Source organism: Streptomyces sp. NPDC050548, from assembly GCF_044457385.1.
Lineage (GTDB): Bacteria > Actinomycetota > Actinomycetes > Streptomycetales > Streptomycetaceae > Streptomyces.
In genome coordinates this window covers 310,541-366,337 of sequence record NZ_JBITGV010000004.1, presented here as the reverse complement: position 1 = coordinate 366,337, position 55,797 = coordinate 310,541, and the positions used below count along the sequence as shown (strand labels likewise).

53 protein-coding genes (2 of these 53 only partly in view) are annotated in these 55,797 nt (G+C 70.5%); 10 read left to right on the top strand and 43 right to left on the bottom strand.

The features are described 5' to 3' along the window. From lepB (ACIBJH_RS14885) to proS, 10 genes are all read right to left on the bottom strand, one after another. On the bottom strand, positions 1 to 202 hold the 5' portion of the coding sequence (gene lepB, locus ACIBJH_RS14885; RefSeq protein WP_399117232.1) for a signal peptidase I. 773 nt of this gene lie to the left of the window's left edge; only the first 202 of its 975 coding nucleotides appear in the window; it begins with the start codon at positions 200 to 202; its stop codon lies beyond the left edge, outside the window. Next, positions 90 to 1,202 (bottom strand): signal peptidase I, encoded by a 1,113-nt coding sequence (gene lepB, locus ACIBJH_RS14880; RefSeq protein WP_399117231.1) that lies wholly within the window; start codon positions 1,200 to 1,202, stop codon positions 90 to 92. Before lepB (ACIBJH_RS14880) ends, lepB (ACIBJH_RS14885) begins: the two co-directional genes overlap by 113 nt. After that, positions 1,195 to 1,911 carry a signal peptidase I gene (lepB, locus tag ACIBJH_RS14875; RefSeq protein WP_399117230.1) on the bottom strand — a complete coding sequence of 239 codons (717 nt, stop codon included), beginning with the start codon at positions 1,909 to 1,911 and terminating at the stop codon, positions 1,195 to 1,197. The genes lepB (ACIBJH_RS14880) and lepB (ACIBJH_RS14875) overlap by 8 nt, the downstream gene beginning before the upstream one ends. Positions 1,912 to 1,956: 45 nt before the next feature. After that, on the bottom strand, positions 1,957 to 2,307 hold the full coding sequence (gene rplS, locus ACIBJH_RS14870) for a 50S ribosomal protein L19 (RefSeq protein ID WP_019068767.1): 351 nt from the start codon (positions 2,305 to 2,307) through the stop codon (positions 1,957 to 1,959). 133 nt (positions 2,308 to 2,440) lie between these two features. Then, positions 2,441 to 3,274 (bottom strand): tRNA (guanosine(37)-N1)-methyltransferase TrmD, encoded by an 834-nt coding sequence (gene trmD / locus ACIBJH_RS14865; protein WP_399117229.1) that lies wholly within the window; start codon positions 3,272 to 3,274, stop codon positions 2,441 to 2,443. Continuing rightward, complete coding sequence (rimM, locus tag ACIBJH_RS14860) at positions 3,271 to 3,831, bottom strand: ribosome maturation factor RimM (RefSeq protein ID WP_399117228.1); 561 nt, start codon at positions 3,829 to 3,831, stop codon at positions 3,271 to 3,273. The genes trmD and rimM overlap by 4 nt, the downstream gene beginning before the upstream one ends. 115 nt (positions 3,832 to 3,946) lie before the next feature. Beyond that, the gene (locus ACIBJH_RS14855; RefSeq protein ID WP_005479813.1) at positions 3,947 to 4,186 is read right to left on the bottom strand and encodes an RNA-binding protein; all 240 of its coding nucleotides are present in this window, start codon (positions 4,184 to 4,186) and stop codon (positions 3,947 to 3,949) included. A gap of 2 nt (positions 4,187 to 4,188) precedes the next feature. After that, on the bottom strand, positions 4,189 to 4,608 hold the full coding sequence (gene rpsP / locus ACIBJH_RS14850; protein WP_399117227.1) for a 30S ribosomal protein S16: 420 nt from the start codon (positions 4,606 to 4,608) through the stop codon (positions 4,189 to 4,191). A gap of 286 nt (positions 4,609 to 4,894) precedes the next feature. After that, a complete protein-coding gene (locus ACIBJH_RS14845; protein ID WP_019068763.1) occupies positions 4,895 to 5,491 on the bottom strand; it encodes a hypothetical protein in 597 nt (198 codons plus the stop codon). A gap of 260 nt (positions 5,492 to 5,751) precedes the next feature. Then, a complete protein-coding gene (gene proS, locus ACIBJH_RS14840; RefSeq protein WP_399117226.1) occupies positions 5,752 to 7,167 on the bottom strand; it encodes a proline--tRNA ligase in 1,416 nt (471 codons plus the stop codon). Between the two features lie 198 nt (positions 7,168 to 7,365). Here proS and ACIBJH_RS14835 point away from each other — a divergent pair, with 198 nt between their 5' ends. Beyond that, positions 7,366 to 8,223 (top strand): SAM-dependent methyltransferase, encoded by an 858-nt coding sequence (locus tag ACIBJH_RS14835; RefSeq protein ID WP_399117225.1) that lies wholly within the window; start codon positions 7,366 to 7,368, stop codon positions 8,221 to 8,223. A gap of 19 nt (positions 8,224 to 8,242) precedes the next feature. On the opposite strand, the gene ftsH is transcribed toward ACIBJH_RS14835, so the two are convergent. The 7 genes from ftsH to ACIBJH_RS14800 all read right to left on the bottom strand — a co-directional run bounded on the left by ftsH (position 8,243) and on the right by ACIBJH_RS14800 (position 18,745). Then, on the bottom strand, positions 8,243 to 10,180 hold the full coding sequence (gene ftsH / locus ACIBJH_RS14830; protein WP_399117224.1) for an ATP-dependent zinc metalloprotease FtsH: 1,938 nt from the start codon (positions 10,178 to 10,180) through the stop codon (positions 8,243 to 8,245). Between the two features lie 100 nt (positions 10,181 to 10,280). Beyond that, positions 10,281 to 11,831, bottom strand: coding sequence for a signal recognition particle protein (gene ffh, locus ACIBJH_RS14825; protein ID WP_399117223.1), 1,551 nt, complete (start codon positions 11,829 to 11,831; stop codon positions 10,281 to 10,283). An 81-nt stretch (positions 11,832 to 11,912) separates the two neighbouring features. Further along, complete coding sequence (locus tag ACIBJH_RS14820) at positions 11,913 to 14,363, bottom strand: [protein-PII] uridylyltransferase (RefSeq protein WP_399117222.1); 2,451 nt, start codon at positions 14,361 to 14,363, stop codon at positions 11,913 to 11,915. A gap of 25 nt (positions 14,364 to 14,388) precedes the next feature. Then, positions 14,389 to 14,727 carry a P-II family nitrogen regulator gene (locus ACIBJH_RS14815; RefSeq protein ID WP_399117221.1) on the bottom strand — a complete coding sequence of 113 codons (339 nt, stop codon included), beginning with the start codon at positions 14,725 to 14,727 and terminating at the stop codon, positions 14,389 to 14,391. Next, positions 14,724 to 16,052 carry an ammonium transporter gene (locus ACIBJH_RS14810; protein WP_399117219.1) on the bottom strand — a complete coding sequence of 443 codons (1,329 nt, stop codon included), beginning with the start codon at positions 16,050 to 16,052 and terminating at the stop codon, positions 14,724 to 14,726. The genes ACIBJH_RS14815 and ACIBJH_RS14810 overlap by 4 nt, the downstream gene beginning before the upstream one ends. Before the next feature lie 310 nt (positions 16,053 to 16,362). Further along, the gene (locus ACIBJH_RS14805; protein ID WP_399117218.1) at positions 16,363 to 17,004 is read right to left on the bottom strand and encodes a hypothetical protein; all 642 of its coding nucleotides are present in this window, start codon (positions 17,002 to 17,004) and stop codon (positions 16,363 to 16,365) included. A gap of 256 nt (positions 17,005 to 17,260) precedes the next feature. Continuing rightward, complete coding sequence (locus ACIBJH_RS14800; protein ID WP_399117217.1) at positions 17,261 to 18,745, bottom strand: hypothetical protein; 1,485 nt, start codon at positions 18,743 to 18,745, stop codon at positions 17,261 to 17,263. A gap of 446 nt (positions 18,746 to 19,191) precedes the next feature. On the opposite strand from ACIBJH_RS14800, the gene ACIBJH_RS14795 reads away from it, so the two are divergent. Next, complete coding sequence (locus ACIBJH_RS14795) at positions 19,192 to 19,857, top strand: bifunctional DNA primase/polymerase (protein ID WP_019068755.1); 666 nt, start codon at positions 19,192 to 19,194, stop codon at positions 19,855 to 19,857. Positions 19,858 to 20,001: 144 nt separating this feature from the next. Here ACIBJH_RS14795 and ftsY read toward each other — a convergent pair whose 3' ends face one another. Beyond that, a complete protein-coding gene (gene ftsY / locus ACIBJH_RS14790) occupies positions 20,002 to 21,207 on the bottom strand; it encodes a signal recognition particle-docking protein FtsY (RefSeq protein WP_399117216.1) in 1,206 nt (401 codons plus the stop codon). A gap of 177 nt (positions 21,208 to 21,384) precedes the next feature. Here ftsY and ACIBJH_RS14785 point away from each other — a divergent pair, with 177 nt between their 5' ends. Together ACIBJH_RS14785 and ACIBJH_RS14780 are read left to right on the top strand one after the other, a co-directional pair. Further along, entirely contained in the window at positions 21,385 to 22,356 is a 972-nt protein-coding gene (locus ACIBJH_RS14785) for an LLM class flavin-dependent oxidoreductase (RefSeq protein WP_399117215.1), read from the top strand. 63 nt (positions 22,357 to 22,419) lie between these two features. Then, a complete protein-coding gene (locus ACIBJH_RS14780) occupies positions 22,420 to 22,779 on the top strand; it encodes a hypothetical protein (RefSeq protein ID WP_399117214.1) in 360 nt (119 codons plus the stop codon). 96 nt (positions 22,780 to 22,875) lie between these two features. Here the strand turns inward: ACIBJH_RS14780 and ACIBJH_RS14775 are convergent, their stop codons facing one another. The 4 genes from ACIBJH_RS14775 to ACIBJH_RS14760 form a co-directional block, all read right to left on the bottom strand. Then, positions 22,876 to 24,297 (bottom strand): sugar porter family MFS transporter, encoded by a 1,422-nt coding sequence (locus ACIBJH_RS14775; protein WP_399117213.1) that lies wholly within the window; start codon positions 24,295 to 24,297, stop codon positions 22,876 to 22,878. 220 nt (positions 24,298 to 24,517) lie between these two features. After that, a complete protein-coding gene (gene smc, locus ACIBJH_RS14770) occupies positions 24,518 to 28,114 on the bottom strand; it encodes a chromosome segregation protein SMC (RefSeq protein ID WP_399117212.1) in 3,597 nt (1,198 codons plus the stop codon). Between the two features lie 216 nt (positions 28,115 to 28,330). Further along, positions 28,331 to 28,531, bottom strand: coding sequence for a hypothetical protein (locus ACIBJH_RS14765; RefSeq protein WP_019068749.1), 201 nt, complete (start codon positions 28,529 to 28,531; stop codon positions 28,331 to 28,333). A gap of 392 nt (positions 28,532 to 28,923) precedes the next feature. Then, positions 28,924 to 29,205, bottom strand: coding sequence for an acylphosphatase (locus ACIBJH_RS14760; RefSeq protein WP_399117211.1), 282 nt, complete (start codon positions 29,203 to 29,205; stop codon positions 28,924 to 28,926). A gap of 155 nt (positions 29,206 to 29,360) precedes the next feature. Here ACIBJH_RS14760 and ACIBJH_RS14755 point away from each other — a divergent pair, with 155 nt between their 5' ends. Both ACIBJH_RS14755 and ACIBJH_RS14750 read left to right on the top strand, forming a co-directional pair. Further along, entirely contained in the window at positions 29,361 to 30,632 is a 1,272-nt protein-coding gene (locus ACIBJH_RS14755) for a CAP domain-containing protein (protein WP_399117210.1), read from the top strand. 87 nt (positions 30,633 to 30,719) lie between these two features. Continuing rightward, positions 30,720 to 31,121 (top strand): winged helix-turn-helix transcriptional regulator, encoded by a 402-nt coding sequence (locus ACIBJH_RS14750; RefSeq protein WP_399117209.1) that lies wholly within the window; start codon positions 30,720 to 30,722, stop codon positions 31,119 to 31,121. Positions 31,122 to 31,222: 101 nt separating this feature from the next. Here the strand turns inward: ACIBJH_RS14750 and ACIBJH_RS14745 are convergent, their stop codons facing one another. The 20 genes from ACIBJH_RS14745 to ACIBJH_RS14650 all read right to left on the bottom strand — a co-directional run bounded on the left by ACIBJH_RS14745 (position 31,223) and on the right by ACIBJH_RS14650 (position 51,252). Next, a complete protein-coding gene (locus ACIBJH_RS14745; RefSeq protein ID WP_399117208.1) occupies positions 31,223 to 32,185 on the bottom strand; it encodes a ScbA/BarX family gamma-butyrolactone biosynthesis protein in 963 nt (320 codons plus the stop codon). Positions 32,186 to 32,378: 193 nt separating this feature from the next. Next, entirely contained in the window at positions 32,379 to 32,855 is a 477-nt protein-coding gene (locus tag ACIBJH_RS14740) for a flavin reductase family protein (protein ID WP_399117207.1), read from the bottom strand. 168 nt (positions 32,856 to 33,023) lie between these two features. Continuing rightward, complete coding sequence (locus ACIBJH_RS14735) at positions 33,024 to 34,133, bottom strand: LLM class flavin-dependent oxidoreductase (protein WP_399117206.1); 1,110 nt, start codon at positions 34,131 to 34,133, stop codon at positions 33,024 to 33,026. Positions 34,134 to 34,281: 148 nt separating this feature from the next. Continuing rightward, complete coding sequence (locus ACIBJH_RS14730; protein ID WP_399117205.1) at positions 34,282 to 35,538, bottom strand: ATP-grasp domain-containing protein; 1,257 nt, start codon at positions 35,536 to 35,538, stop codon at positions 34,282 to 34,284. Continuing rightward, the gene (locus ACIBJH_RS14725; RefSeq protein WP_399117204.1) at positions 35,535 to 36,857 is read right to left on the bottom strand and encodes a PLP-dependent aminotransferase family protein; all 1,323 of its coding nucleotides are present in this window, start codon (positions 36,855 to 36,857) and stop codon (positions 35,535 to 35,537) included. Before ACIBJH_RS14725 ends, ACIBJH_RS14730 begins: the two co-directional genes overlap by 4 nt. A gap of 70 nt (positions 36,858 to 36,927) precedes the next feature. Next, positions 36,928 to 37,230, bottom strand: a complete 303-nt coding sequence (locus ACIBJH_RS14720; RefSeq protein ID WP_399117203.1) for a YciI family protein — start codon at positions 37,228 to 37,230, stop codon at positions 36,928 to 36,930. A gap of 44 nt (positions 37,231 to 37,274) precedes the next feature. Continuing rightward, positions 37,275 to 38,030: an SDR family NAD(P)-dependent oxidoreductase gene (locus tag ACIBJH_RS14715; protein WP_399117202.1), complete on the bottom strand. Its 756-nt coding sequence runs from the start codon at positions 38,028 to 38,030 to the stop codon at positions 37,275 to 37,277. Between the two features lie 5 nt (positions 38,031 to 38,035). After that, positions 38,036 to 39,319, bottom strand: a complete 1,284-nt coding sequence (locus ACIBJH_RS14710) for an MFS transporter (protein ID WP_399117201.1) — start codon at positions 39,317 to 39,319, stop codon at positions 38,036 to 38,038. Beyond that, the gene (locus tag ACIBJH_RS14705) at positions 39,319 to 40,701 is read right to left on the bottom strand and encodes an IS701 family transposase (RefSeq protein WP_399117200.1); all 1,383 of its coding nucleotides are present in this window, start codon (positions 40,699 to 40,701) and stop codon (positions 39,319 to 39,321) included. The genes ACIBJH_RS14710 and ACIBJH_RS14705 overlap by 1 nt, the downstream gene beginning before the upstream one ends. A 222-nt stretch (positions 40,702 to 40,923) precedes the next feature. Continuing rightward, a complete protein-coding gene (locus ACIBJH_RS14700) occupies positions 40,924 to 42,093 on the bottom strand; it encodes a hypothetical protein (RefSeq protein WP_399117199.1) in 1,170 nt (389 codons plus the stop codon). Then, a complete protein-coding gene (locus ACIBJH_RS14695) occupies positions 42,090 to 43,001 on the bottom strand; it encodes an FAH family protein (protein WP_399117198.1) in 912 nt (303 codons plus the stop codon). Before ACIBJH_RS14695 ends, ACIBJH_RS14700 begins: the two co-directional genes overlap by 4 nt. A gap of 54 nt (positions 43,002 to 43,055) precedes the next feature. Beyond that, entirely contained in the window at positions 43,056 to 44,216 is a 1,161-nt protein-coding gene (locus ACIBJH_RS14690; RefSeq protein WP_399117196.1) for a mandelate racemase/muconate lactonizing enzyme family protein, read from the bottom strand. After that, entirely contained in the window at positions 44,206 to 45,084 is an 879-nt protein-coding gene (locus tag ACIBJH_RS14685; protein WP_399117195.1) for an alpha/beta hydrolase, read from the bottom strand. Before ACIBJH_RS14685 ends, ACIBJH_RS14690 begins: the two co-directional genes overlap by 11 nt. Positions 45,085 to 45,164: 80 nt before the next feature. Continuing rightward, positions 45,165 to 46,880: a GH3 auxin-responsive promoter family protein gene (locus ACIBJH_RS14680; RefSeq protein WP_399117194.1), complete on the bottom strand. Its 1,716-nt coding sequence runs from the start codon at positions 46,878 to 46,880 to the stop codon at positions 45,165 to 45,167. Positions 46,881 to 47,017: 137 nt separating this feature from the next. Beyond that, the gene (locus ACIBJH_RS14675) at positions 47,018 to 47,212 is read right to left on the bottom strand and encodes a hypothetical protein (protein WP_399117192.1); all 195 of its coding nucleotides are present in this window, start codon (positions 47,210 to 47,212) and stop codon (positions 47,018 to 47,020) included. Further along, positions 47,209 to 47,916, bottom strand: a complete 708-nt coding sequence (locus ACIBJH_RS14670) for a hypothetical protein (RefSeq protein ID WP_399117191.1) — start codon at positions 47,914 to 47,916, stop codon at positions 47,209 to 47,211. Before ACIBJH_RS14670 ends, ACIBJH_RS14675 begins: the two co-directional genes overlap by 4 nt. A 296-nt stretch (positions 47,917 to 48,212) precedes the next feature. Then, positions 48,213 to 49,004, bottom strand: a complete 792-nt coding sequence (locus tag ACIBJH_RS14665) for a carbon-nitrogen family hydrolase (RefSeq protein WP_399117190.1) — start codon at positions 49,002 to 49,004, stop codon at positions 48,213 to 48,215. 37 nt (positions 49,005 to 49,041) lie between these two features. Next, positions 49,042 to 49,803, bottom strand: coding sequence for an SDR family NAD(P)-dependent oxidoreductase (locus tag ACIBJH_RS14660; protein WP_399117189.1), 762 nt, complete (start codon positions 49,801 to 49,803; stop codon positions 49,042 to 49,044). Beyond that, positions 49,800 to 50,465: a TetR family transcriptional regulator gene (locus tag ACIBJH_RS14655; protein WP_399117188.1), complete on the bottom strand. Its 666-nt coding sequence runs from the start codon at positions 50,463 to 50,465 to the stop codon at positions 49,800 to 49,802. The genes ACIBJH_RS14660 and ACIBJH_RS14655 overlap by 4 nt, the downstream gene beginning before the upstream one ends. 154 nt (positions 50,466 to 50,619) lie before the next feature. Continuing rightward, positions 50,620 to 51,252, bottom strand: coding sequence for a ScbR family autoregulator-binding transcription factor (locus ACIBJH_RS14650; protein ID WP_399117187.1), 633 nt, complete (start codon positions 51,250 to 51,252; stop codon positions 50,620 to 50,622). A gap of 138 nt (positions 51,253 to 51,390) precedes the next feature. On the opposite strand from ACIBJH_RS14650, the gene ACIBJH_RS14645 reads away from it, so the two are divergent. Next, entirely contained in the window at positions 51,391 to 52,350 is a 960-nt protein-coding gene (locus ACIBJH_RS14645; protein WP_399117185.1) for a ScbA/BarX family gamma-butyrolactone biosynthesis protein, read from the top strand. Between the two features lie 43 nt (positions 52,351 to 52,393). Here the strand turns inward: ACIBJH_RS14645 and ACIBJH_RS14640 are convergent, their stop codons facing one another. After that, positions 52,394 to 53,359, bottom strand: a complete 966-nt coding sequence (locus ACIBJH_RS14640) for a LysR family transcriptional regulator (RefSeq protein WP_399117184.1) — start codon at positions 53,357 to 53,359, stop codon at positions 52,394 to 52,396. Between the two features lie 140 nt (positions 53,360 to 53,499). Between ACIBJH_RS14640 and ACIBJH_RS14635 the strand changes: the two genes are divergently transcribed. The 3 genes from ACIBJH_RS14635 to ACIBJH_RS14625 form a co-directional block, all read left to right on the top strand. Beyond that, positions 53,500 to 54,435 (top strand): DMT family transporter, encoded by a 936-nt coding sequence (locus tag ACIBJH_RS14635; protein WP_399117183.1) that lies wholly within the window; start codon positions 53,500 to 53,502, stop codon positions 54,433 to 54,435. After that, positions 54,432 to 55,235, top strand: a complete 804-nt coding sequence (locus tag ACIBJH_RS14630) for a cyclase family protein (RefSeq protein WP_399117182.1) — start codon at positions 54,432 to 54,434, stop codon at positions 55,233 to 55,235. The genes ACIBJH_RS14635 and ACIBJH_RS14630 overlap by 4 nt, the downstream gene beginning before the upstream one ends. Positions 55,236 to 55,423: 188 nt before the next feature. Then, positions 55,424 to 55,797, top strand: the beginning of a protein-coding gene (locus ACIBJH_RS14625; RefSeq protein ID WP_399117181.1) for an NAD-dependent epimerase/dehydratase family protein. It continues 583 nt past the right edge of the window; only the first 374 of its 957 coding nucleotides appear in the window; its start codon is at positions 55,424 to 55,426; its stop codon lies off the right edge, out of view.

Genomic DNA, 55,797 nt, shown 5'->3' with positions numbered 1-55,797 from the left:
TCTTCACCGGAGGGGTCGAGTCGCCCGACCCCACTTCCTCGGTCCTGGTCGCGTCGCCCGGCGCCGTACCGTCCTCGTCCGCTCCGGCGTCACTCCCGGAGGTCACGGCGCTGTCCGCGGCCGGGACGGGTGCTTCCACGGGATGTCCCTGGTGCTCCTCGCCGTCGTGTCCGGACCGTGCGCCAACCGCCACATCCCCCACGCCAACTCCTTACTCTGTGCCGCCGCCTGCCCCATCCTCGGCGCAGGCCCACCACTCCCATAACGAGCGGGAGTTCCGCAGGGCTCGGGAGTTGGACCGATCCGTTCGGATCGACCGGGGCAACCCTATGCGACAGTTCGGGACCGGCGGTCGTCCCGGACACGGAGTTGGAAACCGATGCGAAGGTTTTAGGTTCGTTCAGGCTGGTCCAGTGGCCCATCGGCCAGGCGATCACCTTGGCCCGCCCCACCACCGAGGAGAGCGCGACCGTGCCGCCGTAACTGGTGTTCTGGTGTGCCCGGGAGTCGGCCGAGTTGCCGCGGTGGTCGCCCATCACCCACAGCCGGCCCTTGGGGACGGTGATGTCGAACGCCGTCTCGGACGGCGCGTTCCCGGGATACAGGTAGTCGGCCTCGGTCAGGGGAACGCCGTTGACGGTCACCCGCCCTTGCGAGTCGCAGCACTTGACGTGGTCGCCGCCGACGCCGATGACCCGCTTGATGAGGTCCTTCTCGTTGTCGGACGGCAGCAGGCCGATGAACTGGAGGCCTTCCTTGAACTGCTTGATCACGACGGGGTCGTTCTTCTTGGTGGTCTGCTCGTCCGCGAGCCAGCCGCCCGGGTCGTGGAAGACGACGACGTCGCCGCGCTTGGGCTCGGAGCCGAACCACGGGGTGAACTTGTCGACCAGGACCCGGTCCCCGATACGGATCGTCTGCTCCATGGAGCCCGACGGGATCACGAACGCCTGGACGAGGAAGGTCTTCAGGACGAGCGCTATGAGGACGGCGACGCCCACCAGGAGCGGTATCTCCCGGACCGCGCCGCGCCTGCGCCGCCGCTTGACCTTGCGCTGGAGCTTGCGCCGCTCGGCCCGGCTGCGGCCGGCTCCTCCGGCCGGAGCGAGCGCGCCCGCGCGCCGGAAGCCGGTCGGCAGCAGGTTCTCGTTCCCGAAGTTGCCGCCCGGCGCCGCGCCGCGCGGTTTGCCGCGGTTACCCATGGGCGCCGTCCGCGGCGGGTACGCGCGCGTAGGCACCGGGTCGGACGAGGTGGGTCCAGTGCCCGGCGGGCCAGACGATCCAATCGGCCCGTCCGATGACGTCACCAACGGGAATCATGCCTCCGCCCGGGTCGCCCAGGTGATCCCGGGAGTCGCTTGAGTCGCTGCGGTGGTCACCGAGGACGAAGAGGGTGCCTGCGGGCACCACCACGTCGAACGGCACGCTGGACGGGGTGTCACCGGCGTACAGGAACGCCGTCTCGTCGACCGACCGCCCGTTCACCTGGAGCCTCCCCTTCTCGTCGCAGCAGACCACGCGGTCTCCCCCCACACCCACAACGCGCTTGATGTAGTCGGCGTCCCCGAAATAGCCGGTGCCGTCGAACACAACGATGTCGCCGCGCCTCGGATGGGCACCAAAACGGTACGCCAACTTATTTACGAGAACGCGGTCGCCGATCCTCAATCCGGATTCCATGGATCCGCTGGGAATCTGGAAAGGCTGGACCAAGAACATGTTGAGCAGCAGCAGAAACACCAGACAGACCAGGGCAGTCAGGGTGATCCGGCCACCGGGCAGCCACTCGACGACACGCGACAGCAACGCGAAACGCGACCGTCCCTCCGGTCCTCCGGTGTCCGAGATGTCCTCGGAGTCGGAAGGGCGGGAGGAGCGGTCGCGCTCTGTCGGCTGTGGTTCGGTGTCCATCGGAGCCAGATGCTATCCGGCTCCGATATGAACTCCGCAGGGCGACTAGTTGTCGCGCTTCTCCTTGATCTTCGCGGCCTTGCCGCGCAGGTCACGGAGGTAGTACAGCTTCGCGCGACGGACGTCGCCACGGGTCACGAGCTCGATCTTCTCGACGATCGGGGTGTGCACCGGGAAGGTGCGCTCCACGCCGACGGAGAACGAGACCTTGCGGACCGTGAAGGTCTCGCGGACACCAGAACCCTGGCGACGGATGACTACGCCCTTGAACTGCTGCACACGGGAGCGGTTGCCCTCGATGACGCGGACGTGGACGTTGACGGTGTCACCCGGGCGGAAGGCCGGGATGTCGGTGCGCAGCGAGGCGCCGTCGACGATGTCGAGCAGGTGGGACATTTCGTCTGCTTTCTTCATCGATGCCACAGGTCACCGACGGGAGATAGGTGAAGTGAAGGATGTTGTCCGTGTCGGGGCGGGCGTCGTGTCCCCCTGTGGCAGGGGCGCACGCCGGACGACGCACAACAGCGGTCTATTCTTCCACGCCGTCCGGCCTGCGCCAAAATCGGCCGTACGGCTCCCCCGTCGGGTCCGGGGCCCAGCCCAGGATCGAGAGCATCTCGCGGTCCTTCTTGTCGAAGGCCTTGGGCTCGCAGCGCTCGATCAGGTCGGGCCGGTGGGCGGCCGTGCGCTTCAGCGCCTCGTCGCGCCGCCAGCGGGCGATCTTGCCGTGGTGGCCGCTGAGCAGCACGTCCGGGATGTCCCGGCCGCGCCAGACGGGCGGCTTGGTGTAGATCGGCCCCTCCAGGAGGTTGGCCATGGCCCCGGGCGCGAAGGAGTCGTCGCGGTGGGACTCGGCGTTGCCCAGGACGCCGGGCAGGAGCCGTGCCACAGCCTCTGTGACGACCAGGACGGCCGCCTCGCCCCCGGCGAGCACGTAGTCGCCGATGGACACCTCGTAGACGGGCATCCGGGTCGCGTACTCGTCGATCACCCGCCGGTCGATGCCTTCGTAGCGGGCGGGTGTGAAGACCAGCCAGGGGCGCTCGGAGAGCTCCACGGCGAGTTCCTGGGTGAAGGGCCGGCCGCTGGGCGTGGGCACGATGAGGGCGGGCGCACCGGAGCCCGTCTCGTAGCCGTCGGCCAGGACGGAGTCCAGGGCGTCGCCCCAGGGCTCGGTCTTCATGACCATGCCGGGGCCGCCGCCGTAGGGGGTGTCGTCGACCGTGTTGTGGCGGTCGTACGTCCAGGAGCGCAGATCATGCACGTGCACATTCAGCTGTCCCCGCGCGCGTGCCTTGCCGACGAGGGAGACGTTCAGCGGTTCGAGGTACTCGGGGAAGATCGTGACGACGTCGAGCCTCATGCGTCCGTGTCCTCCGAGGAGTCTTCCCGGCTCGACGCGATCTCCGCGCGGTCGTCGATCAGGCCGGGCGGCGGGTCGATGACCGCGCGCTGCTCCTCCAGGTCGATCTCGATGACGATCGACTCCACGAAGGGGATCATCACCTCGCTGCCATCGGGACGCTCGACGATGAAGAGGTCCTGGGAGGGCAGGTGCGAGATCTCGGTGATCCGGCCGACCTCCTCGCCGTCCTTGGTGACGACGTCGAGGTCCATCAGCTGGTGGTCGTAGTACTCGTCCTCTTCCTCCGGCAGCTCCTCCGGGTCGATCTCGGCGATCAGGAGGGTGTTGCGCAGGGCCTCGGCGCCGGTGCGGTCGCCGACGCCCTCGAAGCGCAGCAGGAGCCGGCCGCTGTGGACCCGGCCGGTCTCGATGGTCAGGGGGCCGGTGGCGGCCGGGTCGGTGGCCAGGACGGCTCCGGGGGCGAGCCTGAGTTCCGGCTCGTCGGTGCGTACCTCGACGGTGACCTCGCCCTTGATGCCGTGGGCGCGGCCGATGCGAGCGACTACCAGCTGCACTGTGCTTGCTCTCCTGTTTGCGACGAGTACGACGACCAGTACGAGGACTGGTTACGACAACGGGCCGGGGACGGCCCGCAGGCCCTCCCCGGCCCGAGCCGGTTTGCGAAAAACGTCAGCGGACGTGGTCCACGTCGACGAGGTCGACGCGTACACCTCGGCCGCCGATTGCGCCCACGACGGTGCGCAGAGCGCGAGCGGTGCGGCCGTTGCGGCCGATCACCTTGCCGAGGTCGTCGGGGTGCACCCGGACCTCCAGCACGCGCCCGCGACGCAGGTCGCGCGAGGCGACCTGCACATCGTCAGGGTTGTCGACGATGCCCTTCACGAGGTGCTCAAGAGCCTCCTCAAGCACGCTCAGGCCTCAGTCGACTCGGACTCGGCCGCAGCCTCGTCCTTCTTCTCAGCCTTCTTCTTCTGGGTGATGGCCTCGCCCTTGCCCGCGTCGTCGCCACCGAGGGCGTCGAACACGGGGCGTGCGGCCTTCGGCGCGGCCACGAGCAGCGGAGCCGGGGCCGGCAGGCCCTTGAACTTCTGCCAGTCGCCGGTGAGCTTCAGGATGGCGAGGACGGGCTCGGTCGGCTGTGCGCCGACACCCAGCCAGTACTGCGCGCGGTCGGTGTCGACCTCGATGCGCGAGGGGTTCTGCACCGGGTGGTACAGACCGATCTCCTCGATGGCCCGGCCGTCACGGCGGGTACGGGAGTCGGCGACGACGATGCGGTAGTGAGGCGAACGGATCTTGCCCAGACGCTTCAGCTTGATCTTGACTGCCACGGGAGTGGGTTCTCCTGGTTTTGACGTGGTTGGGCACGGCAGATGGCCGCGTGGGGTTGCGGTACCCGAGTGCCCGATGGACGCGTCAGCCGGAGGCGAGAGGGTTCCTGTGCGGCTGTCGAGTACAGCTAGCCATTGTGCCACACCCTGACGGTTCGCCCGACCGGGGAGCATGCCCCCGCATGCTCCCGGCCATGCGGAAGCGACACCCGGCGCCGGGAGGTGACCGGCGCGGGTGTACGCAACCCCGCCCTGCGGGATGCGGCTGCCACGAGCAGCCGCACCCTCAGGCCGCGCCCACGACCTCCGGGATGCGGAAGGGCTTGCCGCAGCCCCCGCACACGATCGGCGCCTGGGCCAGCACCGACGGGACGACCCGTACGTTACGACCGCAGTCGCACACCGCCTTGACGCGAACCCCGCCACCGGACGAGCCGTGCCGGGCGGCCGGGCCGCGGAAGGTGCGGGAGGTGTCCGCGGAGGTGGCGACGGTGTGTGCCTTCAGCGCGCGCTGGAGACGCTCCATCGTCGGCCGGTAGCGCCGCTTGGCCTCGGGGTTGAGCTGGACCAGCGAGAAACCGCTGCTGGGGTGCGGTTCGTCGGGGTGGTCCAGGCCCAGCTCCTCGGCGATCGCGAGGAATCTGCGGTTGTGGTAGCGGCCGGCACGGGACGTGTCGCGCACGCCGCGTGCGGCGGCGATGCCATGGACTGCCTCATGGAGCAGTCGCTCGAAGGAGAGTTCGTGTCCGCAGGCGGACGACGACTCTCCGATCAGGGACTCGGGCGCGGCCAGATCGGGCAGTTCGGGGTGGTACCGCTGAATGTCGGCCCACGCCTCTGCCAGCTCTGCGGCGAGAACAGGTGGTGTCTGTGTCGTGCTCACGTAATGACAACGAGCCGGAGTGCCCCTGTGTTCCGATTCCGGGCCATCCCAAATAATTTGCACGTACCCGTCAGTTGGCACTGATGCGTCCTGACGAGGGCAGGTGCGCTGATCTGCGGAGAAGCCTCACAGCTCATACCAAGCTGGTGCGTAGTCCGAGATACGACCCGGCGCGTAGACGGTGTCCGCGCGCCGGGGGAGCTGTCGTCCGCCGTTGCGCAAGAGGCCTTTCGGTCGCTCTGCCGCCGGAGGCCGTCGCTTCAGTAAGCGCGCGCGACGACCGCGACGTTACCGGGTGCCTTGTCGGCGTCCGGTACCGACCCGTCCTCGGCGACCAGACACCGTACGGTGACCGCGTGCTCGGCCAGCTCGGCCTCGCCCTCTTCGCCCAGTGTCGCCCACGGGATGCGCGCCCAGCCGCCGGCGGTGGCTGCCTCGACGGCCTCCCCGATCGTGGACACCTCGGAGGTACGAGACTCGCGCCGCTCGCGGGACTGCTTCAGCAGCAGCGCCTGGTCCTCCTCAAGGATGACGGGAAGCCGCTCTACGAGGGAGTCGATCGCCACCGGCTCCTTGCCTCCCGGGATCCGCCGGGCCAGCATCGCGGTGCCGTTCGCCAGGTCACGGGGCCCGATCTCGATCCGTACGGGTACGCCCTTCAGCTCCCAGTCGACGGCCCGGCGCCCGAAGGGGACGTCCGTGCGGTCGTCGACACGGACGCGGACGCCCGCCGCCTTCAGCCGGGCCCCGAGTTCGCGGACCTTGGCCAGAACCGCCTCGTCGCCCTTGATCGCGAGAACGACGACCTGGATGTGCGCCAGCCGCGGCGGCACCCTCAGTCCGTCGTCGTCGCCGTGCATCATCACCAGGGCGCCGATCATGCGGGTGGTGGAGCCCCAGGAGGTCTGCCACACCAGTTCCTGCTTGCCCTCCTTGGACAGGTACTGGGTGTTGAAGGCCTTGGCGAAGTTCTGGCCCAGCTCGTGACTGGTCGCCATCTGCAGCGCCTTGCCGTCGCCCATCATCCCTTCGAGGGTGAGGGTGTTGATCGCGCCCGCGAACCGCTCCTTGACCGTCTTGCGTCCCGGTACGACGTCCATCGCGAGGACGTTGACCATGAAGTCCTCGTAGACCTCACGGTGGATGTGCGCGGCGAAGTCGCGCGCCTCCTCGTAGGTCGCGTGCGCCGTGTGGCCCTCCTGCCACAGGAACTCGCTCGTGCGGAGGAAGAGCCGGGGGCGCAGTTCCCAACGGACCACGTTCGCCCACTGGTTGATCAGCAGGGGCAGGTCGCGGTAGCTCTGCACCCACTTCGAGAAGTACTCGTTGATGATCATCTCGGAGGTGGGCCGGACGACCGCGGGCTCCTCCAGCTCCTTGCCGCCGCCGTGCGTGACCACGGCCAGCTCGGGCGCGAAGCCCTCGACGTGGTCGGCCTCGCGGGCGAGGTAGGACTGCGGGATCAGCAGCGGGAAGTAGGCGTTCTCGGTGCCCGTCTCTTTGATGCGGGCGTCCATCTCGGCCTGCATCCGCTCCCAAAGGCCGTACCCGTACGGTCGGATGACCATGGAGCCGCGCACCGGGCCGTTGTCGGCCAGCTCGGCCTTGCTGATCAGATCCTGGTACCAGCGGGGGAAATCTTCCGCCCGCGGTGTGAGTACGGGTGCCTTCGCCATGGCGCGATGGTACGGGCCCACGTTGCCGTCATGTGAATTCTCGCCACTCCCACAGAGAAGCCACAAGCCGGGCCCCACAAACCCTGGACGCCGTAGCGAGCGCGGAGTTTGCTGGCATACGGGGGAAGTGCGGGCGCACATCACGGGGGCCTCGGAAACGGGCACGGCCACAACTCTCGGCGGATTGGGGCGCTTTCGATGACACCTACGCTCGTGCGGCACTACCTGCCTCATGCGGGGCCCGCGCCCCGTGTGGACCTGGGTGCACGCGCGCGTGACTGGTCCGAGATCCAGGAGCGGATGCTGGTACCGCTCTACGAAGCCGTCTACGAGCGACTCGAAGTGGGGCCCGGCACCCGGCTGCTCGGCCTCGGCTGCGGCTCCGGGCTCGCCCTGCTGATGGCGGCCTCCAGAGGCGCGTCGGTCACCGGTGTCGAGCGCTCCTCCCCCGAACGCCTGGCCCTCGCCCGGGAACGACTGCTGCCGGCCCCGTGGTCCCCACGCGCGCGTGCGCACACCCGGCTCGTCTACGGCTCCTCCAGGGACGCGGCCGACGCGGAGACGCCCGCGTACACCCTGGTGACCGCCTTCGAGCCCATCGGGTGTCTCGCGGGCGACGCGGAGGGACTCGGTGAACTGCTCGCGTCCGCCACGCCGTCGACCGAGCACGGGGCGCCCGTGGTGCTGGCCGGCTGGGGGCCGCCGGAGCGCTGCGCCACGTCGTCCGTGCTGCGGGTGGCCGCGAGGATGGCCGATCCGCTGCGCGGCGCGGGCAGTTGGCGCCCCGCCTTACGTGACGACCTGGAGGAGGTCGCCCAGCGCGCCGGTCTGCGGCCGGACGGCTCCGGGCGGGTGTCGTGCCCCTTCGGGTACGCCGATGTGGAGAGTGCCGTACGGGGGCTGCTGTCGACGGGGCTCTTCGACGCGGCGATCACCACGACGGATCAGGTGCAGGTGGAGAAGGAGTTGGCGGAGGCGTTGCATCCGTATCGGCGGCAGGACGGCACGGTGTGGATGCCGAACGTCTTCCGGTATGTGATCGCGCGTACGACCTGAGGATGAGAGAACTACGGCCCTAGGAGTCCTCCTTGAAGAGGCGCGTGACGCCCGCGATGCGGTACGCCTCCGTCTCCTCCAGCGTCTCGTTCTCCAGGAGGGCCGCGGCGAGGTCGTCCAACTGGCCGCGGTGGTCGCGGAGTTTGCGGCAGGCCTCGTCGTAGCACTCGTCGACGATGCGGCGCATCTCGTGGTCGATCACGTCGAGGGTCCCCGGGGCCGCCGCGAGGCCGTAGGCCTGCTGGGCGTCGTTCGGGAGGGCGGAGAGGCGGCCCACGCGCTCGCTCATGCCCCAGCGGGCGACCATCCCGCGCGCGATGTTGGTGACCTGTTCGAGGTCGTTCTCGGCACCGGTCGTGATCACCCCGTAGACGACCTGTTCCGCGGCCATGCCACCGAGCGCGCCGATGATCCGGCCGCGCAGATACTCCTCGGTGTACGCGTACTTGTCGGAGTCCGGGGTCGAGAGCGTCACGCCGAGTGCCCTCCCGCGCGGGACGATGGTGATCTTGCGGACCGGGTCGGCGCCGGGCTGGAGCATGCCGAGGAGGGCGTGGCCGCTCTCGTGGTACGCGGTGCGCCGGCGCTCCTCCTCGGGCATCACCAGCGGGCGTTCGGCGCCCAGTTGGACCTTCTCCAGGGCTTCGGAGAGGTCGGACTGGGTGACCTCGCTCTGCTTGCGCTTGACGGCGAGGAGGGCGGCCTCGTTGGCGAGGTTGGCGAGTTCCGCGCCGGTCATGCCCGGGGTCGTACGCGCGACCTGGGCGAGGTTCACGTCCTGCGCGAGCGGGATCTCCCGGGTGTGGATCTCCAGGATCGCCTCGCGGCCACCGCGGTCGGGCGGGGAGACCACGACCACGCGGTCGAAGCGCCCGGGGCGGGTCAGGGCCGGGTCCAGGACGTCGGCGCGGTTGGTGGCCGCGATCACGATCACGCCCTCGGAGCCGGAGAAGCCGTCCATCTCGGTGAGGATCTGGTTCAGGGTCTGCTCGCGCTCGTCGTGACCGCCCATTCCCGAACCGCCGCCCCGCGCGCGGCCGATGGTGTCGATCTCGTCGATGAAGATGATCGAGGGGGCCACCTTGCGGGCCTCCGCGAAGAGTTCACGCACGCGTGAGGCCCCGACACCGACGATCATCTCGATGAACTCGGAGGCCGAGGCCGAGAAGAACGGCACCCCCGCCTCCCCCGCGACCGCCCGCGCGAGCAGCGTCTTGCCGGTGCCGGGCGGGCCCGCGAGCAGCACGCCCCGGGGCATCTTGGCGCCCATCTTCCGGTATTCGTCGGGGTTCTTGAGGAAGTCGACGACGTCGTTCAGCTCGCCCTCGACCTCGTCGATACCGGCCACGTCCTCGAAGGTCGTGCGCGGCTTGCCCGCCTCCAGTTCGACCGGTTTCGGCGGTGCCTTGCGGCCCAGCATCCCGCCCGCACCGCCGAGCCCCGAGCTCATCCGCCGCGCGATGAAGAGCCACAGGACGACCAGGAGCAGCATCGGGGCCAGCGAGATCAGCAGATTGGCCAGAAAACTACGGTGCTGTACGACCGGTTCGGCGGTGACCGTGACATTGTGCTTGGTCAGGTCCTCCCAGAGCTGGTCGTCCGCGAAGGTCGGCCGCTCGGTGTCGAACTTGGTGTACTTGCCGTCGCCGCCCGGGTTCTCCTGCTCCTTCTTGAGCTGGCCCTGGATCGCGTTGCCCTTGGCGTAGATCTTGGTGACGTTGCCCGCGTCGACCTGCTTGCTGAACTCCGTGTACGAGATCGTCGGCTCGTCGCCCTCGTTGAAGAACGACAGGATCAGGTTGGCGATCAGGTACACGACCAGCGCGGTGAGGATCAGACTCCACCAGCCGCCGCGCATCTTCTTCCCGCCCGGCGACGGCTTCGGGGGCTCGTCCGGGGTGCCCTCCGTTCGCCAGGGCTGATCAGGCGACTTGCGCGGCGGCGCGGGGTTGGTCATACCGGCAAGTTACGACACGGGCCAGGCGTCGGCACGCCCGGCATGCGCCGAGGGCGCCCTTCCGGAGAGGGGCGCCCTCGGTGACGTAGCGAACAGGCCGTCAGCCCATGAACTTCTTGAACTCGTCAGGGAGCTCGAAGTCCTTGCCGCCCTGCTCGGGCAGCCCGAACGCGTTGCCGCCCTGCGCCGCGGCCTCGCGGCGCTGCGCCTCCTCCAGCTCCTGCTGCTTGCGCTTCATCGGGTTGCCGGAACGCTGCTTGCCCTTGGCCTGCTTGGGCTGCTTCTTGGTGCGGCCGGGGCCGCCGCCCATGCCCGGCATCCCCGGCATGCCGGGCATCCCGCCGCCCTGCGCCATGCGGGACATCATCTTGCGGGCCTCGAAGAACCGCTCGACCAGGCCCTTCACGGCGCTGACCTCGACGCCGGAACCCTTGGCGATACGGGCGCGGCGCGAGCCGTTGATGATGGTCGGCTCGGCGCGCTCGGCGGGCGTCATCGACTTGATGATGGCCGCCGTACGGTCGACATCGCGCTCGTCGAGGTTGTTGATCTGGTCCTTGATCTGCCCCATCCCGGGCAGCATGCCGAGCAGCTTGGAGATGCTGCCCATCTTCCTGACCTGCTCCATCTGGGACAGGAAGTCGTCGAGGGTGAAGTCCTGGCCCTTCTTGGACGCCAGCTTCGAGGCCATCTTCTCGGCCTCTTCTTGGCTGAACGTCTTCTCCGCCTGCTCGATCAGGGTGAGCAGGTCACCCATGTCGAGGATGCGGGAGGCCATCCGGTCCGGGTGGAAGGCGTCGAAGTCGTCGAGCTTCTCGCCGTTCGACGCGAACATGATCGGCTTGCCGGTGACCGAGGCGATCGACAGGGCCGCACCACCGCGGGCGTCACCGTCGAGCTTGGAGAGCACCACGCCGTCGAAGCCGACGCCGTCACGGAAGGACTCGGCGGTGTTGACCGCGTCCTGACCGATCATGGCGTCGACGACGAACAGGATCTCGTCCGGGCTGACCGCGTCGCGGATGTCCGCGGCCTGCTGCATCAGTTCCTGGTCGATGCCGAGGCGGCCGGCGGTGTCCACGATCACGATGTCGTGGACCTTGGACTTGGCGAACTCGATGGAGTCCTTGGCGACCTTGACCGGGTCACCGACACCGTTGCCCGGCTCGGGCGCGTAGACCGCGACACCGGCGCGCTCGGCGACGACACTCAGCTGGTTCACCGCGTTCGGGCGCTGGAGGTCGGCGGCGACGAGCAGCGGCGAGTGCCCCTGGTCCTTGAGCCACTTGCCGAGCTTGCCCGCGAGGGTCGTCTTACCGGCACCTTGGAGACCCGCGAGCATGATCACGGTCGGCGGGTTCTTGGCGAAGCGGAGACGCCGGGTCTCGCCGCCCAGGATCGTCACGAGCTCCTCGTTGACGATCTTCAGGACCTGCTGGGCCGGGTTCAGCGCCTTGTTGACATCGGCGCCGAGGGCACGGTCCTTGACGTTCTTGATGAACGTACGGACGACGGGCAGCGCCACGTCCGCTTCGAGCAGCGCGATCCGGATCTCACGCGCGGTGGCGTCGATGTCCGCCTCGGAGAGCCGTCCCTTGCCGCGCAGGTTCTTGAAAGTGGCTGAGAGGCGATCGGAGAGAGTATCGAACACGGCGCTCGCGGTCCTCGGGGTCGGTGGCTATTGGGGAATCGCCCTCCAGGGTATCCCGGTCGCACAAGACCGGGTCACGGGTCAGCCGCGCAGCGTTTCCTCCAGTTTGCGCGCGACCGCCGTGGCCTCGTCGCCCGGCAGGGGCGAGCCCTCCGCCCCGGTCACATAGAACGCGTCCACAGCGTTCGACCCCAGCGTGCTGACGTGCATGCTCCGCACCCGCACCTTCGCCTCGTCCAGCGCCCGGCCGATCCGGTGCAGCAGCCCCGGTGCGTCGTGCGCCCGCACCTCGATGACCGTGGCGTGCCGGGAGGCGGCCGGGGCGACCGTCACGCGGGCCGCCGGTGCCACGACACCCCGGCGGCGAGGGTACGCGGCGTCGCGTTCGGCGAGCCGGGCGGCGATGTCGAACGACCCGTCCAGGGCCCGTACGAGATCGGCGCGCAGCCGGGCGGCTTGAGGCAGGGAGCCGTACTCCGCGGCGACCCGCCAGTTCAGGAGCAGTACCGAGCCCTCTACGCCGTCCGGCAGGTCGAGCGCGCGCAGCTCCGCCGTACGGACCGTCAGGCGGTGCATCGCCAGGACGCCCGCCACCGCGGGGAGTACGCCCGGCTGGTCCGGTACGGCGATCAGGAGTTCCACGCCGAGGGGTTCGGGGTCGCCGGAGGGCTCGTCCTCGGACGGGGATTCGGTCTGTGCGCGCAGCGCCAGCACCGGACCGCCCGTCGCCACGGCCTCGATCGCGAGGCGTTCCTGTTCCGCCGTGGCCGCGCCCGCCTCGGGCTCCTCGGGCGCGTCGCCGGACAGGACCGCGGCGACCCGCTTCACCAGGTCGGCGACGAGGGAGGCCCGCCAGGACGACCAGGCGGCCGGGCCTGTGGCCAGCGCGTCCGCCTCCGTCAGGGCGTGCAGCAGTTCCAGCGTGCCCGTCGTACCGACCGCCTCCGCGACCGAGCGGACCGTCGCCGGGTCCTCCAGGTCGCGCCGGGTGGCCGTGTCGATGAGGAGGAGGTGATGGCGTACGAGTGTCGCGAGTACGGCGACGTCCGCGCGGTCGAAGCCGATGCGGGCGGCCACGTCCTTGGCGATGATCTCGCCGGCCACCGAGTGGTCGCCGGGCCAGCCCTTGCCGATGTCGTGCAGCAGCGCGGCGACCAGCAGCAGGTCGGGGCGGCTGACGCGGCGGGCGAACTCCGAGGCGCGGACGGCGGTTTCGATGAGGTGCCGGTCGACGGTCCAGATATGCACGGCGTTGCGCTGCGGACGGCAGCGGACCCGCTCCCAGTCGGGGAGGAGGCGGGTGATGAGCCCCTCGGCCTCCAGCGCCTCCCACACGTCCACCGTCGGCTGCCCTGAACCGAGCAGCGTCACCAGCTGTTCGCGCGCCTCGGCGGGCCAGGGCGTGGGCAGGGGGCGCACGGTGGTCGCCATGCGCCGTACGGCGTGCAGGGAGAGCGGAAGTCCGGCCTGCGCGGCGGCAGCGGCGGCGCGCAGCGGGAGGACCGGGTCGCGTTCGGGGCGGGCGGCGCGGGCGAGCACCACCTCGCCGTCCTGCTCCACGACGCCTTCGGCGAGCGGGGAGCGCTCGGCGGTCGGCTTGGCGCCCCCGCCCAGCATGGCGCGCAGCCTCGGCCGCACCGCACGGGACCGCAGCACACGCCCCACCTCACGCCAGGTGACGTCACTGGCGTACGACACGACGCGTGCCGCCTCGTAGACCTGGCGCAGCAGGGTGTCCGCGTCGAGGAGGCCCAGCTCGGCGGCGACCTGGTCCTGTTCCTGGAGCGCGAGGCGGTCGGTCGCGCGGCCGGTCGTGAGGTGCAGGGCGTCACGGACGTCGAGGAGGCGGCGGCGCGCGTCGGCGAGGCCTTCGCGCGGGGCGTCGGCGAGCCAGGAGGCGGCTACGGCGCGCAGCGCGGTCGCGTCGCGCAGGCCGCCGCGGGCCTCCTTGAGGTCGGGTTCGAGGAGGTACTGCAACTCGCCCTGGCGCTCAGCGCGTTCGGCGCAGAGTTCCTGGAGTTCGGGGAGGCGTTTGGGCGCCTGGTTGCGCCAGTCGGCGAGGACGGCCGTGCGCAGGGAGGCGGTCAGGCCGAGGTCGCCGGCGATGTGGCGGGCGTCGAGGAGGCCGAGCTGGACCTTGAGGTCCTCGCCCGCGGTCTTGCGGGCCTCGGCCGGAGTGCGGACCGAGTGGTCCAGGGCGAGACCGAGGTCCCAGACCGGGTACCAGATGCGGTCGGCGAGCGCGGCGACCGCGCCGGAGTCGGAGCCGTCGTGCAGGAGGAGCAGGTCGAGGTCGCTGCGCGGGGAGAGCTCGCCGCGGCCGTAGCCGCCGACAGCGACCAGGGAGACGCCCTTGAGGGCTTCGTTGCCGGCGGTGAAGAGGCCGGTCAGCCAGTCGTCGGTCAGTTCGGCGAGGGCGGCACGGCGCGGCGGCCCGGACCGCGCCCCCTCAGTGAGGAGGCGCAGCCGGGCCGCCGCATAGCCGCTGGGTCCGGAGTCCTCTGCATCCTTGCGCACGTCCGTACTCGTCACCCAGCGACTCCTGTTCTGTTTCTTTTTAGAGCGCGTCCGGGCCGCGCTCGCCGGTCCTGACCCGGACGGCCGTCTCGACCGGGAGGGACCAGACCTTGCCGTCACCGATCTTGCCGGTGCGGGCGGCCTTGACGATGACGTCGATCAGGCCCTCGACGTCGTCGTCCTCGGCCAGCACCTCGATGCGGATCTTCGGTACCAGGTCGACCGTGTACTCGGCGCCCCGGTAGACCTCGGTGTGTCCCCGCTGACGACCGTAGCCGCTCGCCTCGGTGACCGTCAGACCGTGGACCCCGAAGGCCTGCAGTGCTTCCTTGATCTCGTCGAGCCGGTGGGGCTTGACGACGGCGGTGATGAGCTTCATGCGTCCACCTTCTTCGTCTGCGAAGCAGCAGCGAGGGTGCCGCCGCTGACGCCGCCGCCGGCGCCGGCGAAGTCGTATGCGGTCTCGGCGTGTTCGGCCTGGTCGATGCCGGCGACCTCGACGTCCTCGTCCACCGTGAAGCCGATGGTCTTGTCGATGAGGAAGGCGAGGATCGCGGAGACGACCAGCGAGTAGCCGAGCACCGAGCCGACACCGACGAACTGCTTGCCGAGCTGGGCGAGGCCGCCGCCGTAGAAGAGACCCTTGGCGGTCTGGCCGACGCCGCCGGTGGCGAAGAGGCCGATGAGGAGCGAGCCGACGATACCGCCGACGAGGTGGACGCCGACCACGTCGAGCGAGTCGTCGTAGTTGAACCGGTACTTCAGGCCGACGGCCGCGGCGCACAGGACACCGGCGATGACGCCGACCGCGATGGCGCCGAGCGGGCTGACCGAGCCACAGGCCGGGGTGATGGCGACCAGACCGGCGACCGCGCCGGAGGCGGCGCCGAGGGTGGTGAAGGCGCCGTGCTTGATGCGCTCGTAGAGGAGCCAGCCGAGCATGGCGGCGGCGGTGGCGACCTGGGTGTTGGTGAACGCGACGGCGGAGACGCCGTCGGCACCGAGCCAGGAGCCCGCGTTGAATCCGAACCAGCCGAACCACAGCAGACCGGCGCCGAGCATGACGAGCGGCAGGTTGTGCGGCCGGAACGGGTCCTTCTTGAAGCCCACACGCTTACGGATGACGAGGATCGCGCCGAGCGCCGCCGCACCGGCGTTGATGTGCACCGCGGTACCACCGGCGAAGTCGATCACGCCGTACTTGAACAGCCAGCCGCTGGTCGGCTCCCAGACCCAGTGGGCGACCGGGAAGTACACGAGGGTGGCCCACAGCGCGATGTAGACCGACCACGCCACGATCTTGACGCGGTCCGCCAGCGCACCGCTGATGAGCGCCGGGGTGATGATGGCGAACATCAGCTGGAAGACGGCGAAGGCGTAGATCGGGATGTTGTACGTGGCGAACGGCTCGGTCAGGCCGATGTGCCGCATGCCCACCCAGTCGAAACCGCCCAGGAAGCCGTTGCCGGTGTCGAAGGCGATGCTGAAGCCGTAGAGCGTCCAGAGGATGGTGATTATGGCGATGCTGACGAAGCTCATCATCAGCATGTTCAGCACGCTCTTGACCCTGACCATGCCGCCGTAGAAAAAGGCGAGGCCGGGGGTCATCAGCAGAACCAGCGCGGCACTCAGCAGCATGAAGGCCGTGTTGCCGGTGTCGATCTTGGGAGCGGCTGCTGCTAGCGTCAGGATGCCTTCTGGCATCGGCGTCTCCTCGTCATCCGAACGGCCCGTGCGGGCAAGGTCAAGGTTTGGGCCGGTTTTCCGCCATGAGGTTGTCCCAGCCTGGTTTCTATGGATGCCGCACGACGTTTCAGGCATGTGACGAAGGAGTCGCCCACGTTACGGAGGGATGAATCGGCGCCCCACTCGCGGCAGCCGTGACCACTCCGTGACCGCCAGGGGAGCCCCCCGGAGCTGTATACGGCTCGTTTGACCTGGACAGTTCGAGCCGCGCGCATACGAACGTGGGGGCGCGCGCCCGGCGCCCGCCCCCACGCTTCCCGGATCTACGTCAGGGCTTGACGCAGGCCTTGATGGTGTTGGTCCCGGAGTCGGACTTGTTGTTGATGTACGCGGTCACCGTGGTGCGCGCCGAGAGGCAGAGCGAGGTGTTGTATTTGATGTGCACCTCGCCGTTGAAGCCGACCGGACGGCCGCTGTTGCTCTGGGTGTAGTTGTTGGCCTTGACGGAGTACGTCGTGGCCCGGGTGCCTGCCTTGCGCCTGCCGCACTCCACGGTGGGGGTGACGGCGACGGTCCACTGATAGCCGGCGGCGATCGCGACGTTCAGCTTGCACTTGGTGCTCTCGTACCAGCGCTGGGTCATCGCCATCTTGGTGACGGTGGCCTTCTTGCCCCCGCTGCACTTGGTGAGCACGGCGGTGTGCATCGTGGGGTTGATGAGCTTGACGCCCAGGAAGGCGTCGGCGATCGCGCCGTGCTGCTTGTAGAGGTAGTGCTTGAAGGTGACCTTGCCGGAGAGCGTCGTTTTGACACAGCGCCCCAGCGGCTTGGAGTAGAAGTTCGCGCTCTTGCTGTAGGGCTTTGTGTACGTCTTGATGTCGACCGCCGACGCGTCGGTGGCGGTGACGCCGATCAGCCCGGTGGACACGACCCCCGTTGCGAGGGCAACCGCGAACAGCCTCTTGGCCATATGTGAATCCCCGTGTATGTCAGGAACGGAGGCCCCGTGCCCCCGTTCGAAACACCGCCGCCCATGATCGACGGCGGCAGGGCATTACTGTGCCAACGCCTTTGCAATCGCCACAAGCGATCAAGGGAAAAGGTTCCCCCAAGAACGGGGGACCGTACCATCACAAACCGGCCGCGGTCGGCCTTCCGATGACCTGGCATGGGGGAGCCGAGTCGGGCGGTTCGGGAAGGCCGGCCGCGGCCGGGGCCTGGGTGGGTCAGACCGCCTCGGCGGTCTCGGGCAGCTCGATGGCGAGCCGGTCGGTGAGGTCGATGACTTCCGCCAGTTCGCCGAAGTCGCGGACCGCCGTGTCGATGGTCTTTCGGATACGAGTGTTGACGCGCTCGGAGCGCACCTTCTTGGCGACGGTCATCGCCTCGGCGGCGAGCACCGCACCCTGCTCCGGCTCCCGCTGCAGCAGGTGCACGGTGGCCATGCCGATGAGATTGAGCGCGTACGACCGCTTGTGGTCGTCGTCCTTGGCGAAGAGGTCCACCGCCCGCTGCATGACGGGCTCGGCCAGCGAGGCGTAGGCGGGGCTGCGGCCGGCGACGTAGGCGAGGTCGCGATAGGAGTGCGAGTTCTCGCCGTACAGCTCGGCCTCGGAGAAGAAGCGGATCCAGTCCGGGTCCGGGTCGTCCCACTCGTGCACGTCGGCGAAGGTGTCCTCGGCCATCCGGACGGCCCGCTTGCACTTCCCGGGCTGCCCCATGTTCGCGTAGGCGCGGGCCTCCATCGCATACAGCATCGACTGGGTGCGCGGGCTCGCGCAGTCCCGGCTGCCGTACTGCGCGAGGTGGATCAGCTCCAGCGCGTCGTCGGGCCGACCGAGGTGGATCATCTGGCGGCTCATGCTGGAGAGCACGTACGACCCGAGCGGCTTGTCGCCCGCCTCCTTCGCGGCGTGCAGGGCGAGGACGAAGTACTTCTGCGCGGTGGGCTGGAGCCCCACGTCGTACGACATCCACCCGGCCAGCTCGGCGAGTTCGGCGGCGACCTTGAACAACTTGCGGTTGGTGGCCTCGGGTTGGGGCTCCTGGAGGAGGTCGGTCACCTCGTGCAGCTGTCCCACGACCGCCTTGCGGCGCAGGCCGCCGCCGCACTGCGCGTCCCACTTGCGGAACATCGCCGTGGTGGACTCCAGCAGCTCCAACTCCGGCTTGGAGAGCCGCCCGACGTGCCGGGAGGCACCCGCCGGCTCGGGCTCCGGCGGGAGGGCCGAGGGGCCGGGGACCAGCCAGCGCTGCATGGGCTCGATGAGGGACGGCCCCGCGGACAGGGCCAGCGAGGTTCCGAGGAAGCCGCGCCGCGCCAGCATGAGGTCGCTGCGCGAGAACTCGCTGAGCAGCGCCACTGTCTGCGGGGCCGTCCAGGGCAGGTCGACGCCGGACACGGAGGGTGCCTGGCGGGCGGCGCGCAGGCCCAGGTCCTCGACCGAGACGACACAGCCGAAGCGCTCGGAGAACAGCTCCGAGAGGATCCTGGGGATCGGCTCGCGCGGGTTCTCGCCGTCCAGCCAGCGGCGTACCCGGGAGGTGTCCGTGGAGATGTGGTTGGCGCCCAACTGGCGTGCCCGGCGGTTCACTTGGCGCGCCAGTTCGCCCTTGGACCAGCCGCTGCGCACGAACCACGAGCCGAGCAGCTCATTGGGGCGCTTGTCCGTACTGGCCGCGGTCGTCCCGCCTCCGCCGTTGCCGCCCACTGGAACGCCCCCATCCCTGGAACCACTTGTCGCCGCTGTGCGCCAAGCCCTATCAGAATGCCGGTAAATACGGCTTCCCGTCCCGCACTTGTCACCCTTCGAACGAGATGACGAGTTGCCTCCGGCATACCCACGAGTGCATGTGCCCCGCGGGCTTGTGCACACAAAGTAATCCTACGATCACCCGTCCAGCCACGGCGATCCCGGAAACGCCACCATTCGCCACCCCTTCGAATGAACCTACGGTTGCCTCCGCGCGATTCACTTGACATAGGACGGCCGGAGGTGGGCGCAGCGGTGCACGCAGGGGCGCGCGCCGCCAGGCACACCACCCGGGATGCTCCTGGACGCCGCCCGGACCCAGCGGCACCGGGTAGGCGTGGACGCAGAGTGACGATCCGCATCCGTCTCGTAACCACCGGTGCGTCGGACCCGTTGGAGGGGGCATGGGCTTCACGATCGGCAGCAGCCGGGGTATCCGCGACATCCGGTCCGGCACGCGCCGTCGCGGCCGCACCTCGGAGTGCACGGCCGTGGCCGAGTTCACCGGGCTGTGGGGCTGGGACGTGGTCGCGGGCGCGCGGGCCGCGGGCGGCGCGTGTTCCTGCGGCGACACCAAGTGCCCCGCGCCGGGCGCGCACCCCCTCGCTTTCGCCCCCGAGGTGCGGGCCGGCGCGACCCTCGACGAAGTCACCGAGGCCTGGGCCGAGTTGCCCGGCGCGTCGGTGATGCTGCCGGTGGGCCGAGCCTTCGACGTCATCGAGGTGGCCGAGCCCGCGGGCCGACGCGCACTGGCCCGCCTGGAGCGAATGGGCCTCCCCCTCGGCCCGGTGGCGGCGACCCCCGACCACCGCGCCCACTTCTTCGTGGCCCCCGGCGCAGCCGCCGAACTCCCCTCCCTCCTCTACCGCATGGGCTGGGACGACCCCACGTCCCTCGACCTGCGCGGCCTGGGCCCCGGCACCCACATCACGGCCCCACCCTCCGATCGGGGCGGCCTGGGCCCGGTCCACTGGCTCCGCTCCCCCGCACTGGACTCGGCGACGAGGCCCCCGGCGGCCCGCCTGCTGCTGGGCACGCTGGCGTACGTGGCACACAGGTCGCGCGCATAGGTCGTAGAGACGACGAAGTGCCCTTCCCCAACGGCGAGTTGAGGAAGGGCACTTCTTTGAAAGAGGCCGACTACAGCGCGCCCTTCAGGGGCGCGGGGAACTGCGCGACCAGCCCCCACCGCCCCGCAGCGAACAAACGACCCATCAGTCCCCAATAAGGGCATCAACAAACGCCTCCGGCTCAAAGGGCGCCAGATCATCCGCCCCCTCACCAAGCCCGATCAACTTCACCGGCACCCCCAGCTCCCGCTGCACGGCAACCACGATGCCCCCCTTCGCCGTACCGTCCAGCTTGGTCAGCACAATGCCCGTGATGTCCACGACCTCGGCGAACACCCGCGCCTGCACCAACCCGTTCTGCCCGGTCGTCGCGTCCAGCACAAGCAGCACCTCGTCGAGCGGCGCATGCTTCTCCACGACCCGCTTGACCTTGCCCAGCTCGTCCATGAGCCCGGTCTTCGTGTGCAGCCGCCCGGCCGTGTCGATGAGGACGACGTCGACCCCCATCTCCTTGCCCTCCTTCACCGCGTCGAACGCGACGGAGGCGGGATCCCCGGCCTCCGGCCCGCGCACAGTGTGGGCACCGACCCGCTCACCCCAGGTCTGCAACTGATCCGCGGCGGCGGCCCGGAACGTGTCGGCGGCGCCGAGCACGACGGTACGGCCGTCGGCGACAAGCACCCGGGCGAGCTTGCCGGTGGTCGTGGTCTTGCCCGTGCCGTTGACCCCGACGACCATCACGATGCCGGGCTTGCGGTCCTCGGGCTCGGTCTTCACGGTCCGGTCGACATCCGTGCCGACCAGCTTGAGCAGTTCCTCACGGAGCAGCGCGCGCAGCTCCTGCGGGGTCCGGGTGCCGAGCACCTTCACCCGCTCGCGCAGCGCGTCGACCAGTTCCTGGGTGGGTGCGACGCCGACGTCCGCGGTGAGGAGGGTGTCCTCGATCTCCTCCCAGGTGTCCTCGTCGAGGTGCTCGCGGGACAGCAGCGTCAGCAGCCCCTGGCCGAGCGCGTTCTGTGAGCGGGAGAGCCGGGCGCGGAGCCGGACGAGCCGTCCGGCGGTCGGCTCGGGGACCTCCAGTGCGAGAGGTTCCTCGACTACCGAGGGTTCCTCGACGGCGACCGGGGCCGAGCCGTCCGGAAGATCGACCTCCTCTATGGTCCGGCGCGCTTCGTCGCGCGGCGTCTCGGCCTCGTCGCCGATGTGCGGCTCGGCCGGCGGGGCGGTGATGTCGGGCACGGAGGTGGGCGGCGGGGGCAGCGGCTTCTTGCGCCGGCTGCCGACGACGAGCCCGCCGAGCGCACCGAGCACGACCACGGCGATGACTACAGCAAGGATGACGGTTTCCATAACCCACCCAGTATCAGCCATGGGCCTGGCCGGGGCCCAGCGCGGGCGCGCGGCCGGGTGGTCGCCGTCGGTGTCGCCGTCGCCCTCGCCCGGCCCCGAACCGCCGCGGTCATGCCCATGGCCATCTGACATACCGTCAGCTAACGTCCCCCACCACACACGGAAGGGGGACCTCCCATGCCCGTCTCGGTCGTCCGCTTCAACCTCGTCGAACCCGGCGCCACCCCCGCCTCGCTGAGCGCCCGCTACCGGGCCGCCCTGGAGATGACCGCGTACGCCGACGAGCACGGGATCACCACCGTGCAGACGGAGGAGCACCACGGCGTCGCCAACAACTGGATGCCGTCGCCGTTCGCCTTCGCGGGCGCGGTCTTCGGCGCGACCCGGCACATCGCGGTGACCGTCTCCGCGGTCATCGGCCCGCTGCACGACCCGCTCCGGCTGGCCGAAGACATCGCCGTACTGGACCTGTTGAGCGGCGGCCGGCTGGTGACCGTGGCCGGGATCGGCTACCGCCCGGAGGAATACGCCCAGTTCGACGTGGAGTGGAAGCAACGCGGCAGGCTCCAGGACGAGTTGCTGGAGACGGTCCTGAAGGCGTGGTCCGGCGAGGAGTTCGAGTACCGGGGCCGTACGGTACGGGTCACCCCGCGCCCCTTCTCCGACCCGCACCCCCTGCTGCTGGTCGGCGGCTCCTCCAAGGCCGCCGCGCGCCGGGCCGCCCGGCTCGGTCTGCCGTTCTTCCCCAGCGCGCATCTGCCCGACCTGGAGGCCTACTACAAGGACCGGCTCGTCGAGTACGGCACCGAGGGCTGGACCATGATGCCGGGCGTGGAGACCCCGCTGCTGCACATCGCCGAGGACCCTGACCGGGCCTGGGCCGAGTACGGCGCGCACTTCCTGCACGAGGCGCGGACCTACGCCTCCTGGCAGTCCGGGGAGATCCGCTCGGCGGTGAAATCGGGGGCCACGACCGTGGCCGAGCTGCGCGCGGAGGGCGTGTACCGCATCCTCACGCCGGACCAGTGCGTGGCGCTGGGCCTGGACAATCTCGTACTGCATCCGCTGGCGGGCGGGATGCCGGTCGACGAGGGATGGCGCAGCCTGCGGCTGTTCGCGGAGCGGGTGCTGCCGGTGCTCGGGGAGTGAGCACCGAGTGACTCTTACCCGTAACCGGTGGACCGGCAGGTCCACCGGTGGTCCACTGCGGTCATGACCTTGGCAGTGGATGTGTTCCTGCGTGACGCGGACGGCCAGTGGAACGTGCTCGACGTTCCCGAGGGGTGCAACGACTCGGCCGGCTTCGAGAACTGGCGCGAGACCGTGTGGGGTTCGCCGGCCGTACGGTCGCTCGGCGCCACGTATCTTCCCGTGCTGGCCTCCAGCGACCTGTACGTCGAGGCCTCGGACGTACCGGATTTCCTGCGCGAGGTCGCGCTGCTGCGGGCGCATCTCGAAGCCGTCGCCGCGGCCGTGGCAGAGGCTCCCGACCTGGTCGGGAGCCGGCTGGACAACATCGAGTCGGCCGCCCTGCGCGCCCGGAAGATCGGCGGCGGCGTCCTGATCTGGTGAAACGGGGACTCGGGGAGACGGGCGGCGGGGGATGGAGCCCGTCTCCCCGAGCTTGTGGGGGCCCGTCTTCGCGGGCCCGGTTCGTGGGAGGGCCGGTCAGCCCATGTCCTCCAGCTTCTTGCCCTTCGTCTCCTTCACGAACTTCAGGACGAACGGGATGGAGAGCGCGGCGAAGACCGTGTAGATCACATAGGTCGCGGAGAGGTTCCAGTCGGCCAGCGACGGGAAGCTCGCGGTGATGGCCCAGTTGGCGATCCACTGCGCGGAGGCGGCGACACCGAGGGCGGCGGCGCGGATCTTGTTCGGGAACATCTCGCCGAGGAAGACCCAGACCACGACACCCCAGGACAGGGCGAAGAAGAGGACGAAGACGTGGGCCGCGATCAGCGCGGTCCAGCCCTGCGCGGCGGGCAGCTTGCCGTCGACGAGGTCGTAGGAGAAGGCCCAGGCCTCCAGCCCGAGGCCGACGACCATGCCGACCGAGCCGATGAGGGCCAGCGGCTTACGGCCGATGCGGTCCACGAAGATCATGGCGATCACGGTGCCGATGATGTTCACGATCGACGTCGTGAAGGAGTAGAAGAACGACTCCGTGGGGTCGACGCCGACCGACTGCCACAGCGTCGAGGAGTAGTAGAAGGCGACGTTGATGCCGACGAGCTGCTGGAAGGCCGAGAGGCCGATGCCGACCCAGACGATCGGCTTGAAGTAGAAGCCGCCACCGCCGAGCAGGTCCTTGAAGGTCGACTTGTGCTCGCTCTTCATCGCGTGCTCGATCTCGGCGACGCGGGCGTCCAGGTCGATGTCGTCGCCCTCGACCTCACGCAGCACGTCGTGGGCGCGGCTCAACTTGCCGGCCGAGATCAGGAAGCGCGGGGACTCGGGGATCGCGAAGGAGAGCAGGCCGTAGAGGACGGCCGGGATCACCATCACGCCGAGCATGACCTGCCAGGCCTCCAGGCCCATCAGCTGGCCGCGCTGGTCGCCGTCGGCGGCGTTCAGCAGACCCCAGTTGACCAGCTGCGAGATCGCGATGCCGATGACGATCGCGGCCTGCTGGAAGGAGCCGAGCCGACCGCGGTAGGCGGGCGGGGAGACCTCGGCGATGTAGGCGGGGCCGATGACGGAGGCCATGCCGATGGCGAAGCCGCCGATGATCCGCCAGAAGGCGAGGTCCCAGAGCGCGAAGGGCAGCGCCGAACCGACGGCGGAGATGGTGAACAGCACGGCGGAGATCTGCATACAGCGGATACGGCCGATGCGGTCGGCGATACGGCCGGCGGTCGCGGCGCCGATGGCACAGCCGATCAGGGCGATCGCGATGACCTGGGCGAGGGCCGCGGAGCCGATGTCGTAGCGACTGCGGATCGCCTCGACGGCCCCGTTGATCACGGAGCTGTCGTAGCCGAAGAGGAAGCCGCCCATCGCGGCCGCCGCCGCGATGAAGATGACGTGCCCGAGATGTTCGGGATGAGCCGACCCGGCTCCTGACTGTGATGCCTGCGCAGTGCTGGTCACGTGTAACTCCTGAGGCCACCGGCGTCGCTGCCGGGGTGCGGGGGGCGACCCTTCCAGTGGCGCACAGCTTCCCGCTGCCCACCACCTGAAGGGAAAAGCAACGCTGAAGAGACTATGCCTTCAAGTTTCGAAGTCAACAGGGGGCCTCTGTGACATTCGGCGCCGCAATTGACCGCATTGCATTCAAGGATTGAACACAAGAGGGCGGGTGTGTGGAGGTCTAACGAAGGCGCTGAGAGATGACCTTAGAGACCCCGTCGCCCTGCATGGAGACGCCGTACAGCGCGTCGGCGACCTCCATCGTGCGCTTCTGGTGGGTGATCACGATCAGCTGCGAAGCCTCCTGCAGCTCCTGCATGATCCGGATCAGCCGCTGCAGGTTGGTGTCGTCGAGCGCCGCCTCGACCTCGTCCATCACATAGAACGGACTCGGCCGTGCCTTGAAGATCGACACCAGCAGCGCCACGGCGGTCAGGGACCGCTCCCCGCCGGAGAGCAGGGACAGCCGCTTGACCTTCTTGCCGGGCGGGCGGGCCTCCACATCCACCCCTGTGGTGAGCATGTTGTCGGGATCGGTCAGGATCAACCTGCCCTCTCCGCCCGGAAACAGTCGGCTGAAGACACCCTCGAACTGAATCGCCGTGTCCCGGTACGCCTCGGTGAAGACCTGCTCGACGCGCTCGTCGACCTCCTTCACCACTTGAAGCAGGTCGGCGCGGGTCTTCTTCAGGTCCTCCAGCTGCTCGCTGAGGAACTTGTGCCGCTCCTCCAGCGCCGCGAACTCCTCCAGCGCGAGGGGGTTGACCTTCCCCAGCTGCTGGTACGCCCGTTCGGCCGACTTGAGCCGCTTCTCCTGCTCGGCGCGGTGGAACGTACGGGGCTGGTTGCGCGGGTCCTCCGGATCCTCCGGCAGCACCTCGCCCTCGGCGGCGAGCGAGGGGGGCACGAGCTGATGCGGCCCGTACTCCTCGATCAGCCCCGCCGGCTCCACGCCCAACTCCTCCAGCGCCTTGGTCTCCAGCTGCTCGATCCGCATCCGCTTCTCGGCCCCGAGCACCTCACCCCGGTGCACCGAGTCCGTCAGCTTGTCCAGCTCGCCCTTGAGGTCACGCCCCTGATTACGGGCGGCGGTCAACTCCTGCTCCCGCCGCGCCTTGGCGACATCGGCGGCGGTACGTTCCTCGTCGGCACGGCCGAGTGACACCTCGACGTGCGCGAGCAACTGCCGCGCCCCAAAAGCAACAGCCTCCGCTACGGCCGCCTCGTGCCGCAGCCGCGCGAGCCGCTGCTCGGCCCGCGTCCGCGCCTCACGCTCCGCGCGGGCGGCGCGGTCGAGGGAGTCGGCGCGGCCAGCGAGGCCTTTGACCCGCTCTTCGTGCGTACGGACCTGGAGGCGGGCCTCCATCTCGGTCTGGCGAGCGTTGGCACCATCGGCGGCGAGGCGGTCCCGGATGGAGGTGTCGGGCTCCTCCTCTACCGGCATCTCCTCGGCGACGGCCAGCCGTTCGGCGAGTACTTCGGCTTCTTCCACGGCCTTGTCGAGCGCGTCCTGCGCCCGTGCGGCGGCAGCGGCGGACCGTTCCGCCTCACCTGCGGCCCCGCGCGCCTGCCCGGCCAGCCGTCCCAACTGCTGTGCTACGGCCGACTTCTCGCGCTCCGCCGTCCGGCGGCGGTCCGCCAACTCCTCGACCAGCGCGGCGCATTCCTTGCGGCGCTCGGTTGCGGACTGCTGGGCGGTGGTCAACTCCTCGCAGCGGACGGCCAGTTCTTCGAGTTCGGCGGCGGCTTCGTCGACGGAGGCCTGTACTTCGAGGAGGCTCGGGGCGCCTGCGGAGCCGCCGTGGGCGAAGTGGGCGCCGAGGAGGTCGCCTTCGGCGGTTACCGCAGTCAACTCGGGGTGCGTGTATACGAGTTGTTCGGCGGCTTCGAGGGTGTCCACTACGACGATGTTGTGGAGGAGGCGGCGGACTGCGGGCATGAGGTCGGCGGGGGCGCGGACCAGATCTGCCGCGAACGGTTGTGCGTTGTCTGCGGGTGCGTTGTGGCTGGTCGCGCAGTTCCCCGCGCCCCTAAGGGGCGCCTCAGTGGGCGGAGTTGAATCTGCAGCCAGTAGTAGAGCCGCCCTGCCTCCATCCTGCTTGCGCAGCAAGCGGATCGCGTCCGCCGCCGACGCCGGGGTCGTCACCGCGATCGCGTCTGCCGCCGCGCCGAAGGCTGCCGCCAGGGCGACCTCGTGGCCCGGGGTCACTGTGAGCAGTTCCGCTGCCGGGCCGAGGATTCCGGTGAGGCGGTCCTGGGCGCCGAGCAGTATCCCCGTCCCGTCCTTGCGCCGCAGGCCCAGTGCCAGGGCGTCGCGGCGGGCCTGGGTGGCGGCGCGCTGGCGTTCCGCGGCGGTGGACGCCTCGCGGGCGGCGGACTGGGCGGCTTCCGCCTCCGACAGTGCGGCCCGGGCCGCCTTGTGCTGTTCGGAGAGTTCCTCGTCGCCCGCGTCGAGGCCGTCGACCTCGGCCTGGAGCGTCTCGTACTCCTCCTGTGCGGCCGTCGCCCGTTCCTGGGCCTCGTCGCGGGCGGAGGCGAGGCGGTCGATCTCGGCCTGGGCGGAGGCGGCGCGTGAACGGGCCGCGTTGACCTGGCCGTTGAGCCGGGCGAGGCCCTCGCGTCGGTCGGCGATGGAACGGGCCACGTCCTTCAACCGCCGTTCCTCGGCGGTGAGTTCACGCTCCAGTTCGGAGCGGTGGGCGACCGTGTCCTCCAGGGCGTGCTCGGCCGCCTCCAGGGCCGCTTCCAACTCGGCCTCCTGCTCGCGGATCCGGGCGGCCTCGCGCTCCATGTCCTCGGGGTCACGGCCGCGCCGTTCCTCGGGGGGTGCGGAGGTCGCGCTCTTCACGCGTGCGTCGGCCAGTGAGATCGTGCCGCGTACCCGCTCGGCCAGCTGGGACAGCTCGTACCAGGTCTGCTGGGCGCGCTGGAGGCGCGGGGTGAGCTGCCGTACCTCGTCCTCCAGGAGCCCTTCGCGCTGGAGTGCCTTGCGCAGCTCCAGTTCGGCGGCTTCCTTGCGTTCCTTCAGCGCGGCCTCGTCGGCGATCTCGGTGTTCAGCGCCTGGCGGAGTCGTACGAGATCGTCGGCGAGCAGGCGGAGGCGGGCGTCTCGGAGGTCCGCCTGGATGACGGCGGCCCTGCGGGCGACCGCGGCCTGGCGGCCCAAGGGCTTGAGCTGGCGGCGGAGTTCGTCCGTGAGGTCCTGCACGCGGGCGAGGTTGGCCTGCATCGCGTCCAGCTTGCGGAGCGCCTTCTCCTTGCGCTTGCGGTGCTTGAGGACGCCGGCCGCCTCCTCGATGAAGGCGCGGCGGCCCATGGGGTCGGCGTGCAGGACGGAGTCGAGCTGGCCCTGGCCGACGATGACGTGCATCTCGCGGCCGATGCCGGAGTCGGAGAGGAGTTCCTGGATGTCGAGGAGGCGACACGTGTCGCCGTTGATCTGGTACTCGCTGCCGCCGTTGCGGAACATGATCCGCGTGATGGTGACCTCGGCGTACTCGATGGGCAGCGCGCCGTCGGAGTTGTCGATGGTCAGGGACACCTCGGCGCGGCCCAGCGGGGGGCGGCCGGTGGTGCCGGCGAAGATGACGTCCTCCATCTTGCCGCCGCGCAGCGACTTGGCGCCCTGTTCGCCCATGACCCAGCTGAGCGCGTCCACCACATTGGACTTGCCCGAGCCGTTCGGACCGACGACACACGTGATCCCCGGCTCGAACCGGAGCGTGGTCGCCGAGGCGAACGACTTGAACCCCCGCAGGGTCAGGGCCTTGAGGTGCACGGCGCTGGACTCTACCTTCCGCTGCTCGCTCTCTCCATGAACGTCCGGTTCCCCGCGGTTTCGCCCTTGAACGTGCAGGGCACACCAAACGTTAAAGAGGGTGGAGGCTTGCGGGGGAAAGAAAGAAGGGACGCCGAAGCGTCCCTTGCAAACTCTGACAACTTAGCGGTTGATACAGGCCGCCCAACCACTGCTTGTCATGATGCGGTGCAGTGATCAGGTGAGCGCGGGCTCCGCCTGGCGTGCGTCGAGCTCAAGAAGCGAATCGTGAGTTGCGGCAGCCGTCAGCGCGTCGTTCTCTTCCTGGATCCGTACGAGCTCGGATTCCAGGTCCTGGACGCGCTGCTGGAGCCGTCGCATCTCGGCGAGGAGTCGCGGGTCGGAGCCGCCGACGTAACCGAGAAGCGCCTTTGCCATGATGGATGGTCCTCCACACTGAGTGACCGACCGAAGCGGTGTGGGTCGTGAGGGAATCGCACCCGCGATGCTTGACACACTCAAGGGTTGCTCTGCTGTTCTTCCATGCCAAACAGCTAAGGTGCGCGGGGTTTTCAGCGTCTCACCAAAATGTTTGACGGTCAACACGATCACGCCCCGTATTGGTGGGCGACCCGGGGGCGCGCGGCCCTGACCGGGCGGCGCTGCGGCTCCTGCGGGGCCTGACGGGACTGGCGATCATCCTTAGGTGCGGAGCCTGCCAGAGCGAGCCGTTCTTGGCAACCACCAGGCCGTTTCCCCTGTGGGCAGGTGCGGGTGGCATGTCCCCGCGCTTCCGCCAGGGCCGCTTTACACTTTTTCGGAGAATGTGCTCAGCGGATCGCGAAGCCGTCGTAGCCGCCGCGAGGTGTGTCCCAGATCTCGGTGACGCCGTCCACACGCCCGGGCGTGTCGTGCCCCTGGAGCCAGTCGAGGAGTCCTTCGCAGCCCTCGCGCGATCCCTCGGCGACCACTTGCACACGTCCGTCGCCCAAATTGAGAGCAAAACCACTCAGGCCCCCGATCTCCAGAGCCTTGGCACGGGTAAACCACCGAAAACCCACACCTTGCACACGCCCTCGCACCCAGGCGACCAACCGCGCATCCTCGCTCATGGCTGCAACCTAACCGGCCAATGTCTCTCCGGACACTTGCTCCCCACCCGCCATGCGGTACCGTCCGCCCCAATGAATCTCATATGAAACTCACTCGATCGAGTGAGCTGGGTCACCGCACGGACGAGTTGACCGCAAGGACGAAAGGCAAGGACATGGGACGCCACCGACGCTCCGCCGCCGGCCGCGCCGCCACGAGCCGCGCCACGGGGGTCACAGAGACGCACGGCTCATACACGAGCGGCTACGACCCGCACGACTCGTACGACTGGAACGACCGCGCCGACGGTTCCGGCTGGAACGCCGCCGACGGCTCGACGATCGGCATGGCTCCCTATCTGCACCCGGAGGGCCCCGCCGAGTTCCACCCGAACCGCCAGGCCCACACCGACCACCGGATGCACCCCGACAGCCAGGTCCGCGCGAACCGCGGGGGCGAGGCCGGCTACGAGGCCCCTCCGAAGTCGGAGGCCCGGCTGCGGGCCGAGAGCCGGCTGAAGTCCGACTCCCGGCTGAAGAGCGAGGCCTATCTCTTCGCCACCGAGGAGGACTACGCCGTGGTCTTCCCCGAGGCGGCCGCCTCCCGGGGCGACGGCTCACGCCCGGGCAACGGCCGTGGACGCCGCCGTAAGCGCAAGGCAGTGACACCTGTCAAGACGGGCCTGCTCGGGGTCTCCGCCGCCGTCGCCATCGGCACGGTCGCGGTTGCCGCGGGCGCCATGCCGGGGCTGGACAACTACAAGTTCGGCGGCGGCAACAACAGCGACAAGGTGCAGGCCGCGGGCTCCCCGTCCAACTCGGCGACCGAGCAGGGCGGCACCTCCGGCAGCGCGGAGTCCCGCGACTCCGGCTCCTCCACGAGCCGCGACGCGAACCGCCCGGCCTCCCCGTCGGCGGCTCCGACCAAGTCCGCCACGGCTCCCGCCACCAAGGCCCCGGCGAAGAAGCCGGCGGCCACCCCGACCGAGGAGCCGACGACCACGACTCCCTCGGCGAAGCCCACCCCGACGCCGACGCAGTCCGCCGACACTCCGGTGACGGTCTCCGCGGAGGCGGCCGCCGAGGCCGAGGTGCTCAAGCTCGTCAACGAGCAGCGCGCGATCGCCGGCTGCAGCCCGGTGGCCGCCAACAGCTCGCTGACCACGCTGGCCGAGAACTTCAGCCAGCAGATGGCCGACGAGGACTTCTTCGACCACACCGACCCCAGCGGGGCCACCCCGTGGGACCGGGCGGAGAAGCTCGGGATCACCAACCTCGGCGGCGAGAACATCGCCCGCGGCCAGGCGGACGCCGCCGCGGTGATGGAGGCCTGGATGAACAGCCCCGGCCACAAGGCCAACATCCTGAACTGCGACTTCAAGACCCTGGGCGTCGGTGTGCACTTGGGCGCCGGCGGTCCCTGGTGGACGCAGGACTTCGGGTACTAGTACGACGCCGACAGGCACCGGCAGGGAGCGCTAACCAACGGTTAGCGCTCCCTTCTGGTTAGCGCTGCGTTCGCGTACGCTGAGGAAATGGACAGCACCCAGGAGCGTACGGAGGAGCAGAACTACCCGTACAGCGTGTTCGCCAAGGCCTGCCCCTCCCGAGCCACCCTGGAGCACATCACGGGTCGCTGGGGCGGACTCACCCTGTGCGCGCTGCACGAGGGCTCGCTGCGCTTCAACGAGCTGCGGCGGCGCGTCGACGGCGTGAGCGAGAAGATGCTCTCCCAGACCCTGCACCAGCTGGAGCGCGACGGCCTCGTCCTCCGCGACGCCCAGCCGACGAACCCGCCCCGCGTGGACTACGAGCTGACCCCGCTCGGACGCGACGTCGCCGAACACCTGAAGGGACTCGTCGACTTCATGGAGAGCCGCATGGACGACGTCCTCGCTGCCCGCACGCGCTATGACGAGACGCGGGACGGCCGCTGACTCCTCGGCGCCCGCCGGCGCGCTGATGGACCCTGGACGGAAGCAGTGGCTATGTCATTGCCGGGTCATGTCGGGCGTACGGGTGTCCCCCGCCACCGGCGTCAGTCGCACAGGCTCGCCACCACCAGGCTGTCGAACGCCAGGCGGCCCGACTGGGACGCCGTGACCCGTACCACCGCGTCCTCGCCCGCGTCCTCGACGGGCAGTCGGGTCGCGGAGATCCGGCAGCGGAGGTCCAGTTCCACCGGGGCGTGGAAGGCGCTGCGCAGTTCCACGGGCAGGACGCGGTACGGGGCGCACGCGGCCTGGGTCGCCTGGCGGGCGGCCTCAAGGAGCAGCATGCCGGGGACCTGGTCCGTGGGGTGGTCGAACAGGACCGGGTGACTGGGATCGATCCGCAGCTCCCATTCGAGACCGCGGCGGGCCGAGGCCGAGCGGGGGATGCCCAGGACCACGTCCCGTTCGTCGAGGCGGCCGACGATCGGGGGTGGGACCGGGTCGGGCTGGGTGGGGAAGTCACCTGGTTCGACCGGGGAGTTGGGCCCGTCGCCGATGGGTGACACGCGTAGCGCCAGACGCGCCGCACCCGCGAAGATCTCGCCGCGCAGCAGGTCGGCCTCCAGCGTGAGCCCGGTCAGCGCGCCGGCCTGGCGCCGGACGTCCGTGGCGGAGACGTCCAGGCGTATCTCGGCGGGGCGGGGGCCGAGGAGGACGGCCCCGGGGACGATGGCGACGTCCAGCTCGGCGATGTCGCAGCGATGGTCCGCGGGCACGCCGTAGTACGTCTGCCCGAGCAGGACGGACGCCTGCCGCAGTGACTCCGCGGCGAGCAGCGGGTCGTGCCAGGAACCGGCGATGGGCGCGTAGAAGGTGTGACCGCGCGGCCACTGCGCGCCCAGCCGGAAGGTGTCGGGGCCCAGCCGCAGCCAGTCGGTGATCAGCACCTCGGCGATCGCGCTGCGGTCGACCAGGTGGCGCGGAGCGGTCCGCACGAATCGCAGATCGGCCTCGCCCCTGGCATACGGCGGTGAAGGAAGGATGCGGGAGGAATCGGTGACGGACACGCAGGTTGCCTTTCTGGTGGTCAACGATGCTGGGTCCTGTCACCACGTTCCCGTCGTCCGCCCGGAGGACGGGTCCTGCGGCGTCAGGTGCGTGCCCGGTGCGGCGAGTGGGGTTCCCCCCCCTCTGAGGGAGCGTGCATGACGCCGCAGGACAGACGGGAACATGGCGGGGCGAGGGACCGGGGCGGGCGGGTCAGGCGGCTGCGAGGGCGGTGAAGCGGCCGGCGTGGAAGACCAGTGGGCCCGCCTGCTCGGTCAGGGCTCCTTCGACGGCCTCGGCGATGACCAGCTCGTGGTCGCCCGCCGGGTGGATGGTGGCAATACGGCAGTCCAGCCAGCCAAGGCCGTCGGCCGGTATGGGATGCCCGGCCCGGGTCGACGCCCAGTCGCCCACGGCGAACCGGTCGGCACCCCTGGCGCTGAACAGGCGGCACAGCTCGGCGTGCTGGTCACCGAGGATGGTGACCGCGAAGCCGCCCGCCGCGCGGATGGCCGGCCAGGTGGTGGAGGTGTCCGCGGCGCAGAGGGCGACCAGCGGCGGGTCCAGGGACACGGACGTGAAGGAGTTCACCGCCATGCCCTTGGGGCCCTCGGCGGTGTGCGCGGTGACCAGCACCACTCCGGTGGTGAACCGGCCGAGGATGTCGCGGAACGAGCGCTGCTCCAGCATGAGTTGAATCCGTTCGCGTGAGGTGTGGGTGGGGCCCGGGGTGGGCCCGGGTGGGTCTCGACCGGGGGAGGGTGCCGGGCCGGAACGGGCGGGGGAACGAACATCCCGGCCCGACACCCGTCTTGGGGGGCGAATCGGAAGGCGGGGCCTTCCGCACGCCGGCCGGAACTACTTCGCGCGGCTCGCGATCGCCCAGTCCACGGCCTCCTGCGGACGCGCCGCCGAGCCCGTGATGCGCGGCGCGACATACCGGGCGAGCAGCTCCATGCTGCGGTTGGTGCGCTCGTAGGACGTCCAGTCGGCGACGTACACGAGGAGCGAGCCGAAGCCGCCGGTGATCTCCTGCAGCCGCTCGATGCCGCTGACCACGTCGTCGACCGAGCCGACCAGCGCGCCGCCGGCCTCGACACGGGCCTCAAGGGCGCGCTCGCGCGGGGTGTCCGGGCTGATCACCTCGCGCCCGGCCGCCTTGCCGAAGTACTCGAACAGCCAGCGGTCGTAGCCCTCGCGGACGTCCGCGAACGCCTCCTCGCGGGTCTCGGCGACATGCACCGGCAGGGCGATCCGCCACTTGTCGCGGTCCAGGGTCTGGCCGTGCTCGGCGGCGGACTCCTCCGCGTACTTCCACTGGTGGGCGAGGTTGATGTGCGCGGGGGCGCCAGGTGTGAGCAGGGCGAAGGGCAGCGCGAACGACGTCATGCTCAGGCCGTACTGGCCGATCAGGCTCGGGCTGGTCTTCGAGGTGCCGGAGGTGGCCACGGCCACCTCGATGCCCTGCGGGCTGAAGCGGGGCAACTGGAGCTTGGCCTCGTTGAGTTCGAACCAGTCGGTCTTCTGGTTGATCCGGCCCTCACCGTTGACGAGTTCGAGGACGGTGGGCAGCGCCTCCTCAAGACGGCGGCGCTGCACCGGCTGCTCCAGACCGAACATCTTCGCGTCGAACGGCACGCCCGGGCCGACGCCCAGGATGTAGCGGCCGCGGGTCAGGTGGTCGAGGTGTACGGCCCTGCTGGCCACGTGGAAGGGGTGGTGGCCGGAGAGCGGGACCACACCGTGGGCCAGCTTGATCTGGCTGGTGCGCTGCGAGGCGGCGGCGATCATCGTCTCGGGGGCGCCGACGAGGCCCCAGCCGAGCGTGTGGTGCTCGCCGAACCACGCCTCGTCGAAGTTGAGGTCGTCGGCCAGCTCGACGAGGTCGAGGTTCCGGCGTATCGCGAGATGCGGGTCCTGGCCGGTCTCGTGGACGGGCGAGAGGAAGAGTCCGATACGGCTGTGCACAGCGGGCCTCCGGGAAGCGAGCGCGAAATGGGTGAATTACCGTGAATGGGGCGCAAGTTGGGCGCGAGAACGAGCGAGAAGAGGTGCAGGGGGCGAACGGGGGCGAGTGGCCGGGAAGTCGGGCGGGGTGCGAGCCGGTTGTGGCGGGCTACGCGACCCGGTACACCGCGTCCTTCAGTGAGCGGACCTTCTCGTAGTCGGCCTCCAGGACGTGGTCGTCCGGGGCCGTGAGGAACACCTTCATCGAGCTGGTCATCAGGTCGACCGTGGGGCGGATGCGGGCGCCGGGCGCCAGTTTCACGCCGGCGAAGAACACGCTCTCCAGGCCGCGGATCTCGGCGACGGCGGTCTCGTCGACCGAGGCCACGACGCCGTCCAGCTCGGTCGGGGTGTTGTAGACGACCGCCGGCTGGAGCCTGCGGTAGACCCGGCCCGCGTACGCCGCCCGGAACTCGTCGGGCCGGGCGTACACCTGGGCCGTGAGCGCCGCCTGGTTGTGGCCCAGGCACACGTCGTGGAACGGGGCGTTGATGTTGCCGTTGAGCCGGGTGCCGATCTCGACCAGGACCGGGCCCTCGTCGGTGACGATGACCTCGGCGTGCGCCGGGCCCCACTGGACGCCGAGCGTGGCGAGCACCTCGTCGACGTACGCGGTCAGGGCGGGTACGGGGTCGGTGTCCGGGTCGGCGAGGAGGTCCCGGTTGTAGATGTTCTTGCCGGACGGCAGCAGCGTCTTCTCGTACTCCCACACCCCGCACACATAGCGCTCGCCGGCGCAGCTGACGGTGTCGACGATGTACTCGGTGCCCCTGAGGTAGGACTGCACGAGGATCTCGGTGTTCGCGCCGCCGAACATGTCCTGGGTGCCGAGCACCGCCTCGGCCGCCGTACGCACCGCTTCCGCGCTGTCGCAGACGACGACGCCCTCCGATCCCGCCGAGCTGAGCGGCTTCACCACCACCGGGTAACTGCCCCGCTCCTGCGCCCAGTCGACGATCTCGGCCGGGTCCGCGCTCTTGAACTGGCCCGCGCAGCGCACACCGGCCCTGCGCAGCGCCTCGATCATCTCGTACTTGTCGCGGCGGGCCCGGGACAGCGCCGAGCCGTTGGACGGCACACCGAGCGCCTCGCTGAGCCGGTCGGCGAGCCGGACGGCACCCTCCTGCCCGGGGACCACGCACAGCGGGCCGTACGGGCGCAGCAGTTCGACGAGTTCACTCTCGTCCGCGCAGATGATGTTGCGGGAGTACGCGGTCAGGTCCGGGGCCTGCATCGTCGGGTTGATCCGCGGGGTGCTCTGGACATGGACCACGTCCGCGCCGTACGCGGCGAAGGCGGCGGGGTAGAAGTTGCCGGCGGAGTAGCCGTCGACCACTACGGCGACGGGGCGGGTGCTGCTGGTCATGAACGGGCCTCCGACTCGATGAAGCGGGCCAGGCGGGCGATGCCCTCCCGCACGGCGGCGGGCGGCAGGTTGCTGAAGCCGAGGCGCAGCGCCCGCTCGCCGCCGCCCTCCAGGTGGAACATCCGCATCGGCGCCCAGGAGACGGCGAAGTCGCGCGCCGAGCGCCCCATCGCGGCCAGGTCCGCCTCGAACGGCACCTCGACGACGAGGAAGAAGCCGCCGCGCGGCCGGTTCCAGCGCACCCCGTGCTCGGCGTACCGCTCGGGCGGGAAGTGCTCGGCGAGGGCGTCGAGGGTCGCCGCGAGCCGCTCCTGGTACACGGCCGTCAACTCCCGCGTGGCGCTGCGCAGATCATGGTCGGCCTCGACGAGGACGCCGCCGATCGCGGCCTGCGAGAGCGAGGACGAGCCGACGCTGAACATCGCCTTCGCCGTGGACAGTTCGGCCGCGAGGGTGCGCCTGGTGCCGTCCTCGCCGACGACCTCGCGGTCGGCGACCAGATAGCCCAACCGGGCGCCGGGGAAAGCCGACTTGGCGAAGGAACCGAGGTAGACGACGTCGCCGCGGGTGTCCAGCGACTTCAGCGTCGGCAGCCGCTCGCCGTCCTTGGCGAAGAGCCCGTACGGGTTGTCCTCCAGGATGGTGAAGCCCTCCTCGGCGGCCAGCTCCAGCAATCGCCTGCGGGCGTCGACCGGGACGACCGTGCCCGACGGGTTGGAGAAGTCGGGGACCAGATAGAGCGCGGCGGGACGCCTGCCCTCGGCCCGCACGGCACGCACCGCGGCGGCCACGGCCTCGGGTTCGAGTCCGTTCGGGCCCTCGGTGACGGCCCTGACCGGGATGTCCAGCATGCGGGCGGCGCCCCGGATACCGACGTACGCGGGCGACACGGACAGCAGGACGTCGTCCGGGGAGTGGAACAGACCGCGCAGGGCGATCAGCGCGGCCTCCTGGAAGCCGTGCGTGATCATGATCGCGTCGGACGGGACGACGATGTCCTCGTCCCGGTCGAGCATCAGCGCGACCTCGTCCTGGATGAAGCCGTTGACGGGCCCGTACTGGAACATCAGGCGGGTGATGCGCTGTTCGGGCACGCCCCGCTCGCGCAGATGCGCCAGATAACGGTGCACGTACCGGGAGAGTTTGGCCAGGTCGTGCGTGCCGTCGTGGGGCGCGCCCGACGAGAACGACAGGGCGTCGGGGTACTTCATCGCCGTCTCGCTGAGCAGGCGCATCGAGTCCATGTCCGGATCCACGACGCCGGCGTGCAGTTCGTCCTGGCGGAGCGCGGTGTCTTGCTGAACTGGTGTGGCGAGCACGTCAGTCGGTCCTTCCGAGGAGTCTCTTGCGAGGGAGGGAGGGGAGTTCGAGAGGAGCGGGTCGGGTCGGTCAGGCCACGGGCCGGGCGTGTGCGGCGATCCAGGTGCCCTTGCCCGGCGCCCACTGGCGGATCCGGGTGCGGGCGACGATGCCGCCCCTGACGTAGGGCTCGGCGTCGAGGACCTCCTGCAACCGGGCGCGGTCCTCGGCCTCGTAGACCAGCAGCCCGCCGTTCAGGTCCTCCAGCGGACCGGCCAGCAGCAGGACACCGCGTTCGGTGAGGGTGCGCAGATAGTCGGTGTGGGCGGGGTGCAGGTCCTGCCGGCCCGCACGGTCGACGTTGTACGTGAACTCGACGACGAACTTCGCCATGGAAGCCTCCTTGGGCGTGCGGTCACGGTGGGTCGGGGCGGGGCTCACATGTAGAGGCCGCCGTTGATGTCGATCACGGAGCCGGTCGAGTAACCGGCGCTCTCGGAGCAGAGGTGCAGCACGCTGCCGACCGCCTCGGCGACCGAGCCGTAGCGGCCCATCGGCAGCCTGGACAGGACGGCCTCCCGCTGCGCCGGGTCGCGCCGCTCGAACGCGCCGGCCACCCGCTCGGTGGCGATCGGGCCGTGGGCGACGACGTTGAGGACGACACCGGTCGGCGCCAGCTCGTACGCCATCTGCTTGGTCATGCCGATGACGGCGGCCTTGGCGGCGACGTACGCGGCGTTGTTGAAGTGGCTGTACGTACGGCCGCCCGCCGAGGCGAAGTTGACGATGCGGCCGTAGCCGTCGGCGGCCATGCGCGGGGCGCAGACCTTCACCGCGATCCAGCTGCTGACAACGTTCTCCAGGAACGACTGGTCGAAGTGATCGGTCGTCAGATCCGCGTAGCCGATCACCCGGGTGTCCCCGCCGACTCCGTTGACCAGGATGGAGGGAGCGAACTGCGCGACGATGTCGGTGAGTCGGCGCTCGGCGGCCGCGATGTCGGTGATGTCACCGACGACGGTCTCGACCTTGGTGAGGGGCGCGAGCCGCTCGGCGAGCCGGTTCAGCGCGTCCTCGTCCCGGTCGAACAGAACGAGCGTGTGGCCCTCCTCGGCGAGTTCCAGGGCGACTTCGCGGAGGATGCCGCCGGCGGCGCCGACAAGGAGTGCGGTGCGCGGGGTAGGGACGGTCATTCGGGTCACCTTGTCTCTCGGGCGAGTGATTTCTCGGACGGGGTGGCGTTGCTGTCGGCGCCGGCCTGCCCGGCGCCGCTCTTCCCGGTACGGGCAAGGGAGTTGGAGTCTCCGCGCTCGAACCCGGCGAGCCGCGGCAGCAGGCAGAAGCCGAGGGTGACGACGGCGCCGAGGACCAGGACGGACGTCCACAGGGCCTCGTAACCATGGGAGTTGGCGACGGCGAGCCCCGCGGGACCGCCGACCACGAAGGCCGCGTTCCAGGCGAAGAAGTACGAGCCCTGGTAGCTCCCGCTGCGGCCCTCCGGTGCCCGGTCGGCGATGAAGGTCGCCGACATCGGAGCCCAGAAGACCTCGCCGAGCGTCCAGACGAGGGTGGCGACGGTGTACGAAACGATGCTGCCCGCAAGGGAGTTGCCGCTGAAGCCGATCGCGATCAGACCGCTCGCGATGACCAGGGGCACCTGGTCGCGCATGCCCTTGACGAACCGTGGTACCAGCGGCAGCAGGAGGACGGACAGTACGGCGTTGACGGCGAGGACGACTCCGATGTCCCCGGAGGTCAGCCCGCTCTCGCGCATGTCGAGTGGCAGCGCGGAGTTGACCTGGAGGTAGATGCACGCCAGCAGGAAGGTCAGGACGAGGAAGGCGACCAGGACGGGGGTGCGGAACGGTTCGGTGATGCCACGGGCCGCCGCCGCGAAGGCGGACGTACCGCCGGGCCGGCGACCGCGCGGCGGCAGCCGGTCGGCGGGCAGCGCGTACACCAGGGCCGCGTAGAGCAGACTGCCCGCCGCCCACACCACGAACAGGGCGCTCGGCCGGACCGCGAGCAGGAAGCCGGACAGGACGGGGCTCAGCGACATCCCGATGTTGAAGCCCACGAGGAAGAGGCTGTACGCCTTCGAGAACTGCTCCTGCGGAACGATCCCGGCGATCAGTCCGGCCACGGCGGGACGGTCGACCGCCGACAGGAAACCGGTGATCAGCGCGAGCACACAGAGCAGGAGCACGTGGTGGGCGTAGGCGAACAGCAGGGCCATCACGGCGGTGACGGGCTGGGCGGCGATGATCGTGCGGCGCGGCCCGATCAGATCCGCCACGGCCCCGCCGACCAGCCCCGACAGAACGATGCCGGCGCCGAACAGCCCTACGACGAGCGGAGTCGTACCGGGCGAGACCAGGCCCTCCTGCTCCAGATAGAGCACGAGGAAAGCGGGTGCGAGCGTCCCGAGGCGGCCGATGGTCTGCCCGCACCAGAACAGCCAGAACACTTTGGGCAGAGCCATCAGGAGCGTCCTGTCCGGGTGGGGGTGAGGGTATTCCGTACGGGCCGAGGTGCAGGTCGCGGCACAGGGTGCGGTACGGGGCGCGCCCGGCGGAGAGGCGGCTCGGCTGCCTGACCCGGCGCCCGTGACGCCCGTACCGCCCGTGACGCCCGCGCCGATCCGAACAACGCGGCGGGCCCCAGGGCGCCGTACGCGAAGGCCGCCGAGACCAGGGTCATGTGGTGGTGCCAGCCGGGATACGAGCGGCCCTCGAAGTCGCGCAGCCCGAGATCGTCCTCCAGCAGCTTCAGGGTGTCGGCGGCGGTGGGGTGCAGACGGGCCAGCGCGAGCGCCTCACGGGGCGGAGTGTCGACGAGATCGGTGAGCCAGATCCGCCCGCTGCCGGGTTCGGCCGACGGCCACTGGGCGAGCAGACGGAAGGCGCCGGGGATGCCGGGGAGCCGGACGGTTCCGGTGACGACCGGCGTGTGGGGCTGCCGGGCGTGCCGACGGGCGATGAGGTGGCGGGCGCTGACCGCGATGGCGGTACGGGGGTGGGGGACGGACCCGACGGACACCGCCGGGTCGGGCAGCACCGGCAGATCCCCGGGTACGGCCACCACGAACTGCCGCTGCCTGGCGGTGAGTCCGCGGATCAGCCGGGCGGGGTCGGCGATCCCGGTCAGGTCGGCGACGACCGGCGGTGCGTCCGGTCCATGAGGTCCGTGAGGTCCGTGAGGTCCGTGAGGTCCGTGAGGTCCGTCCGGGGAGTCGGCCAGGGCGCGGTCCAGATCGTCCACCAGGCTCAACGCCTGGTCGCAGGGCGAGTCCTGGGCGCCGGGCGTGGTGCCGGGGATGCGGGCCCTGCTGCGGACCCGCGGGTCCGCGGTCCACTCCCCGGGCAGCAGCAGCCGCCAGTCGACGGGGACGGTCGCCTCGCCGGCGGCGAGGAACGCCCCTATGCCGACCTGGCAGTTGACGGTCCGTCTGGCCTGCGGATCGAACCGCCGGTGCACCCCGCAGGAGCGGTCGCCCCGCTTCGGCAGCACCGCCGCGCTGATGAGGAGGGCGTGCGACCGGGCGCGGCGGGCGACCCAGCGGGCCAGCCCTGCGCGGACGGGCTCCCAGTCCCAGGGACTGGCGTTGACGAACTGGTGCAGCGCCTGCGACGCCGTACTGGACTCCGACACGGCCGCCGCCAGCGCCCGTACGGTCTTGCGGCCAGGGGTGATCAGCAGCCCCTGGGTGTAGGCCCGGGCCCATTTGCGCTGGTCGGCGCGGGGCAGCGGCCCGAAGACCTCCGTGACGAAGGCGTCGAGGGCGCCGGTCGCCGCTTCGAAGGTGCCGGTCGCGGCGCCCGGCCGACCGTACTGCCGTGGGGCCCGATATGTGCTCATGGTCATGAGCGGTGCGTCAGGCGCTGCGGAAACCGCCGTGGCCATGCCGCGTTCCTTCCTCTGGACTGTCCTGCCCGGCGGGCCCCGCCGTCCGGGGCCCGCCCTCAAAAAAATAGAGAACGAACTCTTTGTTTTCAATGCGATCGCCTTCCCGTCTTCACGACTTCGGGGAGTCTGAACGGCCGTACTGCTCCGACCTGCTATTTCTTCACAGGCCCGCGAAAAGAATCACCGGCTCGCGGACATCAGGACGGCCTCGCGCACCGCACGTTCCGCCGCGGCGGCCAGTCGCGCCGGGCCCTTGGAGCCGGTGGAGAGCGCCACGGTGAGTGCGCCCATGAACGACGACAGGTGCAGCGTGCCGCCCGGCGGAGCGTCGCCGCGGGCCGCGACCGTACGGAATTCCGTGAGCCGGGCGGTGTGCGGGCCGAGGGCCGCGTCCACCGAGCCGATGTCGGTGACCCGGATCTCCGGCGCCCCGCCGCCCGCGGCCTCGCGCTCGACGGACTGCCGGATCCGGGCGTGTGCGCGCCGCGCCGGACGCCAGGCGTAAGCGGCCGACCGGAGTGCCGCCGCGTTCTCGCGGGCCCGGTCCACCTGGTCGTTGGCGCCGGTCCCGGTCCGTGCCGGTGTCCGGACCAGGCCCAGCACGCAGCCCGGCTCGGTGATCAGTGAGCGCTCGGCGTACCGGCGGCGCAGGGACACCGCCGTGGACACCGTGACCTCCTCGCGGCCGGTCTCCCGGGCGAGCGCGTCGGCGAGCCCGGTAGCGAGCAGCCCGCCCACCGTCAACTCCCGTGCCCGGCACCAGTTCCGCAGCCGCCGGCTCTCTCGCGGTGTGAGGGTGAAGGTCACGGGGCTGCCGGCCGATGCCGTCAGACGTGCGCTGTACGAGCACGGGGACCGGCGGGCCTGCGGGGTGCGAGGGGGACGCATGTCCCCGCTCGCGTAGGTGAGTTCGTCGATGTCGGGCGGCAGGGGGTCCGCGCCCGGGCGGAACCCGTCCCCGCCCGGGACACCGAACAGGCCGTCCAGGAAGGCCCGTACGAGCTGACCGGTCGAGTATCCGTCGCAGATCGCGTGATGACAGGTGAAGGCGAAGCGTGTCGCCGCCGGACCGTGCCCGACCCGCAGGCGCCACAACCGGCCCTCGGGGGAAGGTGCTTCGGGGGTCTCCCGGCGGAACCAGAGGCTGCCGTCCAGGTCCGCGATGCGCAAGGACAGCAGCGGGAGGCGGCGCAGCCACAGCTCCACCGCCCGCTCCACCCGCTCCGGGGAGAACGCCGCGTTCACCGTGAACTCCGTGGTGAGCTGTGTGTTCCCGCCCATGAGCGCGTGGGTGTAGGCGAAGATCGCCTCGGTGTCGCTGAGCCTGCGCACACCCTCGTCGCCGTTCACGACCCCTCGCGGGCGGCGGGCTCGGGTGCCGTGAGCGAAGGACACCGCACGGTGTTCGCGAGGGTGACGCCGTGGCTGGTGAACTCCAGGGTGACGCGGTCCCCGTCCGCCATCTCGTGTCCGCCGTGGAAGCTGCTGCGGTCGGCGCCGATGTAGACGTAGTGCACGCGGCCGGGGGTGCGCAGGGTGTCGTAGGAGAAGAGCTCGGACATCATGCCGTCGAGGCCGTAGTGCAGGGCCTTGGTCCCGGTGGTGAACTCGCCCTTCCAGACCGCCCCTTCGGCTCCCTCCCGCCGGATCGTCACGCGTCCGGTGACATGCCGGGGCGGGGCGTCGAGAAACAGCCACGGCGCCACGGCCGCGTCGCAGAGCTTGGCGTACGAGAGGTGTCCCCGGTGCCGCCGGAAGCGCCCGATGTCGGTGAGATCGTTGCCGAAGGTGTAGCCGGCGTAGTGGAGTTCGCCGTCCCCGTCGGTGACGTGCACGAGGACGATCTCCGCCTCCTCGCACAGGGCGACGGAACCGGCCGGCGCGCGCAGGTCCTCCCCCGGGAGCTTCAGCGTGTCGCCAAGTCCCTTGACGAACCAGTTGGGTTGGGCCGGGGTGTCCGCCTCCAGTTTGACGTTGTGGGTCTGCATGAAACCGCTGACCATGGCGTCGCCCGTGTGGTCGGGCAGCAGCGGGGGGCGCATCCGTACGGCCTCGCGGTCCTCGGCCGGGACGGTCACCTCCCCGGGCAGGTCGGAGAGGGCCGCGGCGAGCGCGGCGGGGTCGCCGCCCGCGTCCACGACCAGCGTCCGGAGGTCCCTCCCGCCGAGCGGTCGCAGCCGCAACGGCGCGCCGTCGGCGGGGAGTTCGAGGCCGACGTGACGGCGGCCCCGGTAGGTGCACTCGAAGAGTACGGGCATGACGGTTCCCTTCCTGGACATGCGCAGGGGTGAGTGATGTGGAGACAGGGCAGGTCAGAGGTCCCGAACGGCCCAGCGTTCCGCCGCCGGGGTGAGGCTCAGGCCCCAGCCGGGGCCGCCCGCGGGGACCAGCACGTTGGCGTCCCGGTCGACGGCCGGGCGCGGGGCGACGATCATCTGCGGGAAGAAGCGGTCGGACTGTCCCGCCTCGACCGTCATGGCGTCCCGGTGGCGGAAGGCCAGCGCCCGGCCCGCGTTGATGAGCGGGCCCACCTCGGCGACCTGGACACCGATCTGGAACCGGACGCCGTTCCGCCGCGCATGGGCGACGAGTTCGGCGGCCGGCAGCGGACCGCCGTTCTTCGACACCCGCACGTTGAACGCGTCGCACGCCCCGGACCTGACCGCCTTCCGCGCGTCCCGGTCCGTGCACACCGACTCGTCGAGCATGACCCGCAGACCGCCACGGCAGCGCAGCTCCCGCAGTGCCTCCCAGGAGCCCTTGGCCAGCGGCTCCTCGACCCAGTCGGCGCCGGCCTCGCGCAGACAACGCGCCTGGGACAGCGCGGTGTCGGGCGTCCAGCTCATGTTGGCGTCGACCATGACGGGCACGTCGTCCCCGAGCCGCTCGCGGACCGTCCGTACCGTACGGGCGTCGTGTTCCGTGTCGTCCGACGCCTTGATCTTCACGAAGTGGAACGGGCCCCGGGTGGCCAGGAACTCCTCGGCGCCCAGGCTGAGATCGAGCACCTGGGAGACGGGCAGGGACCGTGGTGCGGGTCCGGTCGCCTCGCCGCCGGGCAGCAACTGCCGTGCGTCCAGGCCCAGTCGGTGCCCGATCCAGTCCAGGACCGCGGTCTCGATGAGACAGCGCAGATTGTTGCCGCCGTCGATCCCGAAGACACGGGCGAAGCCGTCCCGGTGCAGAAGTGCGAGCAACTGCCGGGGCCGTACGTCGGTCAGCCGCGCGAACAGGGCGTCGAAGTCGACCTTTTCGAGCTGCGCCCGTACGCCGTCGCAGGTCTCGCCGGTGACGTAGGGACGCGGCGCGCACTCGCCGAGGCCGCGCACGCCGTCGTCCGTCGTCAGGCCGAGGACCAGACTGTCGGAGGTGCGGCGGCGGGCTGCGGGATGGTCGAACGGCGTCCGCATGGGCAGTTCGACGCGGTACAGGCGGGCCCGCGCGCCGCCGGTGAACGGGCCGTCAGAAGCCACGGTTCAGCCCCTGGAGCAGGGTGTACGTCGACGTCCAGTCGACGAGCGAGTCGCTGACGTCGGTGTAGAAGAGGTAGTGCCGGTCGGTGGGGAACTTGATGATCGCCCCGCGCTCGGACATCAGGTCCTGGAACACCCCGTGCGCCGCGTCCAGATCGACGATCGGGTCGGTCATGCCGGACACGAAGGTGGCCGTGACCGGCGCGAGGGCACGCCGGGGCGCCAGGTAACGCCGCTCCAGTTCCAGCAGCACGGCCCGCGAGCGGCGCGTCAACTGCCGTACGGCCAGGTCGTCATGGTCGATGAAGTGCCGGTACTTGGCCTCGTCGGTGAAGTCGGCGGACCGGAGCCCGGCGTCCCAGGGCGCGCCGCCGGTCTCCCCGGCGAGCGCCCGGAGTTCGTCGGCGCCGAGGGTCGCGTGCAGCCGGCCCAGCCAGGACGAGCAGAACACGGCCGCGTCGTACCGGGTGGTGAACGACTCGTGGTGCATCAGGGCCGCCATGAAGGAACCGCCCAGGCAGTGCCCGAACAGCGAGAGCGGTACGGAGTCGCCGATCATCCCGCGGACGAAGGCGACGGCGTTCGCGTAGTCGTCGAGGATGGTGTCGGCGTCCGGTATCTCGTGCCGCGGGCCCGCGCTGATGCCGCTGCCGCGCCGGTCGAGCACGAAGAGCGCGATGTCGTTGTCGGCGAACCGGGGTCCCACTTCCCACAGCCACCCGGCGTGGCTCTGCAGTCCGTGGAAGTAGAAGACGGCTCCCTTGATCCGCTCCGGACGCCATACGTGCAGCGCCAACTCGGTGCCACCGGACGTCAGTTGGACGATCTCCCGACGGGTGTTCTGCGGGGGCCTGAGGGTCTCGATCATGTCCCGTACTCCTTGTCGCTTCTCTTGGTCTTCCGGGGAATCCCTGATCGCCCGCCATCTGCCGGACGGGCGGGGCGTGTTCAGCTGCCGGTGATCGCGGCGACGAAGTCGATGTCCCGCTGGAACGGCTTGTACTTGTACTGGGTGGCGTTGCCCTGCTGTCGCCGCGACTCGACATACGCGGCGATCGCGCCCTGCGGCACGGTCACCACCCGCATGCCGCCGAGCCGGCCGCTGTCCCGCTTCGAGGCGTACTCGATGTTGATCACGGACAGTTCGCGGTCCACCCCGGCGGACAGTTCCCGGTCCAACTCGGGCGAGGGGTCCGGGACTTCGGCGGCGACGACGTAGTACGGCAGCTCGGCCCAGCGCGGGCCGCACATGTAGAGGCCGGTGTCGAGATCGCTCGCCGCCAGGCCCTGCTGGATGGCCTGGGTGACCTGGCCCTCGGTGATCTTCTCGCCGGTGAAGGAGTGGAAGACGCCGTCGCGGTGGGTGAAGTGGATCCAGGGCGTGCCGTCCACGATCCGGTCGACGCGGTAGATGTCACCGGTCCACAGCCGGTAGAGCCCGTTCCCCTGCGACATGATCAGGTGGTAGTCGCGGCCCGCCTCGACCTCGTCGAACAGCAGGGTGTCGATCCGCTCGCCGGCCTCCACCAGCGCGCCCAGCGGCACATCGGCGGGGACGAACTCGAAGTAGGCCTGGCTGACGGCGAGCGGCTGGCTGTCCAGCGTGTCGTCGACGGGGATCGTGGTGACGCCCTCCGTGCCGCAGCTCATGAACGGCAGCTTGTCGACGCCCGGCAGCACGGCGTCCAGACGCGGCCGGTACAACTCCGCGGAGGCCGACAGCCAGCAGCTGTACAGGGTCAGCGAGGGCCATACGTCGACCAGGCTGAACCCGTCCCGCGCCAGGGCCTGTTCGAGGTGCCGGGCGGCCTTCTCGTCGGGTTCGGTCCACGGCCGGCCCTGGAGCGTGCCGTCGCGCAGATCGCGTACCAGCTCCTCCCCGTGGTCGGCGATCAGATCACGCAGCGAGACCAGGGTGCTCGGGTTGATGGCCGAGATGTAGTGCAGATCGCGGCCGACGAGGTGCCGGATGCGGTGGTACATCCGCCCGGCGTGCGAGGCGGGTGTGTCCGGGCCGAACCACGGGGACCGGTACCACGGCGGGCTCCAGTCCCGGCTGTTGATCTGCGGGTGCCGGTTGCTGATCGCCTGGTGCTCCACACCGTGCACGAAGTCGTACACGTCCTCCCGGACCGTCTGGGTGTCGAGGGTGGCGAAGGGGTGCGCGAGGATCTCCGGGTGGTGCTCCAGATACGTGCCCCACATCGCCTTCATGGCCGGAATCCGGTAGGTCAACAGCCAGTGCAGCGTGTACGGGACGCGCTTGGGTGTGCCCGTCGTCCCGCTGGTCTTGAGCCAGCGCAGCACCGGGCTGCACGACAGGACACCGCCCTTGGTGCGGGTCTCCCGGTCGATCTCGTCGACGAAGTCGCCGTACCGCATGACCGGCAGGACCGAGCGGAAGCTGTCCGGGTCGACGGCGACCCGGGTGTACCCCCGCTCCTTCCAGTGCAGCGAGCCGGCGCCGATGTGGATGAGGTCGTCGAGCACCCGGGCCTGGGCGGTGCGCGGGTCCTTCAGATCGGCGAGCAGGGTCTCGCGAGCCTGACGGCACTCCTCGATGAAGGGGGCGCGCCGGCTGTCCCAGTACTGCTGCCACTGCGGGGGCTCGGCGGCTGTGTCCGTCGATTCCGTCGATTCCGTTGATTCCAGGGCGGTTGCCACGGTTCGTCTCCTCAAGTGGATTGCTCAAGTGGGTTGCCGACGGGCCGTTCTCGGGCATGCGTCGGCACCGCGCGGCGGGTGCCGGACGGTGGGGTGGTCGAGAGATAAAGGTGACGGGGAGGGAGAGCGGGGAGGGCTCAGTCGCGGGGCGTGCCGGTCTCCCCGGCCGCAAGTGCGGCGAGTTCGGAAAGGTCGTACAGCGCCTGCCTCTTGGTGCCGTAGCGGGTCACTTTGCCGCGCCTGGCCCACTGGCGGATGGTGCCCTCCTGCACACCGAGGGCCAGTGCGGCCAACGAGGTCGGGACGCGCCTGGTGCGGCCGTCGGTGGTCATGCCGTCTCCTTCGTCGTGGTCGTACGCTCCTTCAGCACCAGCCACTGACGGGGCGTCAGAATGTGTCCGGCCTCGCACATCGGGCCGCGCAGGACCAGGTCGTCGCCGCCCCGGCCCGGCAGCGACACCTCGGCGTCGCAGCCCGGCTCGACGCAGCGGCCCAGCGGCACGAGGTCGGCCTTCGGCTCCGCGGCGAGGGCCCGCAGGGCCGCCGCCGCGCCCGCGATCTCGTCGGCGGCGGCGCCCGCGGCGGGGTGGGCGGCCAGCAGGCCGACGTGCCGGCCGAGGAAGGCGGCCAGGTCGGCGACGGTCCGGCGGGGCGGGGCCGGGGCCGGGGCCCGCGCGCCGTCGGCCTCGTCGAGCACCAGCCGGGTCCAGGAGGCCAGACGTACGACGACGTCGTGCCGCACCTCAAGTGCCTTGTCGCTGACGGGCGGTGGGCACGACCGGCTGCCGGTGACGCGGGGCACGAGCCCACCGCCCGAGACCGGCGCCAGGTCCTGCTCGCTCTCGCGGTGCAGGCCGGGCAGCGCGGCCAGGTCGGCCCCCAGGGCCCGTTTGCAGGCCGCGCAGAGCCGGGCGCCGGGAGCGGCGGGCCGGCGGGCCAGTCGGCCGGTGCGGGCCGCCCGACGGCAGCGGGTCGACGCGCAGGGCGCGGGTGTCGGAGGGGAGGAGGTGCGGGGCGAGGGGGTTCGGTCGGCCATGGTCGGCTCACCTTCGGGAAAACGGGTTCGGGGCAAGGGGGCCTGCGGGGAACGCCGGTTCTTGGGCAACAAAAAAGCGCCGCACGACGGCGACGCGGTGGCAGTTCGAAGGCTCCTCGAAGAGGGCAGACTGCCTCGCGAAGAAGCGTGACACAGGCTGACGGTCGAGCACAAGGGGCTGCGGGAAAAACTCCAACTTCCTTGCAACACAAGGGAGTTGGCCGGAGACGACAGATGCCGCCCGTCCCGGCGGCTGGCCGGGCGGACGGCATCTGTGGACATGACCGGCTGCCCGGTTACCGGGGAAGCGGCAGACCGAGGACACGGTCACGCAGTACGGGGAACTCGGCGCGCGTCTTCGCCACGAGCGCGGGATCGAGGTCGGCGACGAGCGTCTCCTCACCCGCCCCCGCCTCGGCCACGACCTCGCCCCAGGGATCGACCACGACACTGTGCCCCGCCTGCTCGACGCCCGCGTGGGTGCCCGCGGTGCAGCAGGCGAGGACGTACGCCTGCGACTCGACGGCCCGTGCGCGGGTCAGCAGCGACCAGTGCGCACGGCGTGCCGCGGGCCAGCCGGCGGTGACGAGCAGGAGTTCGGCACCGGCATCGGTCAACTGCCGGAACTGCTCGGGGAATCGGAGGTCGTAGCAGGTGGCAAGACCCGCCGGGGCCATGGGGATCCCGGCGGTGACGATCTCGTCGCCCGGCGCCATGAGCGCCGCCTCGCCGCTGTCGAAGCCGAAGCGGTGGATCTTCCGGTACGTGCGGTGGAGCCGGCCGTCGGGCGCGAACAGCAGGGAGGTGTTGAACAGGACGTCCCCGGGCCCGAGTTCGACGATCGACCCCGCGTGCAACCACACCCGCGCGGCCGCGGCGGCCTCGCTCATCGCCCGGACCGTCGGCCCGGCCGGCGGCTCGGCGTGCGCACGGAACGCGTCGAAGGCGAACGCGCCGCACGTCCAGAGTTCCGGCAGCAGCACCAGATCGGCGCCGCGCTGTTCCCGCACGAGCGCGGCCACGCGGGCGCGCCGCTCACCGGCCGGCTCGTCCGGTCGTACGGCGATCTGGAGGAGGGCCGCGCGCATGGTGAATCCCTTCTGGCAGGTGGGAGTTGGGGTGGGGTCAGCGCAGGTGGGAGGCGCCGTTGACGTCGAGGACGGCGCCGCTGCACCACTCGGCCCCGGCGGAGCTGAGCCAGGCCACGGCGGCCGCGACGTCGGAGGGCACGGCGATCCGGCGCAGCGGACTCTGCCGCAGTACCTCCGCACCGGCCTCCCCGACGAGCATGGGCTCGGTGAGGTCGGTCCGTACGAATCCGGGCGCCACGGCACTCACGGCGATACCGTCGGGCCCCAGCGACTGGGCGAGCGACTGCGTCAGCGCGTGCAGGGCGGCCTTGGTCGCGCCGTAGGCGGGGGCGTTCGGCTCGCCTCGGTACGCGCCGCGCGAGCCGACGTTGATGATGCGGGCGCCCTGCGGCCCCTGGAGCCGGTGCCTGAGATGGTCGACCAGGCACCAGATCAGGTCGGCGGGCCCGAACAGGTTCACCTCGACGAGCCGCCGCCAGTCCCGCTGCCAGTCCTCGTACGAGGTGGTGGCGACGGGCTGTTCGGTGTACACACCGGCGTTGTTGACGAGCACGTCCACCGTGCCGAGCCGCTCGACCGCGGAGTCGATGATCTCCTGGGCCGCGCCCGGGCTCCCCAGGTCCCCGGTGACCAGGACATGGCCGGTGCCGGGCAGGCCGTCCAGTACGGCCTCGGCGGCGGTGGTGTCCGTACGGCAGTGCACGGCCACCCGGTGCCCGGCGACGGCGAGTTCGGTCGCGATCGCGGCGCCGATTCCCCGGGAACCGCCGGTGACGAGCGCGCAGCGTCGAGTCATGGACTGAGCCCATTCGTGAGAGGGAGTGAACCCGGACGGTGCTCCGGGAGGAGCGGACGAAAGTCCGGGGCGAGGTCGGGAACGTGGTTCGACGCCGACTTGGGCACGGCGTCGAGGAGGAGCCCCCACAGGCGTTCCAGCTGGGCCCGTACCTCACCGCCGGGCTGTCCTGCGCGCAGGGCCGCCTCGGCGCCGGCGGTCAAGTAGACGGCCATCAGCTCCAGTTCGCCGGGCCGCGGCCATGCGCCCGGGGCCGCCGTCCGGTGGAGCAGCGGCACGAGATCCCGCAGGGCGGCCCGCCACACGCCGTGCCACTGGGCGGACGGCATCCGCTCCTGGCTGAGCCGGGCCGCCGCACGGACGACGACCTCGCACTCCAGCAGGTCGGCGACCACGAGGGTCAGCTCCGCCACCGACCGGACGGTGGGCGCCGGTCCAGGGCCGGGCAGCGCCGCGCGAGTGACCGCCTCGGCCTCCCGGCAGACGGCGGACGCGAGGTCGGCCTTGGTGGGGAAGTGGAAGGTGAGCGCGCCCATCGTCACACCACAGGCGCCGTGGACGGCGGACAGGGAGGTTCCGGAGTACCCGTGCCGGTCGAACTCGATGGCAGCCGCCGCGATCAGAGCCTGGCGGGTGCGTTGTGCCCGCGTCTGCTTCACCATGGACTTGACCTCGTTATCGACGGACCGGTGCCGCGAACCTACTGCCGCGGACGGCCGCCGATAACTTGCAGGAGCAACTCCAGGACAACTTGGGCAAGTCGAGGGGTGGGGGGTGCCCTCCGGCGGAGGGCGACCCCACCCACCCGGAGGGGACTCAGGAGGTGATGTCCTCCGTCTGCTCACTTCTGGTGAAGCGCAGCGTCGCGATCACCTCGGCCGGCGCGAGGGCCGGCAACAGACATCGCAGCATCATCTCTATGCGCTCGGGCAGATCGGCCCGTCCGCTGGAGAGTCGCGCCATGATCTGCGTACCCGTGTACGCGGCCACGATCACCTGTGCGAACGCCGCCAGGTCCAAGTGCGGATGCAGCTGACCGAGTTCCCGCGCCTCAGCGAGGTGTTCGCGGAACTGCTCGGACCACCAGTCGTAGATCGAGTAGTCGAGGAGCCCGACCTCGTTCTGCTCGACCGCGAGCCGGACCCCCGCCCGGAACAGGACGTTGCGCCGCATCTCCACGGCCAGGTAGCCGCACATGTCCAGCAGTTGCTGCAGACCGTGCTCGCCCTTGGGCCACTGGAGCTCGGCGGCCTGTTCCACGATGACCGCTCTGGCCAGTTCCTCCTTCGACTTGAAGTGGAAGTACATGGCTCCGGTGGTGATTCCGGCCCTTTGCAGAATCGCGTTGAGGCCTGCTCCGTGGTATCCGGCCTGGTCGAACACCTCCGCCGCCGAGCGGATGAGCGCGGCTCGTGTCTTGTTCGCGCGCTCCTGCCGTTGTCGTGCCATCGGCGGACTCTCCTTGCACCTAGACAAACAAAAAGAACGACCTCTATTTTATTCACGTCGACGTCCCCCTGTCACTGGGGGCGCCTTCGATCGGTCTGCGCGTGCCCGTAAATCAGCGCCTCATCAGGGGGAACCGCCATGTCGTACAGCCTTGCCCAAAACCGTGTCGAAGCCGGTTTCGAGCTGGTCGAGCCCACCTTCACGCACAAGACGAACCAGGACGAAGTGCTCCTGCGCAGCTGGCGGCGGTCCGCGCCCGATGCCTTCGCCGTCACCGCCGAGTGGCCCGCGACACATCCGTTCTACCGCATCCACCTCGGCCTGCACGACCCGCTCCTGCTCAGCGAAACCGTCCGGCAGGCCCTGCCGCTGCTGTCCCACCGCGCCTACCGGGTGCCGCTCGGCCACCAGCTGCTGTGGAAGGACTTCAGCTGGGTCGTCGACCCCGAGGCCATGCACGCCGACGGCGGTCCGGTCGAGCTGGACCTGCGCATCAGCTGCCACGACGTGAAGTACCGCCGCGACCGCGCCGCCGCGATATCCATGACGGTCGACGTCGAACGCGCGGGCCGCCCCATGGCCACCGCCCGTTCGAGCTTCTCCATACAGGACCGTGCGATATACGAGCGGCTGCGTGGCGGCTACGCCGACGCGGCCGCCGCCACCGCCCGTGCCGTACCCCTGCCGCCCCCGGCCGGGGTGGAGGCCTTCGGCCGCGACCGCTTCGAGGACGTGGTGCTGGCCGCCACCGACCGGCCCGACCGCTGGCAGCTGCGGGTGGACACGACACATCCCGTCCTCTTCGATCACGTCGTCGACCACACCCCGGGCATGCTGCTCCTGGAGGCCGCCCGCCAGGCGGCCCTGGCCGCGGCCCATCCCCGGCGGACGGCCGTGACCGGCATGGACTCCGTCTTCGTCAAGTACGCCGAACTGGACGCGCCCTGCTGGCTGGAGACCGAGCGCAGCGTGGACGGCGACCAGGTCAGGGTCGTCGCGCGGCAGCACGACAGGGAGATCTTCTCCAGCACCGTCACCCTGTCCGCCACCCCGGCCACGGCCTCCGCACCCGCAACCTCCGCGCCCGTGGCCGTCTGACATGCGCCGCCACCGCCGACCCGTCGCCCGCCGCCCCCGCTCATCACGACCGGGACACATCGGCCGGACCGGCGGTGGCAGGCTCGCGCCGCACCTCGGACGGCCCGCCCGCGCCGACCGTGCCGGCCGCCTCACGCAGTGCGTCCACCAGGCCGCGCAGCGCGGGCTGCTCCGGTGCGGTGCGGCGGGCCGCGGCGGAGATGACGCGCACCGGCTCGGGATTGCGGACCTCGCGCACGACCACGCCCGGGTGCGGGGTACGCAGCCCCAGCCTCGGCATCAGACCGATGCCGAGGCCGGCCGCCACGAAGCCCTGCGCGGTCGCGTAGTCCTCGGTCTGGATGACGAAGTCGGGGCTGAAGCCCGCCGCCGCACAGGAGTCGAGCACCGGTTCGAGACAGGGGCCCGGCGGCTCGCTGCCCACCCACTGTTCGCCGGCCAGCTCGTTCAGATTGATCACCTGCCGCTCGGCGAGCGGGTGGTCGGCGGGCAGTACCGCGGCGTACGGGTCGTCCAGGAGATGGACGAGACGGATGGAGCCGTCGCCGGTCCTGTCCCGGGCCTGTACGACCACGGCCAGGTCGGCCCGCCCCTTGACCACCTCGTGGAACGGGTCCTCGGGGTCGGCGAGTTCGAGGTCGATCCGTACGCCGGGGTGTTCGAGCCGGAGCCGGGCCAGCGCGGGCGCGACCAGCGTGGAGCCCGCCGTGGCGAAGTAGCGGACCGAGAGGCGGCCGGTCCGCCCGGCCCGCAGATCGGCCAGGGCCGTCTCCGCCTGGGAGACGGCCGCGCTGATCAGACCCGCGTGCTCGGTGAGCAGCAGACCCGCGGCGGTGGGCCTGACCCCCCGGCCGACCCGCTCCAGGAGCGCCGTACCCGCCTGTTTCTCCAGAGCCGCCACCTGCTGGCTGACGGCGGAAGGGGTGTAACCGAGATGGGCCGCGGCAGCCGTCACCGTGCCGCTGGTGACCACCGCGCGCAGGACCTGGAGGCGCCTCACATCAAGCATGCAGCACAGCTTAACAAAAGGTGTAGAACCATTTGCTTGTCCTCAAAGCTTGGCTGGGGCACCTTCATAGCAGGGACGCCGGACCGAGCCAGCCACGGACCAGACACAGATACGGAGACACCATCGTGAACAGTGGCAGCATGCAGAGTCTGAGGGGTGCGGCACGAGTGGCCGTGCTCGCCCTGCTGTGGGGATCGACCTTCCTCTGGATCGAACTGGCGCTACGGGGGCTGTCCCCGCTCCAGGTCACACTCGCCCGCTGTGTGCTGGGGGCGGTCGTGCTCACCGGCGCGCTCTACGCCACCGGGCGGCGCCTGCCGACCGGCCGCACGGTCTGGCGGCACATCGTCATCGCCGCCTTCTTCTGCAACGCCCTGCCGTTCGCCCTCTTCAGCATCGGCCAGCAGACCGTCGACTCGGGCCTGGCCGGCGTACTGAACGCGACGACCCCGTTCTTCTCCCTCGCCCTCGGGCTCGCCCTGGGCACCGAGCGCGGTCTGCGCCCGGTCCGGCTGGCCGGGCTGGTGCTCGGCTTCGGCGGGGTCGTGGTCATCTTCGCGCCCTGGGAGCGGTCGGGCTCGCTCGGCTGGGGCGCCCTCGCGATCCTCGGCGCCGCGGCCAGCTACGCCGTCGCCTTCGTCTACATGGGCCGCAACCTGGTCGGCCGGGGCATCCCGACCCTCTCCCTCTCCGCCGCCCAGCTGATCGCGGCGACCGGGCTGAGCGCCATGGCCGTGCCGGTCGGCGGCCTGGACGCGATCCACCTCAGCCCGACGGCCCTGGTCGCGGTCCTGGTCCTCGGGGTCTGCAGCACCGGCGTCACCTTCCACCTCACCTACCGGATCATCGCGTCCGAGGGCGCCACCCAGGCCGCCGTGGTCGGCTACCTGCTCCCGGTGGTCTCCGTGGCGCTCGGCGCGGTCTTCCTGGGTGAGAGCGTCGGCCTCCGGGTCGCGGCCGGCATGGTCGTCGTCCTCGTCGGCGTCGGCCTGACCCGCCGCAAGGGCGCATCGAAGCCGGCGCCGGCCGTTGCGGAGCCCGGATCCGCACCCGCCGTGATGGCACCGGCACGATGACCCCTCCCGCTCCCGACCCACAACCCGGGCTCCCCGAGCCCGGGTTGTGGGCTGCGTACCGCGAACTGGCGGCCAAGACCGTCCGTACGGACCTCACCCACGCCTTCCACCCCGGCCAGCCGCACTTCGCCGGCTTCCCCGACGAAGGCCGCGAGACCCTCTTCGACACCGGACGCGGCGACGGATTCACCGTGCACCGCCACACGTTGGTGGGCCAGTGGGGTACCCATGTCGACCCGCCCTCGCACTTCGTGGCCGGCGGGCGCACCCTGGACCTGATTCCGGTGGAGGAGATGATCCTCCCGCTGGTGGTCCTCGACATCACGGGGCGGGTCGAGGCCGACCCGGACGCCGTGCCCACCCTCGACGACGTGCGGGGCTGGGAGCGCCGCAACGGCCGGGTACCGGCAGGGTCGTTCGTCGCGCTGCGCACCGGGTGGAGCCGGCGCTGGCCGGATCCGGTGGCGATGGCCAACCGCGACGAGGCGGGCATCAGCCGTACGCCGGGCTGGTCGCCGGACGTCCTGCGGTACCTGTTCGAGGACGCGGACGTCACCGCGATCGGCCACGAGCAGACCGACACGGACCCCGGCCCGGCCGGCTCCACGGGCGACCACAGCCTTGAGCTGTACGTCCTTCAGCGGGACCGCTGGCAGATCGAACTCCTGGCCAACCTGGACCGGGTCCCGGAGGCGGGCGCCCTGATCGTCGCGACCTGGCCGAAGCCGCAGGGCGGCTCGGGCTTCCCGGCAAGAGTGTTCGCCCTGCACCCGGTACCCGAAACGGCCGTGCGCGACTGAATCGGTCTCGTATGTACGGCAATCGCTCGGCCAGGCGCCGCACCGCACCGGCCTGCCCGAGCAGTCTCTTCCCGTCAGCCACCACCGACGACCGGCACTATTCTGCTGCCGGGGCGTCAGGTCACCCATTTCCACTGGACATCCGGGGCCAAAGAGGTGCCGGGCGATGATGCGGAGGGCGCCGCTCCATGAAACCCATGCGGGTGTTGCTGACCGGTGCGACCGGATTCGTCGGCCGGGCGGTGCTCCGTCTGCTGCTGCGCGAACGGGCGGACGGGCGTGCCGTCGAGGTGCGCGCGGTCGCCCGCTCCGTCCCGGCCGGCCGGCGGGAGTCGGCGGGTGTGGAGTGGATGCCCGCGGACCTGTCGGACCCCGCGTCGCTCGACGGAGCGGCGAGCGGCGCAGACGTCCTCGTCCACCTCGCCTGCCGCGTCGACGGCGGAGTGCCGGAGTGCGAGCGGACGAACATCGGTGGCACCCGGGCGGTCGTCGAGGAGGCCCGGCGTGCCGGGGTGAGGCACATCCTCCACCTGTCGACGGCGGCGGTGTACGGGCCCGGACC

Excerpts from the sequence above, each read along its gene's own strand:
- ACIBJH_RS14755 (WP_399117210.1), top strand. The coding sequence starts at position 29,361 with ATGGGACGCCACCGACGCTCCGCCGCCGGCCGCGCCGCCACGAGCCGC.
- rplS (WP_019068767.1), bottom strand. The coding sequence starts at position 2,307 with ATGTCCCACCTGCTCGACATCGTCGACGGCGCCTCGCTGCGCACCGAC.
- trmD (WP_399117229.1), bottom strand. The coding sequence starts at position 3,274 with ATGAGGCTCGACGTCGTCACGATCTTCCCCGAGTACCTCGAACCGCTG.
- ACIBJH_RS14715 (WP_399117202.1), bottom strand. The coding sequence starts at position 38,030 with ATGACCGTCCCTACCCCGCGCACCGCACTCCTTGTCGGCGCCGCCGGC.
- proS (WP_399117226.1), bottom strand. The coding sequence starts at position 7,167 with ATGGCGAAGGCACCCGTACTCACACCGCGGGCGGAAGATTTCCCCCGC.
- ACIBJH_RS14760 (WP_399117211.1), bottom strand. The coding sequence starts at position 29,205 with ATGAGCGAGGATGCGCGGTTGGTCGCCTGGGTGCGAGGGCGTGTGCAA.
- ACIBJH_RS14805 (WP_399117218.1), bottom strand. The coding sequence starts at position 17,004 with ATGGCCAAGAGGCTGTTCGCGGTTGCCCTCGCAACGGGGGTCGTGTCC.
- ACIBJH_RS14835 (WP_399117225.1), top strand. The coding sequence starts at position 7,366 with ATGACACCTACGCTCGTGCGGCACTACCTGCCTCATGCGGGGCCCGCG.
- ACIBJH_RS14765 (WP_019068749.1), bottom strand. The coding sequence starts at position 28,531 with ATGGCAAAGGCGCTTCTCGGTTACGTCGGCGGCTCCGACCCGCGACTC.
- ACIBJH_RS14640 (WP_399117184.1), bottom strand. The coding sequence starts at position 53,359 with ATGCTTGATGTGAGGCGCCTCCAGGTCCTGCGCGCGGTGGTCACCAGC.
- lepB (WP_399117230.1), bottom strand. The coding sequence starts at position 1,911 with ATGGACACCGAACCACAGCCGACAGAGCGCGACCGCTCCTCCCGCCCT.
- ACIBJH_RS14635 (WP_399117183.1), top strand. The coding sequence starts at position 53,500 with ATGCAGAGTCTGAGGGGTGCGGCACGAGTGGCCGTGCTCGCCCTGCTG.
- ACIBJH_RS14810 (WP_399117219.1), bottom strand. The coding sequence starts at position 16,052 with ATGCCAGAAGGCATCCTGACGCTAGCAGCAGCCGCTCCCAAGATCGAC.
- ACIBJH_RS14795 (WP_019068755.1), top strand. The coding sequence starts at position 19,192 with ATGGGCTTCACGATCGGCAGCAGCCGGGGTATCCGCGACATCCGGTCC.
- ACIBJH_RS14785 (WP_399117215.1), top strand. The coding sequence starts at position 21,385 with ATGCCCGTCTCGGTCGTCCGCTTCAACCTCGTCGAACCCGGCGCCACC.
- ACIBJH_RS14730 (WP_399117205.1), bottom strand. The coding sequence starts at position 35,538 with ATGACCAGCAGCACCCGCCCCGTCGCCGTAGTGGTCGACGGCTACTCC.
- ACIBJH_RS14650 (WP_399117187.1), bottom strand. The coding sequence starts at position 51,252 with ATGGCACGACAACGGCAGGAGCGCGCGAACAAGACACGAGCCGCGCTC.
- ACIBJH_RS14705 (WP_399117200.1), bottom strand. The coding sequence starts at position 40,701 with ATGACCATGAGCACATATCGGGCCCCACGGCAGTACGGTCGGCCGGGC.
- ACIBJH_RS14780 (WP_399117214.1), top strand. The coding sequence starts at position 22,420 with ATGACCTTGGCAGTGGATGTGTTCCTGCGTGACGCGGACGGCCAGTGG.
- ACIBJH_RS14660 (WP_399117189.1), bottom strand. The coding sequence starts at position 49,803 with ATGACTCGACGCTGCGCGCTCGTCACCGGCGGTTCCCGGGGAATCGGC.
- ftsY (WP_399117216.1), bottom strand. The coding sequence starts at position 21,207 with ATGGAAACCGTCATCCTTGCTGTAGTCATCGCCGTGGTCGTGCTCGGT.
- ACIBJH_RS14665 (WP_399117190.1), bottom strand. The coding sequence starts at position 49,004 with ATGCGCGCGGCCCTCCTCCAGATCGCCGTACGACCGGACGAGCCGGCC.
- ACIBJH_RS14740 (WP_399117207.1), bottom strand. The coding sequence starts at position 32,855 with ATGCTGGAGCAGCGCTCGTTCCGCGACATCCTCGGCCGGTTCACCACC.
- ACIBJH_RS14655 (WP_399117188.1), bottom strand. The coding sequence starts at position 50,465 with ATGGTGAAGCAGACGCGGGCACAACGCACCCGCCAGGCTCTGATCGCG.
- ACIBJH_RS14675 (WP_399117192.1), bottom strand. The coding sequence starts at position 47,212 with ATGACCACCGACGGCCGCACCAGGCGCGTCCCGACCTCGTTGGCCGCA.
- ACIBJH_RS14630 (WP_399117182.1), top strand. The coding sequence starts at position 54,432 with ATGACCCCTCCCGCTCCCGACCCACAACCCGGGCTCCCCGAGCCCGGG.
- lepB (WP_399117231.1), bottom strand. The coding sequence starts at position 1,202 with ATGGGTAACCGCGGCAAACCGCGCGGCGCGGCGCCGGGCGGCAACTTC.
- ACIBJH_RS14720 (WP_399117203.1), bottom strand. The coding sequence starts at position 37,230 with ATGGCGAAGTTCGTCGTCGAGTTCACGTACAACGTCGACCGTGCGGGC.
- ACIBJH_RS14685 (WP_399117195.1), bottom strand. The coding sequence starts at position 45,084 with ATGATCGAGACCCTCAGGCCCCCGCAGAACACCCGTCGGGAGATCGTC.
- ACIBJH_RS14815 (WP_399117221.1), bottom strand. The coding sequence starts at position 14,727 with ATGAAGCTCATCACCGCCGTCGTCAAGCCCCACCGGCTCGACGAGATC.
- ACIBJH_RS14750 (WP_399117209.1), top strand. The coding sequence starts at position 30,720 with ATGGACAGCACCCAGGAGCGTACGGAGGAGCAGAACTACCCGTACAGC.
- ACIBJH_RS14645 (WP_399117185.1), top strand. The coding sequence starts at position 51,391 with ATGTCGTACAGCCTTGCCCAAAACCGTGTCGAAGCCGGTTTCGAGCTG.
- ACIBJH_RS14670 (WP_399117191.1), bottom strand. The coding sequence starts at position 47,916 with ATGGCCGACCGAACCCCCTCGCCCCGCACCTCCTCCCCTCCGACACCC.
- ACIBJH_RS14695 (WP_399117198.1), bottom strand. The coding sequence starts at position 43,001 with ATGCCCGTACTCTTCGAGTGCACCTACCGGGGCCGCCGTCACGTCGGC.
- ACIBJH_RS14710 (WP_399117201.1), bottom strand. The coding sequence starts at position 39,319 with ATGGCTCTGCCCAAAGTGTTCTGGCTGTTCTGGTGCGGGCAGACCATC.
- ftsH (WP_399117224.1), bottom strand. The coding sequence starts at position 10,180 with ATGACCAACCCCGCGCCGCCGCGCAAGTCGCCTGATCAGCCCTGGCGA.